The organism is Idiomarina fontislapidosi (genome assembly GCF_003226255.1).
Taxonomy (GTDB): domain Bacteria; phylum Pseudomonadota; class Gammaproteobacteria; order Enterobacterales; family Alteromonadaceae; genus Idiomarina; species Idiomarina fontislapidosi.
Map to the genome: position 1 here is coordinate 173015 of NZ_QJST01000004.1, position 46565 is coordinate 219579.

A 46565-nucleotide genomic window follows, 5' to 3' on the forward strand; every position below is an offset into this window, starting at 1 on the left:
TCAAGGCTTGCTCAAGACTATGTAAAACACGGCGTTTATGCTCTTCATCTTGCATGTCGATAAAATCAATAATGATGATACCGCCCAAGTTACGCAAGCGCAGCTGTCGGGCGATCGCTTGGGTTGCCTCAATATTAGTATTAAATATTGTCTCTTCGAGGTTACGGTGACCCACAAATGCACCCGTATTGATATCGATGGTGGTCATTGCTTCGGTTTGGTCAATAATCAACGAGCCACCCGACTTAAGATCGACACGTCGATCGAGCGCCCGCTGTATCTCGTTCTCGATATCAAATAAATCAAAAATCGGTCGGTCGCCGCGGTAGTACTCTAAAACTTGCGTAAGCTCTGGAATAAAGTCTTTGGTAAACAGCTTAAGCTGATCTAGGGTTGTGCGCGAGTCCACACGAATACGTTCGATCGCCTCGCCGACAAAGTCCCGCAATACGCGACAACAGAGGTTCAAATCTTCGTACAAAATACCGATTCGACGTTGCGACTTCTTGCGCTTTTTAATTTGTGACCACAGCCGTGTTAAGAACTCCGCGTCACTGGTCAATGCGCTTTCATCAACGCCTTCACCCGCAGTACGCACAATAAATTTGCCTTCATCATGGCTCAGCGACTCTGCGATGGCACGCAGGCGCTCTCGTTCATTCCCATCATCAATACGTTGCGACACGCCGACGTGATTACTTTGTGGCATAAACACAAGATAGCGCGAAGGTAAGGTGATATCGGTTGTTAACCGGGCGCCCTTGGTCCCGAGTGGATCTTTAACCACCTGCACCATGATAGGCTGCCCTTGATGAACCAACTGCGTGATATTGAGTTGCGATTTCTCCTCGCGCTCGATGGTTTCACCGCCATCGAGGGTCGTCACGATATCTGATGCATGCAGAAACGCCGCTTTATCCAAGCCGATATCGACAAAAGCGGCTTGCATACCAGGCAACACACGAGACACTTTACCCATGTAGATATTGCCGACGAGACCACGTTTGACCTGCCGTTCAATATGCACTTCTTGTAAAATACCGTTTTCAACCAACACCACACGACTCTCGGTGGGCGTCACGTTCATCAATACTTCTACGCTCATGGTGTTATCCTAGTTTGGCTTCGACGGCTTGTAAAAGCTGGTCAGTTTCGTATAGCGGCAACCCTACTACTGCCGTATAACTCCCGCTTATACGTTTCACCCAACGCGCTGCTCCACCTTGTATCGCATAACCTGCGGCTTTATCTTGAGGTTCGCCAGTTTGCCAATAAGCAGACGCTGCGGTTTCACTGATTTCACCCATTGTGACTTCGGTGACAACTTCCTCAACCGATACGATGTCAGTCGTTACTCCATCATAATACATCACGCAAACCGCCGTGCGTACCTTGTGTTTACGCTGCGCTAAGGAGCGCAACATGGCAATGCCGTGCGGCTGATTACGTGGCTTTTCCATGACTTCACCATCACGGTCGATTAACGTATCAGAGCCAATGACAATACACGGCTGATCATGCAACTTAGCCGATGCAAGGGCTTTATCATACGCCAAGCGCTTGACATAATCGGACGCAGTTTCATTAATCGCCTGTTGCTCGGGAATATCACTGGCGAGACAGATAAACTCTGCGCGAATCTGGCTAAGTAGTTCACGTCGACGTGGTGAGCCCGAGGCAAGTACTAACTGCATTAGACGACTCCAAAACGTCTTCGGATTTTACGAAGTAACGGAAACAACCAAAACCAAAACAGCGCGGATGTGAGTGCGGGCCAGAAGTAGGTCGAGGTAAACTGCGCATCGTGAATAAACACGTTCGCTTGAAACACAATTAACCGTTTAATCAACACTAAAAATGCAATCAAGATGACTTGCTGGGGTAAGGAAAAGTTACGAATCCGCTGAAAGTGGCGCGCTGCAAAGTAGCTGACCACCACCATACCAAGTGCATGTACACCCAGTACTGAACCCAGCAATATATCGGTCAAAACCCCAAGCACGAGCGCGGTACCAATACTGACTCGATGTGGTAATGCAATGATCCAGTACAGTAACACCAGCGTTACCCAGTCGGGTCGGTACACGTCAATACTGGCGGGCATCGGCATAACCATCAGTACCAAAGCCACCAAGTATGTGAGTATCAATGGGAGTAAGCCGTGCTTAAACATGGTTACTTCTCGTCCTCAAAAATAGGCGCTTGCTCAGCGCTTTGCGGCCATAACAGTAATACGGTTCGCACCCTATCAAGGGCACTGATCGAATCGGCCGACACTTCAGCAAACGGCAGCGATTCATCACGGTTAATGCGTGTGATGCGTGCAACGGGGTAGCCTTCTGGATACACTCCGCCTAATCCAGAAGTCATCAACAAATCACCCTCGGCAAGCTCGGAACTGTGAGGGACAAACATCAACTGGAGCTTGCCTATCTCACCCGTACCTTGCGCAAGCACACGGATGTCATTGCGCTCTGCACGAAGGGCTATGCCGTGGCTTTGATCAGAAATCAGCAACACGCGCGCCGTATTACTGCCCACATCTTGGATTTGGCCCACGACGCCTTTACTGTCTATCACCGGTTGACCCTCGTAGACCCCGCTGAGCGTGCCCTTATTAATAACCAGCTGTTGACTGAATGGCTCGGAGGCTACGGCAACGACCTCGGCGACCATGCGGCGACTCGGTTGTCGCTGCTCTGAGCCTAACAAGGCGCGTAGTCGCTTGTTCTCATTGCTAATAAATTGTAACTGCTGCAGTTGTCCACGCAATTCTAGCATCTGCTTTTTCAACGCCTTATTTTCATCAGCGAGTTGCTCTTGGCTTTTAACGCTTTCAGAAAAATTACTGAGAATTTGCTCTGGCAGAATAGCGAGGTATTGAACAGGGGTTACCAACGAGTTAAGAAACATGCGCACGGGCTGCATGGCTTGTAATCGATGATCAACAAATATCAACAAAAACGAACAGGCTAGTGCGAGCACTAGCCTGGAAAGTAATGAGGGTCCGCGAGTAAATAAGGTTTTCATCTGTGCGCTAACTACACCTCACTCAATTCGAGTTACTCGTAACTAAATAAATCACCGCCGTGCATGGCGATCATTTCAAGTGCTTTACCGCCACCGCGTGCCACGCATGTCAGAGGGTCATCGGCGATAACAACAGGAATACCTGTTTCTTCCATTAACAGACGGTCAAGATCCTTCAGTAACGCACCACCGCCCGTTAATACCATACCGCGTTCAGAGATATCTGACGCCAATTCCGGTGGTGATTGCTCAAGTGCCACCATAACTGCACTGACAATACCCATCAATGGCTCTTGCAATGCTTCGAGAATTTCATTGCTATTCAACGTGAATGAGCGAGGTACACCCTCAGCAAGGTTACGCCCGCGAACTTCAATCTCTTTTAGCTCTTCACCCGGGAAGGCTGAACCTATCTCGTGTTTGATACGTTCAGCCGTTGCGTCACCTATCAATGCACCAAAGTTACGACGGACATAATTAATGATTGCTTCATCAAACTTATCGCCACCGATACGAACCGATGATGAATACACGACGCCATTTAATGAAATGATAGCGACTTCGGTTGTACCACCACCAATATCAACCACCATCGAGCCAGTCGCCTCTGATACAGGTAATCCGGCACCGATTGCCGCAGCCATCGGTTCATCAATTAAGTGTACTTCACGTGCACCTGCACCCAATGCGGATTCACGGATTGCACGACGCTCAACTTGCGTTGAGCCGCAAGGAACACATACTAAAACGCGCGGGCTCGGCTTAAAGTAGTGGCTGTCATGTACCTGTTTGATGAAAAACTGGAGCATTTTTTCGCACACGTAGAAGTCAGCGATCACGCCGTCCTTCATTGGGCGAATGGCTTTGATATTACCTGGCGTACGCCCTAACATTTGCTTCGCTGCTGCACCCACGGCTGCAATTGCTTTAGGTCCACCTGAGCGTTCCTGTCGAATAGCCACGACAGATGGCTCGTTGAGCACAATGCCCTCGTCCTTTACATAAATCAATGTATTGGCGGTACCCAAGTCAATGGATAAGTCATTTGAAAACAAGCCGCGAATTTTCTTAAACATGAAGCGGTAAATCCCTAAAAAAAGTGCTAAAAACTGCAATCAAGCGCAAGTTACTGCGCTCGTACTACCCGAAACCCAATATAATTAGAGCTAAAATTAGCAGGAAGTTCCATGCGCGTTGAAACGCGCGCCAAACTGGGTGCAAAGTTCCATGCTCCACCACGCACCACTTGACCCTCCTCGGTACGTGCCCACTCCCAAACATTACCCACAGTATCAAACAAGCCCCATGGGTTCCGCTCGAACTGAGCTACGGGTGCTGAGCGATCGTTTGACCATTCAGAACCACAGTGGCGACAGTTGGCATTATTAACACCGACATCATTGCCCCACCAAAAATCCGTTTCTGTGCCAGCGCGCGACGCATATTCCCACTGCTGCTCAGAGGGGATATCGTAATCGAAACCGCTTTTGTCTGACAACCAATCAGTATACGCCTTTACATCTTCATAACTAATACAAACAACAGGTGAGTTTTCAGTCTGTTGGAAACCTGGATTACGCCAATTTAACGTGCCATCCATTTTTGGCATGCCATTTACCAAATTTGCGCAATTACCATTTTTCTCAGCTTGCGTGACATAGGCCGTGTCATTTACGAAGTCACGAAACTTTCCCACGGTCACCTCGGTATCACTGATACCAAACGGGGCTTCAATAGTCACTGTTTGCACAGGGCGTTCATTTGGCAGCCCGTTACCCGTTAAATCGCCCATTTTATAGTTGCCAGATGGGACAACGACCAACTCAGGGCCGCGCACATCACGGAATAAGATATCTTGTACCTTTTCGCCGCGCGTAAACGAATAGTCTGACTTTTCGAGCTCTGCACGAATCGATTGCGCATCATTAAGACGAATCACATCGCTGTAAGAACTGTAACCGTATTTACGCACTTCAACACGGTGGTCGCCACGGGGAAGCATTATCTCGATAGGTGTTGAGCCATAACTTACACCGTCAATTAATACTTCGTCGTCATATACGTTTGAACGTAATGTCAACGGGTGCATCACCGCATCGTTACTTGCGCCCACGTTAGCGCTTGTTTGCGTTGCACTGCGTTGGTCAGCATTTTCTACGACACAATAACGTGCATCGACTTCAAGGAGCTGACAGGCTTGGCGACGAGGTAACTGACCGCGTAACTCGACGGCAATTTTAACGCCATAGTTACCTTGGCCGCTGAATCCATTACTGACTGTCTTTGAGCCTAAAATTTGTACATTTGGACTCACTTGCTCTAGATTGCTTCGCGCCTGCTCAGCCTCGCTGAGGTTACTTACGATTTGGTCAAGGTATTGCTTTGATGCTTTTTGCTTTGCCAACAACTTGCCGCGCGTTTCACACTGGCTCAGCGTTTCTTCACGGTCACAGACGATAGACTGACTTACTTCTAGCTCGCCAGTCTGATTAAATTCACGTTCTAAGCGTTCGACTCGCGCTACTTTGCGCTGATCTTTGAGCGATTCAATCTCGTTTAACAGCGCATGGCGACTTACGCGTCCCTCTTCAACTTCTTGTTGTTTTTCTTCAACCAGTTGAATCTGTGTACCAATATCTTTTTTGTTTTGCTGATGCGCCATCACGGCTTCTTTATAAGCTTGCTGCGCCCCCGCGATATCAATCGTCGGATCGTCTACCAGTTGTTGATAGCGGTTGTTCATTTCTTGCAGCGCGGTCTGACGTTGTTTCTCTAACGTCTGGTTGCGATCTCGCAAAGAAGCTAGCTTTTGCTCCAGTTGTTCAGCTTCGTCTTTTAGACGTTGCACCGTTTGCGTGTAGTTATCGTACTCATTTTGCAAACTCGTGATCTTGTCGGAGATCTGCTCCACCGTCATTGATTGTTGCTGCTCTTGCAGAGCAGCAACAATCAATGACGGTGGAGCGATTGTCAAAGTCGAGGCCATCACTAGGGCCAATTGAGCCAGTCGCATCATGTTCCCATTCCAAGCTTGAAAATAATAAAGCGGTAGAGGCCTTGCAGCCTTACCAGCGCTCTTTATTTGAATATTTATTGGTAAACGTCGTTAACGTCGCGCATGTATAACAACTCTGCCTTATGCTATTTGCTTGTCAACAAAAGCGCAAGGAAGAATCGCGGTAAATTCCGTACAATTGAGTAAGTAGCCACTCACAGCCCCTGCTCTTGCCAATAGATTTGGCGGTCGCTGCCGCGGTAGATACCAAAAACGCCGAGCGCGGTTGGGTTTTCGTTATATGACCCATCGCCAGTCCAGTCGTACTGTAGGTAGGCGGGAACATCCAAATCAAATTCAAACTGTACGGGTTGATTCGATGGTTCCCAGCGCAAGCTTTCCTCATCGCTACGTTCCACCGACTGAATTCGGCCCTGATCCACTATCACTTGGTTGTTACTACTGCCTTCGATATCACCACGTTCAAGATCAATAGAGGGCGCCTCTTCGCCTTCCTCGACAACGTAACGTTCATCTGAAACCGCACTGTGAGCGACTGAATAGCATGTGTTATTTTCATCCAGTCGATATTCGGTTCCATCCCAAAACTCAACTTGCCCTTGAATGAGGAGTGGGTCACTGACTGCGGCGATGACATTTTCAAGCACCATCCGTCCGAAGACTAAACGTGCTGAATCAAACAACTTATAATCTACAGCGTAGTCATCACCGGCCGGCGCCGGCAGGGTGGTGTCCTTCAATTGACTGTAATATTGATTGTTCTCACCATCGTTGATGCGTATACCCAGTTTGTAATCGTTATACGGTCCTTCCTCAGCGTCGCTACGCAGGTATTTAACCTCGACATTACTGAGAAACCCATTCCCTGCGTTGGCTGTTGTAGCATCACTCCAGTCGATAGGACTAATAGGAGCGGAACCCCCGCCGTTTGGCGTCACTTGCAAATTAAACGACTGGCCATTGACGTTAAACGCTGCAAACTCCAGTTCCGCTTTTGCCAAATCACTTGCATAATTGCGAGTGATATCACCGCTCGCGTTTCGTGCCACGAGTTGGATAGGTAGCAAGTTTTGTGGCTCACCAATGTAATACGAGGGTTGCGCTCCACAGGTATTTGCAAAGCCAGTGCCCGCCTCAAGCGTAAAGTGGTGCGGAATGAATCGACCGACTTCAAATTGTGTTTCGAGTACGTCGCTAGTATCTTGCCACTGAGATAGATACCCGCCGCCATTCTGTTGGGCTACTTGTGCTGTAATATTAGCTTTACCGACTTCAGAGTAGGTTACTTGGTTATTGGTAAAGGTGCCGAAGTCCGAGCGAGAAAATTGCAGCGCATTAGCCAGCACCCCATCATTAACTGCCACAGGCGCAACCGCTTCGGCTGCGGTTTGAAGCACGAGTCGTTCACCTACCTGTTCCAAACCAAAGTTAGGCGTAATGTCACCTTGCGCATTACGTGCCGTTAGCTCGACCTCAAACGGGTCGCCTGCCTTAGCTAAAATCGCAGTCGAGCTTGATAAGTCGGTATCTAACCGCGTTGATTTCATCTCAATATGGTGCGGTTGCCAAACAAAGGTGTTTGAATCGCCCCGCAGCGTCACACCGTTACTCAACGTTGCTTTCGCCGAAAGCTTCACCGCGCCTACATCATCATAACGCATCGCTAGATTCGCTCTACTGTCATTAAATTCAACCGCTACATTTTGATAGTTTCCCGCAATTAAGTCGGTTGCATTTGCAGCCGTAAGCTCGGAGCCCACTTGGCCGCTTACCCAAAACTCGCTTTCTGAACGACATTGGTTTGGATCCACGCAGTCCAACTGCATTTCAATTTGCGTTAAGTTATTTGTCAGCGCTTGACACTGCAGTGTATTGGTGTTCGTTTCTACGGCACGAATTGAAACACCTTCAGATTGTATTCCCGCCGTTTGCCGTGGTATTTGCGTGCTCTGTAAACCCGCATCATAAAACACAAACCCAGCATTGCTTATTGCGATTTGGCAATCATCGACCACGCCATCCACTAAGCACACTGTTGGATTGGCAGGCTGTGGCGCACTTTGATTAGTTACCGATAGATTCGTAACGCCCGCTTGCGTTGGATTTAACTGACTGAGTAACTGGTTATTGGCAGCCGACCAATTAAGTGATGATGGTGCAAAACTGCCGTTATCCGAAGCCAGTTGAATAGAAGCTGTGTCACCATATGTTTCTGAGCAATCCGCATTAGCGCACGCTTTAACCGCTACTTCGGCTCCATTACAAAGCACCGCATTTTGATTAAACGCAAGCTGATAGTGATGCAGACGTTCTTCAGAAGGTTCACCAGGAACCGAACAAACCGAGAGATCTTTGATCCAATGGTAATTTGTTTCGCCGCCTGTACTGCCCGTGAAACTTAAATACACTTGTTCAGGCATCTGCGGCTGATTTTGCAGATTATCTAATTTTAGGATGCTCTCAAAATTATTATTCGCACCGTTTTCGTCCAACTTACGCAGTACCTCGATACTTGGGTTATCACCTGTTCCATCGATCAATACCTTGTATGTATGTCCCGGTTTAGGGTTAAAAACAGAGTTTGGATTTTGGTTTGCTGGCGAATCAATTGCCGGTTCAAGTTCATTTGAGGCGCCTAAGAACTGGTAATTCGTTGAGTCAGCCCCACGAACGCCAACCCGGTTAGGAACCAGTCGATCAAACCCGCCGGCTCGTCCCTCGCTGTTGCGCGAGAAGTTTCCGTACTCATCAAAACCGATACCAAGCCAGCCGGCTTCAAAACCACCTGAGTCACCAGTGCGTTGAGCATAGCCTAACGAGCCACCATAACTACCCGCTCGTGGATTACCGTCACTAATACGGTTGGCGTCAGAGAGTACAAGCGCTATTCCATCAGCACCGGTGTTGCCTCGTCCATTAGAGCCCCACGCGTATAATTTGAATTCAATTTCTATGCGGTGACCTTTACCTGGGAATGGCCGCTGCAATGTCACCGCTGTAGCACGGTTGTTGGCGTTATCGGTTAGTTCTAGATATTGCTCGTTACGAGCGGTCAGTAACTGAGGCTGGTAGTTGCTATCTTTTGAATAGGTTTTCCAGTCGTTGCCGAAAACTTGCCCTTCATCATTTATCGCGTAACACTGCTGGCCTTGACCTAAACACTCGTGTCGAAGCGTTTGTAATGACGATGCTTGGCTGTCAGAAAGATAATCGTGATATAGCCTGAATTCATCGACAGCCCCCTCGAGGTATCGATTTCCGTCATTGCCTTTGTCTGCACCTATTCTTAACGCGTCGTTATTGACCACCAAAGTATCGGTATAACTAAACGATAGCTTTTGTTCGCCATCGATCCATAACGACTGTCGTCCTAAACTATAACGCGCAACAAAGAAATGCCACTGGCCATCGGCAAAACTCTGCTGAGTAAAGTTAGAGCGAACCCCTTTATTACCCTGCCACCACCAATTTATTGTACCTTGAGGGGTAACATGAAGTTCAAAATTTTCATCTTTACCCACCAGTGTCGCAAGCCCACTTCGAGGCGCTCTATCAATACGCGCCCAAAATGCAATGGTATACTCGTTAGCACGGTCGAGCGACGTATCATCCATAATTTCGATATAGTGCTGGCTTGCTGCTGAGAAGGTAGCGTAGCCACAGGTCCCCATGAATTGTTGATTCGTTGCCAACGCCGGTGAACCATCGGCGGCACCAAACCCAACACCATTACGCGCGGTGATCGAGAGGCTTTCGGTACCTTTATTGCTGATAGCAAATCCATTGCTTGCATTCCATGGACCATCATCAAAAGGCAAATAGACTTGCGCAGGTGGCAAGTTGACAGCAGGTGCTGCGCAAAAATTACCGCCTTCTATCGGATTGCTGAACGCCGAGTAGTTAACACGATAGTTAGAGCCCTGGATATCGTCGCCGGCACTGATGGCGCCATTAATAACGATGAGTGGACCATTATTTGAAAAATTAATATCGTCTTCGGCATAAATGTAACCGTTAATTGTTACGCCTGCGCTAATCGACAAATCACCCGTTACTATCAATATAAAGTCTTCAGGGTTGCCATTGGGGTTTAATGTCACACCCGGTTGTATATTGAGATCACCATCAATGTACACACGCGAACTGGCACCACTCGTTTGATACTCTTCTCCTACAGCATCAAAATCCCCCACACGCAAATAGTCTTCGTTACTGAGTTCACGAGGTAAGCTTCTGTTGTAAGCTTGTCCTGGTAAATCATAACGCTCGGGGGTCGTGCTATTCTCATTAACGCCCGACGGCCATATGGCACTGCATTGTTCAAGATCGACCGGCGCCTCGGAACAGGGACCATAATTGTTATTAATGTCGCATAGTTCGCCCAATACTTTAGGCGGTGATTCATTGACGAAGTCATTAAAATTAGGCGTATTAAGGTAACCATTAATTTTACTTCGTTGCTCGAGTTTAACAGAGTCACGTGAATTGACGTTACCTTTGACAAGCGCTTGGTAAGCTAATGAAATTTCATCGTTCGCGTCTAAGCTACCACCGACTTCGGTTTCCTGACCTAGTTTAATCTTCTTTTCGGCATCAATATTTTTATCAACTTTGGTTCGAAACCCCGTTTTGACCTCACCATTTCGCGCGTTCACATCACCGAATATGTGTGATTCTTGTTCTAAGTCGATGTCGCGTCGAGCAAGCAAACTCCCTTTGACTTCTGTTCTGAAGTCAATTTTTATCTTTCCGTCATCGCTCGTAACGTCGCCCTGTACTTCAGAGTCTTGCCCAACCTCTATATCTTTTTGCGCCCGAATATCGCCACCCAGGGTTACGCGCTGACCTACCTTAATTTTGTCATCACTGTCTAAGAACTCCGACACCGTAGCTCGGCTACCAATCTCGATATCTTCTGACGATTGGATATAGCCATTAATAGTGCTCGAGTCGCCAATTTTTACCTTCTTTGCGCTATCAATGTAGCCAGCGATGGTGACATTATTTTCGGTTTCGACTTTCCCTTGCGACTCGATATAACCGCTAACTTGAGCATTTCCACCGATTTTTACCTCATCGCTCGCTTCGACGTAACCATCAATCATGGCCGCATAGCCCACCTGGACTTTTCCAGCGTTTACAACGTCACCAGCAATAACTGCTTCATTATTCATTTCGACTGAACCGGCTCCATAAACACTACCACTCAAAGCGGCTTTATAGTCGAGATTTAAATCACCACCGTTGGGAAATTCCACACGGAAATTAACGTTGTTATTGTTTAGTAGGCGGCTTTCATTAGCTAAACTTAGATCGCCATACATCACCAGTCTCACATTGACATCGGCGGTATAACTATCGCGGTAATTTAAATTGATATCATCGAAACAGGTAACTGTCAGTTCATCATAGCTACCATCGTACGTTTGAGAACACGCATCGAACACATTTTGTTGAGCAAAGACGGGTGGTGAGAATAAGCACTGAGTAACCACTAACAGGCCTAGTTTTATTAACCATCTCATTCTATTGTCCTCGCTTCCATGGCTAGCACGCGCGCAGTTGTTTGCGAGCCTACGGTGCATTGACCCGTGGCTACAAGTCGATAATGTTCATCAGACGCGTAAGTGTCGCTACTACACGCTATATCAACTTTGCAGTTCTGCAGACCTTCGGCATTCGTGAAATCCATACTACTTTGCACGGCAGAACAACTTTGCATCTCACTGTCTAACGGAAAAAGCTGATTCATCCCCTGCTGCAAACCACTTTGTGCGGCGTTAAATGCGCGCGTGCCATACACTTCCGTGACAACACTATCGCTACTGGTGCGCACAAGGGTTGCCAGGGTTGCCACTAATAAGCCGGTTACCACTATCACAAAAATAGCAACAACAAGCGCACTGCCGCGTTGTGCATGATAACTATGGCGCATTTGGAATATGGACCTCTTGGCTAAAAAACAACTGTTCATTATCTATACTATTAAATTGTAAGAACAGATGTACAATATTATTCTGCATTAACGTTGTTTCATCCACCTGAAACGCTGCCGCACCATTGGCAAGGTTCACTAATCCTGAGCCCATTAATGTGCCGCTTGCGCCCCCAAAACGTCCGTTACTGGGGGTGGGTTGCTGTTGAGACCATCCATAGTTAGCGTATCGATATATCGCCTCGCCCTCAACGCAATAGCTCACGGGTGTGCGTCCGATATAAAGACGTTGACGTGGTGATTGTTTCCCATATTTTGCATTATTATCGACAAGCGTGATGAGTGTCGCGTTACCTGCTCGACTGGTCGTTTGCTCAACTTGCTCAAAGCGATTCGAGTTATTGCCGTATATATGGTTACTGCGCGTGGCATAAATAAACAGTCGATCGTCCGTTTCAATCGTCGACCAATTGGCCAATGAAACAAAGGTTAACGTATTCGGTTGGTTATTACGAAACGGCGCATCGTAGTAGGTGCCAGCTACGCGCGTTGGTACAAACTCCACACACTGGGTCGTAGTGTTGTTATTGATATTGGTGGGCGTCACACGGGCGCTACTCGGTACCGCATTACGCAGTTCGCGACTCAGTCGTTCAATGACAAATCGACTTTGGTCAAGCACTCTGACGCGTTCGGCGCTACTGGCAAACATTTGTGAGCCAAAACCAACAAACTGAAATGAAAAAATAGCAATGATCGACAGTAGCACGATCACTATCACCAGTTCTATCAGCGTGAAGCCTCGATTACGCATCACCAATTGCCTCTAAACGCCGAGAAATCGATACGTTGCCCTTGGGGCGTATTGACTGTGACATCAATCCGTTTAAGCGTATTGCTTTGCACTTCAACGACTCGCACTCGCAAGCTGAACTGTCGATAATCATCAGTAAGGTTGTTGGCCAGCGTATCTGCTACTTCATCGCCCGCCAGCTCTAAGCAGTGATAGTCATCGACATCGTCAAAATCTGTGCGCGAAGGTTCCTCCCGATAACCTGTATTCGAGCAGTCGGCAGGTATAGCAGTACAGCTGGGGCCACCGGTCTCGCCACACCGCGCTTCGCCCACTGCGCTAGAGCCGTTTTCATCGAATCGGCGCGAGAGAATTTCGTTAATTAAGCTGTGTCCAAGCTCGGCGGCGCGCACTTGCTGCCACGGGTCAACACTTTGTTTAAACAGTGGACCCATGCCCCCGGTGACCACCAAGGTGATAATACCGACAACAATAATCCCGGCAATAATTTCAATCAGCGTGAAACCGCGTTGATACTTGCTAACAGCCATAAATATAACCTTCGCGGTTGATACAGACTGACTGACTTGCACCACGGGTTTCCGTAAACGTTAATCGGCATGGTTGCGCGCCGCTGCAAACGAGACCTGAAGCGTCTCGCGGACGTCCCAGTGAATCGAACTCAAGTTCATTTGGCGGACCCGCAGTAACACCAGCACTGTTTGTGATGGTTAATGTAATGCCTTGAAAGTCCGTGATTTGGTTAAATGAATCTGCATTCGTCACGAATGAAGAGGCTGAGCTGCCACAATGAGTGGTCGTCGCTCGACCCAACGCGTTGGTTTGCAATACCACCGCAGTACACGTCAACGGGGTGTTTTGCATGGCATTGAGTTGTGTATTGCGCAGAATAGAGAGCGTGCGCTCGCGTAATACTAAACTTTCGGTACCGCCAGAGCCAATAAATAAAGGCGCCGCGCCAACCGCGAGAATAGCCACCACTACTAAAACAATGATCAGTTCTACTAGGGTGAAGCCTTTCATAGGAGAGACCTTAGATATTCGGCCCGCCGAGACGGCGAGCCGAGATTCGACCATTAAGCAATGGTTGGATTAGTTGCCGCAGCCCGATGTTTCTGCTGTAACTACTGGGGCGGCATCGGCACTTGAGGTCTCAGAATAGACAGCATAGCAATTGCCGCTTGTATAGTCACTTTCTGCAAGCGGATCACCTGATGTTGCAGGCTGGGTATAACCTTCAGGAGAGACATAATATTTGTTTGCTGCACCTGAAGTACCCGAGACCGCTAAAATGTCCCAATCCTGTGAGTCAAGATTACTAGCTTTCCCGATACCGTCGTCTGTTGCTGCTGGATAACCATAAACCAACGCAATATCGTCATCTGTTGAAGTCGTGTCTTCGTTAAGCGTATCTGAGTCGCCCAACTTACCCTCAATCGCTGCTTTCGCGTAAACCGTTTGGTAAGCACCTTGGATATTACCCTTCAAGCCTTTAACCGCAGACTCACGAGCATCGCCCGAAAAGTTAAAGAACTGAGGGGCTGCTGTCACGGCAAGGATACCGAGTACAACAATAACAATAATAAGCTCGATGAGCGTAAAACCTTTTTGATTGCGCATGATTACATTCTCCGTTGAAATAAAATAGATGTTGGTGCCATGTTAGTTATTGTTGCTAAACACGTTTACACCGCCATTCCTTGGGTTGTAGACAAACGAGTTACCGACTGTCTGAAAGTCATTACCCGAAGGCAAAGGACTAATTCCTTTAATGGTGTTTACCAAATAATAAACACACACTTGATTTGTACCCTGACCTTGGGCAGGGGTCGTGCTTGGGTCATCAGTCGCATAAGTATAATAACGATACTCGTCTATCGCGCCGTTATCACCTTCTGCCATGACTGTCGGCGACCCTTGCAAAATTGCTGTCATCACCGTGCGACAATCTTGGTTACTGAGAGTCACATCCGTCGCAGTGTCATCATCGCCACTTACTGGGTAGCCGGTATCGCCATCGACGAACACTGGAACGCCATCCATTTGCAATTCTGCTCCAGCACCATCCGTGCCGCCTTTAGGTCGTCCGCGTAACTCCCACTCGCCACGCACGATACCCACTGCACTCGCAAAACCACCGGCAACACCTTCAATAGCTGAATCCTCTGCATCGGCAGTCACGTCAGTGAAGCGCGGTAAAGCAGAGGCTGCTAATAAACCCAGAATCACCACCACGATGATCAACTCAATGATTGTGAAGCCTTGTTGCCGTTTATTCATAGTCAGCGTCCTTTATTATTTCTTAATATATTGTATAACGACATTTTTACAATTCATAGGTTGAAACCAGCATTTTTTGAGCTAATTTGACCTGTTTCAGCGTTGTATTCTTGCCATAATTTTTGCTCAATTCTAAATAAACACCGTTGCCCGTCCACCTCGCCATTTAATTGACTGGGTACGTCCGCAAGCCGTTGCCAAAGTGTCACACATCCTTGCTCAACGGCGGGCCATCCACGGCGGTTCATTTGGATGCGTTCGGTGGTATCACTTATGTTAAGGGTTACTTGTTTAGGTTTACCCTGACGAATCCATTCAGCGCGAGCGAGCAATACAGCATCATTAAAACGTTTCAATTCAACGTCTCGCTGTGTGGTCTGCCAGCCCCCTGGTTGTGGTGTAAACCACAGCCACAAAGCGACGCCGGAAAGCACTAACACACTTAAAACCACTAACACATTTTGTAGCAGACTGCGAAAACTCTGTTCACTTTGCGCCTGGTTTTTCATTATCGCCCCTGATAGGCATTCATCATATCCCACATTGGGGTAAAGATACCCAGTGCTAAAATCAGCACTAATATCGCAACAAAACCAATCATGACAGGCTCAATACGTGCAGTCAGTGTTTTCAGATCGTAGTCGGTTTCTCGTTCATAATAATCAGCCACTTCTTTGAGCAATGTGTCGCTTCGCCCGGTTTCCTCACCGACCACAATCATTTGCAACACTAACGGCGTAAACAGCTTTGATTGGCGCGCCGCTCGCGAGAGGTTTTCACCGCGTTCAATGGTACGACGGATATCTAAAATTTTACTTTCCATGTACGCATTATCGACCGCTTCTGCAACCAGAGATAACGCCTGCGTCAAGGGTACACCCGCCGACAGCATCACCGAAAAGCTGCGGGCGAAACGAGACAAAATTGAGCGCTCTAAAATGGATCCAATAATCGGCATACGCAGTTTCCAGCGGTCCCAAAGAAGTCGTCCGCTCGCACTATTCACGTAAGCACGGATGGCAAAAAAGGCGCCCACCATCGCCAATAACATCAGAGGCCAATAGGCAACAAAGAATTCTGAGGTTCCGAGTAGCGCACGCGTTGCCCACGGCAGTTCGACATTAAAGCGGCTGAACATGTTAGCAAACGTCGGAATAACAAAAATATTCAATACAAATAATGCCACGACTAGCGCAATCATCACAAAGGTTGGGTAGCGCGTCGCCGCCTTAATACGCTTACGGGTATCCTGCTCTTTTTCTAAGTAAAGCGCGAGCTGTTCAAATGACTCTTCCAACTGACCGGTATTCTCGCCGACGTGCACAATGGATACAATTAAGCGGGAAAACACCTTGGGGTGCTGGGACATACCGGATGACAATGTACGTCCACGCTCAAGCTGACTATGAACATCGCGTAATGCACGTTCTAAGCGCTTATTCTGTGTGGTATCCGCAAGCCCCTCAATTGCCCGTAAAATGGGAATACCTGCATTCGTCAGCGAATACATCTGGCGGCAGAATATAATCAACTGGTCGAGTTCGACGTTTGGTTCAGCTATCGCTTTAAGTTGCTGCCAAACCGAAGCGTTCGCTTTACTGCCTTTAGACTCGCTCGCTTTACCCTTGCTCGGCGCTACATCAACAGGAATCAAGCCACGCTGCATTAAAGCTTGGGCAGCCGATTTAGCATCATTCGCCTCGACTTTGCCTCGCTGCATGCTGCCTGATTTATCACGTGCCTTGTAGCTAAACTGCATAGTTAATCAGTATCCTCGTCGCCCTGTGCAAGTTCACTGATATTCGTCGCCGCTACGTTTTCTTCGACGCTCTCAGCTAAGAACAACACTTCATTTATACTGGTAATACCTTGCTTGGCAAAATCCAACGCAACATTTGCCATCGAGCGATAGCCTTTAGCTTTCTTCGCTGCCTCTGCAAAGCGTTGTGTGTCCTGCTGTCGCAGAGCATCCATCATGGCACCGTTCATTTCTAACAGCTCAAACACACCGATACGACCCCGGTAGCCAGTATGATTACAGTTTTGGCAACCTGCGCCTTTCTTAAAGGTGCTATCGCAACTACCTTTTTCTAAATGCTCAAGTATCGCGCGTTGCGCTTCATCTGGCGCATCATCTTGCGCGCACCGCTCACATACTCGGCGTACAAGCCGTTGCGCGATCACGCCTCGTAATGCCGCAGCAACCAAGTACGAAGGTGCACCCATGTCAATTAAGCGCATAGCACTGGTAATTGCATCGTTGGTGTGCAAGGTTGATAGCACCATGTGACCCGTAATTGCACCACGCAATCCAATTTCAACAGTCTCATGATCACGCATCTCACCCACCATGATAATGTCAGGGTCCTGCCGTAGAGTTGTGCGCAGCACGCGAGCAAAATCGAGCCCTATTTTATTACTGACTTGAACTTGAGAAATACGAGGTAAGCGATACTCTACGGGATCTTCTACTGTGATGACCTTTTTCTCTTCGGTATTAAGTTCACTGAGCGCGCCATACAAGGTGGTGGTTTTACCCGAGCCGGTGGGGCCGGTGACTAACAACATACCATGCGGGCGATGGATCAAATGACGCACGCGCTTCAAGATATCGGGCGGCATACCCACTTGATCTAATGACAAAATGCCACTGGATTGGTCCAGTAAACGCATGACGCACGCTTCGCCATACTGGACGGGCATCGTTGAGACCCGTACGTCAATACTGTGTTTTTTAACCTTAATATTGAAGCGACCGTCCTGAGGTAGTCGGCGCTCAGAGATATCCAAGCCTGCCATGAGTTTCAAGCGCAACACGAGTGCGTTGGCAATGTTGGTCTCATCAAGAATATTTTCTTGTAGTACGCCATCGACCCGCTGACGAATCCGCAGCATATTTTGGTCTGGCTCAATATGAATATCCGAGGCACGAACCTGCACTGCATCTTCGAAAATCGACTTAAGCAGTTTAGCAACGGTCGCATCATCATCGTCATCATCTAGGCTGTCGGCACCTAAGGTGAAGTCCTCGGTTTCCTCATACTCAGTTTGTAACTGACTGGCAAAGGTCTCGATTTCTTTTGTGCGCCGATACAAACTATCAAACGCCGACAGCAGTTCGCCCTCAGACACCACAGCCAAATTAACCTCACGGGGTGCAAGGTGCTGCGTAACTGCATCAACTGCAGCTAAATCGGCTGGGTCACTCATTCCGACCAACGCAGTCTCATCGTCAGCTTCAATGACTAAAGCGCGATAACGACGTGCTTGCACCTCTGGCAATCGCTCGACATCTTTGGGGTTAATCTTACGATCCGCGACACTGACTCGTTCTAGCTTTAGTTGCTGGGCGAGAAAATCGAGCAGCTGTTCTTCGGTAATGTAGTCGAGATCAATCAGCGTAGCACCGAGCTTGCGGCCGCTGACTTGCTGCTCTTTTAGCGCACTTTCGAGTTGTTGTTCACTGATAACTTGCTCGTGTACGAGCAAATCACCCAGTCGCATTTTAAGACGAGGTCGCTTCATCCTGCTCTACCAATAAGTTGAGTTGTTGCTCGATAAAGTCGAGTGTGGGTGCATGTTGAATCAGTGTTTTGGCACGCTTGAATGCATTCACAGCAGTATCGATTTCACCGAGTTGTTGTGATGCAATACCGTGACCTAGCCACCAACGCCCCTGAGTGGGCTGTGCTTGTGCCAACGCCTGATAGCTCTGAGCCATTGCCTTCCATTGGCTCAGCTGCTGCGCCAGCTGCGCTTTAAGCTGATAATACTCTAAATAAGCTTCAACTTGTGGCTGTGCCTGTTGTAAAAGCGTCAGCGCCAATTGGGGTTGCTCACGCTTTTGCAGCATTTTGGCAGCCAACACACGCAACTCATGCGCTTTGGGGTTAAGCTCAAGGCCTTTGGTAAGTACTTGTAACGCATCCTGCCACTTATTTCGACCAAACTGCAGGGCTGCCAGCTGGCGACGTACTTCGATATGATTTGGATCGATCGTTAGCGCTTTTTGCCAGTGCACCGCAGATTCGCTCAGTAAGCCTTGCTCGGCGGCTTCCTGTGCGGCACTTATTTCGCGTGCAATTAATTCTTGTGGCGATAACTTGACTGCTTTTTTAACGAGCGTTGCTGCCTGTTTAGATGGCTCTTGCTGTTGAACTTGCTGTGCCTCTGTTGACTCTGGCGCTGCCGAGTGCTGCTGCGATGGCACAGGAACGGACACTAACGACAGCCTTTGCTGAGCTGGCTCTGTTTCATTAACATCATCTTGTCGACTACTCGACTGCTGGGTGTTCTCTGACAAGCGAGCCTCAGTATCGGGCTGAGTCTTGGTCGCAACTGGACGCGCAAAGTTGATATCTTGCGCAACTTGGCTCGGCGGTGTTGGCTCGGACGGCTTTACCGATTGCGGTTTAGCATCCATCGAGCGACTGTTGTCCGCCAAATACTCCCAACTGACATAGCTCGCAATCACCGCGATAACCGCCAAAACTATCGCGGCAAGTGCGATGATCCAAGGCGTTCGCGAAGGCGGCCCCGCAACTGCCGAGCCACCACTGCGCTCGGCCTCGCCGGGCTTCTGCCCGCGCTTATCGAGATCCTTTAATACTTTATTCAATATGCTCATGCAACAGGATTCCAAGGCCAAGCGGGATGTTCAAAGGTTAACCCTAGTAACGCTGAAGCGCCTACTAGCAATAATAACAAAGTCCAAATCATCAACCTCACCACAGGTGAACGATAGCGCGTATCTGCAGTATCTTTCGTTGCTAGCTTTAAATCCTTGTGTGACAAGCGCTTGCGCCCCTCACCGTAAGCGAGTAGCAGCATTTTATGAGCCAACACATTAACTAAGCGCGGAATACCTCGACTGCTTTCGTACAATGCTGAAACCAAACCCGCCGAAAAAATAGGCTCACCTTTATAACCTGCAATACGCATACGGTGGCCAATATACTGCGCGGTCTCTCGTGCATTCATTGCCGTCAGGCGATGTGAAAACGAGATGCGCTGCCGTAACTGTCTAAAGTTGTGTTGCCCTAATCGCTCATCCAACTCGGGTTGACCCACTAAAATGATATGCAGCAACTTGCGCGATTCAGTTTCTAAATTCGACAGTAATCGCAACGCCTCTAAACTTTCTTCAGGCAAAGCTTGCGCTTCATCAACAATCAGTACCACCGCGCGTCCAGCTTGGTTTATTTCTAACAAACGGCCTTGCAGTGCCCGAGCAAGTTGGTGTTCACTCTCGACTTCGGCGGTATCGACCCCTAATTCTTGTGCTACCGCACGCCGAAGTTGATCAGGGCTGAGGTATGAGTCGGGTACATAAGCCGTGTAAAAGTAATCTGGAATTTCTTCCAGCAAGCGCCGGCACAACAAGGTTTTTCCGGTGCCTACTTCACCGGTCACCTTGATAAAGCCTTCGCCCGTATTCAATGCCGTTAACACCACCTTCGCAGCTTGATCATGACTTTTTAGCTCACAATAAAACTGCGTGTTAGGTGTAATAGTAAACGGTAATTGATTCAACCCGTAGTGATACAAATACATAACGATTCAACGTTTACTGGTCTTGAGCGATATCTGGAAACCATGTTTCCAGTAACTCACGCGAACGCTCCAGCTCTTTTTGCCAAGTGTCTGCACCGATAACCGTTGGCTTAATCAAAATGACCAACTCTTTTTTGGATGAATCATTACTTTTATTCTTAAATAGATTGCCAACGAGCGGCAAGTCTCCGAGTAACGGCACTTTCTCAACATTTTCAGAAGTGGAGTTCTGCATCAATCCACCCAGTACCACAATTTCTCCACTTCGTGCTCGTACAATCGTATCCGACTCGCGAATATTGCTGCGCGCTAATGGCAAGCGAAGTGTCTCGTCGCCAATGGTAATGACTTTTTCTTGTTCGCTTGTCTCGACAACCGAGGGATGAACATGCAGGGTCACTTCACCGTCATCGCTTATTTGCGGGGTCACATCGAGTGAAATCCCCGAAAAGAACGGTGTTAAGTCGACATTCGAACTGGTTAGTGCATCCTGCGTAACGGTGGTATTGGTTTGCGACGTGACATCCGTTACGTAGTACTCATCTTCACCAATCTTTATAACGGCTTTTTGATTATTCGATGCGGTTACTCGTGGGTTCGAGAGGACTTGCACGCTACCTTGTGTTTGTAATAACTCCAAGAACCCAGTAAAGCGCTCAGAGTTAAAAGTAAGTCCAAAGACTCCATCCGCTGTTGCCGATGCAATATCACTTGGTACTGAGCCATTAAAGCCAAAATCAAAGCGACCGCTCATATTCAGCTCGTTCCAACGGATACCTTGTTGATACTGGTCGCCTAACGTCACTTCGACGATGCGCGCTTCGAGAATCACCTGACGCTGCAGGCGTGATTGAAGATTCTCTAAAAACTGACCAACTGCACGGAGCTTTGACGGTTGTGCTGTCACGCTTACCAAGCCGGCTTGAGGCGAGAGTACAACACTGCCATCACCACCGACGATGCCTGCGATCATCTCTTCTAAGCTCCCCCAAAGATCGGTCTCTGACTGGGTATTCACCGAAGCACCATTTGCACCACCTGCACTCATACCACCGAAGTTTTGGTTTTGACCGCCGCCATTGAGCCCACCTAAACCGCCACTGTTGGACAGACCACTATTATTGTTACCGTTGCTATTGCCGTAGCCACTGTTGTTATTGCGCTCTTGACTCACACCACCACTGGTAATCTGAGTTTGCGACAAACCAAAACGTTTTAGTGAAAGGTAATCAAGAGTGAAGGTTTGCGTACGCACACCCGCTGGATACACTTGGATCATGCGACCGTCACGACGAATTTCATAACCATAAATATCGCTGATTACGTCGAGCGTTTCCTCAATAGTCACATCTTTAAGGTCTAACGATATATCCCCATCGACATCGGGGTGAACGACAATGTTGTATGGCGTATCAACAGTCAAGCTGTAAAAAAATTGCTTAGCCGCAACACCGTCAGCTTGCAATACAAACCTAGGTTCGTCCCCAATCAGTTCGCTTACTCCCGACGAACTGCGTTCAGCAGACTGATTTAAAAATGCTGCGACATCGTTTGGCAGGTTCGTTGCACGCTTTCCATTTGTCGGCACAGGGGTCTCTTGTTGCAAAGCCTCATAAGCCTCTTTGGGCTTGTCATCAGGCTGGTAGGCGCAGCTCGTTAGCAACACCGTCACAGCTGCTATCCAAAGCACTCTCATTATTGATCTCCCTGAGATTCATTATTCTTTATATGCAACGGCTGAAAAAGCTTAAGCAAGCGCTGTTGTTGGTTGTTCTGCAAAACAACTTGATTGGAGCGAATCGCTCTAACCGTAAAGCCCGCAATGCTATCACCCTCTTTCAACCATTGATTGTTGATTAACGCACGCTGTGACTCGGATGATACAACCAGCTGCGTGAGTACTAAATTTAGCTCTTGATTGGTCTCAGAACGTGAGCCTGCTCGCCAACCATCAGGACGAGTAGGATCCTGCGCATGAACGTGTAAGGAGCACATCAGAGCCGCAAAAATGCACAAATGAGCCAACCGACCAAAACTAATTTGCACCGATAAACTCCTTATCCATACTGATAATACGCCAGGCTACGGTAAGCTGGGCCTGCGGGTAGCTATCGACCATATAGTTAAACTGCGACCACTCAACTTCTGGAAAAGAAGACTGCAACTGCGCTGCATACGCTTTGATCGTATCAAATTCACCGCGCAGTACCGCATCGACTCGGTGTTGGTAGAGAGCCCCGCTGTCTTCATCGGTGATTCGCTCAGGTTGAGGCGTATTCAACGAAATAAGCTGCATACTATCAGGGTAATTCAACGCTTCACGTAAAAACTGCTTTCGCTGTGCTGCACCCAGCACGCTATAGCCACTTGCCTGTTCCACTAACTGCTGTAAACGCTGTCGCTTTTGCTCGACTTCCTTCCGAAGTGGTTGATTGACATCCTGTTGCAGCTGAGCCTGTAATTGCACATTGAGTGTTTGAGTCTGCTGCACTTGCTGTTGCAGCTGTTCAATTCGTTGCTGAGCAGTACTTAATGCTTTAACTTCTGGTATCACTAACATACTGACCAAGTAAACACTGATAAGTACCCACAGCAAAATAGCGATTAAAATGCGGCGATCGCGCGGCTGCTGTTGAAACCATTCATTTATTTGTTGCCAGCGCTTATTCATCGGAGCCTCGCTCACTTGCTAGACTAAAGGTTTGGTTATTCTGTTCGTCCTGCGATAAATCGACGACCGAAAAACGACTTTCGCTCAATACGTTATGGTCATCAAAGCGTGCCATCCACAAGGGGATCAGGTTACCTTTAGTTGCTTTCCCATGGAGGTTAATACGGCCATCTGAAATACCAAATTCTGTAAGCCAAAGACCATCCATATCAATTCTCTGTAACTCATTCATCAGTTGTTGAGGCGCAATGAGTTGACGAGACTGAAGATTGGTCAAGCGCGCGTTAAGCTGGTTTTGCTGCTGAATGCGTCGATTCAAATCATCCACTTGTTGAACCAACTGCTGGTCAGGCTGCTTCTGTTGCACCTGTGCTTGCAGCTGGCTTTGCTGCTGTTGCAATTGCACTAGCTGTTGATTTGCATCCTCAGCCTGAGCCATTTTATCGCTCGCTAGGTTATTTAAAACCAACCAGCTCACAATTAAAACAATCACTAAACCGAGCGCAACAAACAGACTCCGAATCAATGAGAGGCGCAGAACAACCGGTCTGAGTTCATCAGTATATAAATTGATTGACTGCTTCATTGGGGTGCCGTCTCCTCACTTGGCTTTACACTGGCCGCAAGCGCTTCAAGATCAGAGAAATCGCCCTCGCATAGCTCACTCATCCACTCGGGATAGTCGTAAAGCTCTACCTCAATCGCTAATAACTCTTGCAGTGACTCGACCATCGCCTCTCGCTGAGGACCCGCCACTGCAAGTATGAGTTTACGTAGACCGGCTTGACGTAATTGCCCCTCGTAATAATCCATTGAGCGCTGAATTTCGGTTGCGAGCGGTTCCAGTGCACCGAGCTTAATCTCCTCGGCGCTGTAATTCGATAAATCACGAACACCGCGCAACTCGCGTGTAAAGACCAACTCACCAGCGCGATAAATTTGAGCCACATAACGAGTTGAACTCAACCCGAATAAGACAAAGCAAGCTTTATCTTGGCTCTGAAACAAGTTTTTTAGCACCACCTCACTGACCGTGATGTGGGTAAGTTCCCAAGACTGGGCAGCAAGAGCGTCGATGATGTTAGACAGAAGGCTTTTTGCAGCAACCACGGCAGTTATTTTGTCCTGACCACTGGCTTGCAACGGCAGCTCATAATAGTCAGTCACCATCTCATCTGGGCTCATGTCACTGAAGTCATCCAACTGAAAACGTAAACTGGCTGCAATATCCTCAGCCGGCAGATCGGGGCGGTCAACAGCGGTGGATTGATAATGCGAAGGCTGCAAAACGAAGATCACCGGCGCGTGTTCAAGTGACAATTTTTTATAACGTTCGTTAAAAGTACTGAGCGCTTGATGAATGTTGTTATTTTTCACCCGCTCGACATCGTTAACAATAAGTTCAGGTGCTTGGTTCGGCTTATTTTTAAGGACCAACAGGCGAAGCTCAGTGGCACTGAGACTAAACACTAACTGGTAGCTAGAAGCTGTTTTTTTTCCGAACAAAAAGCGCACTGAGCATTCCTTTGTTTAATTTTTGTATATGTTAGCAAACATAATAAGCATATTGGAACACAAATGAATGATATTTCCATTACTTTTGGTCGGCTCTTCATCAATCAAATGAAAACTGCTTTACCGTTTGATTGAGCTGGCTAGCGAGTGCCTGCAAACTGTGAGCAGTAGCGCTTGAGTCACTGGTTGCCTGTTGGTTCTGTTGCGCCATGCCGGCAAAGCGCTCTACCGTTTCTGCGACTTCATCACTCGCACGGTTTTGTTCCTTAAGCGCGTCGCTAATTTCTTGCACAACTTGCATCACCTCGTTAAAGCTTTCACGAATTCGAACCATTGCTTGTCCAGTCATATCAGCAAGCTCAACGCCCTCTTCAACTTCCGCGACACCGCGTTTCATTTGCTGCACGCTGGTTCGTGTACTACGTTGAATTTCGCCTACCATATGTTCTATTTCATCGGTCGACGATGCCGTTCGTTGTGCTAAACTTCTCACCTCATCGGCAACAACTGAAAACCCTCGCCCCTGTTCGCCGGCACGCGCCGCCTCGATCGCAGCATTCAAGGCAAGCAAATTGGTTTGGTCAGCGATGCCTTTAATGACCGACACAATGTCGTTGATTTTCTCTGATTGTGAATCCAGTTCCGTAAGACGATGTGACGCTTGTGTCACCGCTTGGTTAATCCGGTCCATCGCCTGTGTCATCTGCTCGATGACTTTTCCACTCGTACTCGCCTCATCACTTGAACGATGCGCAATCTTGCGGGCTTGCTCGGAATTTTTCGAAACCTGTTCAATACTTGCACTGAGCTCTTGGATCGCAGTCGCTACCGAGTCTGACGCCTGTGTTTGTTCTGCTGAGGACGCTGATAACTGTTCTGCGGTACTTGCGACCACACCACTTGACTCATTGAGTTCATTAACCGCATTACGAATATTACCTAACATCGCCCTCAACTTGTCCTGCATAGCCACTAATGTTGCTAGCACTTGCGCAATTTCATCCTTACCGTTGGCTTGAATACGGTAATTTAACTGGCCATCGGCAATCGCATCAATCGCGCGCTGAGCATCGGCAAGCCGGTTTTGCAGTTGCTTTTTAAACATCCATGCAGAGCCAATCGCGACGATGGCAACGATGAATCCGCCCAGTAATGTCGTCCATTCGGCGAGTACACTGGCTTGGTCTGCCTCAGCGTGGCGCTGCGTTAATTGGGTACGTTCGAATGAGATGAAATCGTCCATGAGCTGCCACATCGCTTGCATGTCTTCGCGACCGCGACCCTGCTTGACCAGATAGGCAGCCTGATCTAACCCCATGGCGCCAGGACCATATTGCATTCGAATCGATACAACCGGTTCCATCGCTTCTTCTAACCAGCGCTGGTAAAGCGTATTGAATTCCTCAAGTCGGTCGAGCTGTGTTGGTGAACCTTGGCTTAGCTGCTTGAGTTGCTCTAACGACTCAACTAACTCGGTTTTGCCTTGGTCGTAGGGTAGTTTGTCCTCATCATTACCGCTGATCACATAACCTCGCTGCCCGCTTTGTATCGTCAATAGTTGTTTGACGATATCTTCTGCGACGGTAATGACAGTAAAGGTCTGCTCCGCTTGTGAGGTGGTATTCACCAATGAACGAATGCTGAATAAAGTCGTTGCTATTAATACGACGAGTACCAAAAGAATAGCGGCAAATGCCGTGTAGAGCTTATGTGTTAGTTTCATGATGTGACCGATACCCAAATAAGAATGCTTATTCTAGTATCGGTCAATCAAAAGATTACTTCAGCCCTGAGCATTGTTATAGTCGTACTATAACAACATCGTAGTGTGTGGTTTTACGCACGTTTCCAGTGCAAGGTCTCGCCAGCATAGTAAGGTACGATAGGTCCCGTTGCCGTATCGACCTGCTCAGGCACCTGCCAGGTTTGCTGCGTTAATGTGAGGTACTCGTCATTCAGTGGCAAGTCGTAAAACTGTGCCCCAAACACCGAACTAAAGTTCTCGAGTTTATCCAGCGCATCGTGCTGACTGAAAAACTCAGCATATAACTCAATCGCCGCAGGCGCCGAGTAGCACCCTGCACAGCCACACGCCGTTTCTTTATTTGCCTTTACGTGGGGCGCAGAATCGGTGCCTAAGAAAAATTTAGGGTTGCCGGACAACGCCGCCTTTTGTAACCGCTCTTGATGCTCGCGACGCTTTAAAATGGGCAGACAATAGTTGTGTGGCCTGACACCGCCCACTAATAAATGATTACGGTTCATCAGTAGGTGTTGAGGCGTCATGGTCGCCGCGACGTTATCGTGCGCTGAGGTAACAAAGTCGACTGCGTCGCCCGTCGTGATGTGCTCCAAAATTAGCTTAAGTGCTGGGAACTGCTGGGTAATTGGAATAAGATGACGCTCAATAAATACTTTCTCGCGGTCAAAAATATCGATATCAGCATCGGTGACCTCGCCGTGCACCAACAAAGGAACACCGTGAGCTTGCATCACCTCAAGCACAGGCGCTAGCGCCTCAACCGATTTCACACCGGACGCCGAGTTGGTGGTGGCACCCGAAGGGTAGAGTTTAAAGCCAATGACTTTTTCTTCAGCGGCTGCCTTTTTAATCTCTTCTACGCTGGTTTCTCCGGTGAGATACAGTGCCATACGTGGATCAAATCGCTGTTCAGCACCGACCTGCGCCATAATCCGCTCTCGGTAGCTCAATGCTGCTGCTACAGTAGTCACCGGTGGCACCAAGTTAGGCATCACCACAGCCCGGTGAAATACCTCCGCAGTATGCGGAACAGTGGTCTCTAACAGAGTTTCATCACGTAAATGCAGATGCCAATCGTCGGGGCGGCGGATAGTAATCGAGTTCATCAAGTTACCTCATTGGAGCGGATACACACGCGTTAGTATACTGTGTTCGTCAAGTCAGCGACAGGACCGCGTTATCGAATACCCATCGCTTCTTTCCAGTGACTGCGACAGCAAGAAATATAGCGATCATTGCCACCGATCGCGATCTGTTGCCCCATCTTCACCGCGTTGCCCTGTTCATCCACCCTCAACGACATCGTTGCTTTACGTCCGCAATGGCAAATGGTCTTCATTTCCACCAACTTATCCGCCACAGCAAGCAGCACCGCGCTGCCAGGGAAAGCGTCGCCGAAGGCATCGGTGCGTATTCCGTAACACATGACGGGAATATTGTGCGCATCAACAACTTTGGTTAATTGCCACACTTGCTGCTCTGTTAAAAACTGAGCTTCGTCCAACAAAACGCAATCAATATTTCGATGCTCACGATGGGTGAGAATCATCTCGACCAAGTCACAGTCTTGTGAAAATTGCAGAGCATCACGCGCAATACCCAGACGTGAGGCGATCTTTCCCTGACCCGCTCGATTATCAATCGCTGGGGTCATCAATAACACCTGTTGCTCACGTTCTTCGTAGTTATGAGCGACCTGGAGTAATGAGGTGCTTTTACCAGCGTTCATCGCCGAGTATGTAAAATAAAGTGATGCCATAGTGGGATTCTTTTTATTATCCAGTTCAATTCTGTGCCAAAATAATGCCAAGCAAATGTTACCGAGGAGTTTTCGATATGCAATACCCTGCCGACTTTATCAAAGCCATTCCTAAAGCCGACCTACACCTCCACTTAGATGGTAGTTTACGTGCTTCAAGCCTGATTGATATGGCTAAGCGGGCAAGTATTGAACTCCCAAGTTACACCGAAGAAGGCCTATTTGATCAGGTATTTAAATCACACTATAACAACCTTGGTGAGTACCTGAATGGCTTCCAGTATACCTGTGCGGCGCTACGAAACTTAGAAAATTTAGAACAAGCGGCTTACGAGTTGGCAATTGATAACCAAGAAGAAGGTGTCAACTATATTGAGGTTCGCTTTGCGCCTCAATTGCTCATGAACCCCGCCGCAGGCGTTACCTTTGATACCATCATGCATGTCGTCAATGATGGCTTAAAGAAAGCTAAGCACGAATACAACCAGCAAGCGAGCGTACAACAAGGCGAAAAGCCACCGTTTGACTATGGCATCATCAACTGCGCCATGCGCATGTTCGGTAAGAAAGGTTTCTCACCCTACTATACTCAGCTCTTCCAACATCTACGCGACTTTGAACCGATGCAAGTGATTCGCACGGCGGCGATGGAATTGGTACGCGCCAGCGTCAGAATGCGCGACGAAGAAGGGTTACCGATCGTCGGTTTAGACATCGCTGGGCAGGAAATCGGTTACCCTGCGAGCCAGTTCAAAGATGTGTATGAGTACGCTCATGAAAACTTCTTATTGAAAACGGTTCACGCAGGCGAGGCCTATGGCGCAGAGAGTATTTTCGAGGCCCTTACGCAGTGTCATGCGGACCGTTTAGGTCATGGCTACTCGTTGTTCTCACCGGAGATGACCGAAGACCCAACCATTGAAGACCCGAAGGCATACGGTGAGAAATTGGCATCGTACATCGCCGATCGCCGCATTGCTGTTGAGGTCTGTTTAACCAGTAACTTACAAACCAACCCCAGCATTGATGGTATTAAGAACCACAACTTCAAGCATATGCTTGATAATCGCTTAGCGACGGTGATTTGTACGGACAACCGACTGGTATCACGCACCACGGTAAGCAATGAGTATCAGCTCGCCGTAGACAACTTTGATATCTCGTTGAAACGCCTCAAAGATATCGTCGCCTACGGTTTTAAAAAGAACTTCTTCCCTGGCGACTATGTCGCTAAACGAGAATATGCCAAGACTAACCTCGCCTACTTTGACAAAGTGGTCGAGCAGTTTGGCTTAAAAGACGACAGCCACTCCTGAGCAGGGGTGGGATAACCATATAAGTAACCTTGCATGACGATCGTGGGGCAGCGTTCAATTAAGAATTGCGCCTCACGTTCAGTCTCGACCCCTTCCGCGACTAATCGCAGACCCAAGTGTTCACCAATCGACAAAATAGTTTCTACGAGGGCATCGTGGGTGCTCTTCTCGCCGATTCCACGCACAAAGCTCTGATCGATTTTGAGCTCACTGACAGGCAACTTCTGAATATACGCGAGTGATGAATAACCGGTACCAAAATCGTCAATCGAAAAACGCACGCCCAGTCGACTCAACTGGTGCATCACCTCAATCACTTTTTCAGTATCCTCAATGAGGACACCTTCAGTCACTTCAATCATCAACTGACTAGGGTTAAATTGGTAGGTTTCTATTAACTCACTGACCGTTTGCGCCAAGTTACCACGGAGAAAGTGACGCGCCGAAATGTTCACCGATAGCGCATCAAAATGGTGCTCTGCAATCTCGTCCGACGTTAAAATCTGTGCCGCACGGTTTAACACCCAATGGTCAATCGCAAGAATTAAGTCTGACCGCTCGGCTATCGGAATAAATACGCCAGGACTGATCATCCCCTGCTGCGGATGATGCCACCTAATCAGTCCCTCTGCACTCACCACCGTACCCGCCGCGTTAACTTGAGACTGCAAATAAAGCTCGAGTTGATCGTGTTGGATGGCTTGGCGAAGCATTCGTTCGACCTCAAATTGGCGCTTAATTTCGTCACCATACTGCTGACGGTATACCGCAAAGTGGTTGCCTCCATAACGTTTTGCTTTATGCAACGCTGTTTCAGCACGACGCAACAACTGCTCGGCATTTCCCTCTTTCTGCGGATAAATGACAGCGCCTATGCTCGCTGACATGGTCAGAACGTCATCTTCTAGCTCAATGGGTTTTCGCGTGACGGCGAGAAGGGCATCACACGTTTGGTAAAGCTGTTCTTTTAAGCTGTCACGTTCAACATTTTGTGCAGGAAATAGAATCGCAAATAGATCGGCGCCCAAATGCGCCAGCTGCACACTGCGATTATCTGACCATTGTTTTAACCGCTTAGCAAAACATTGTACGAGTCGATTGCCAAATTCATGCCCACGCGCATCATTAATTTGCTGTAAGCGGTCGATATCAACCAGTAGCAAATAGCCCAATTCACTGGGTTCTAGAGAGGCAAGCCCCTGCTCGATGATTTGAGTCATATGTTGGCGGTTCGGTAACCCCGTCAGCGTTTCGTAATACGCCATAAAGTGGAGCCGCTGCTCATCTGCCTTGCGCTCTGTAATATCATCTTCAACCGCGATGTAGTGAGTGCACTCACCCTGATCGTTATAGACGGGAGTAATGATCGAGTACACCGTGTACACCTGACCATCTTTACGTCGATTCAATAACTCACCGCGCCAGGTTTTACCTTGATTGAGTACTTGCCAAAGATCACGGTAAACCGATTGTGCGGTTAAACCTGATTTGAGAATACGTGGATTATTCCCGATTAACTCCGAACGCTGATAGCCAGTAATCCACTCGAATGCCTTGTTCACATATTCGATTTCACCCTTGGCATTGGTGATGATAATACACTCGTTACTTTGATCGACGGCTGTCTCTAGGTTCTTTAACTTAGACCAGTGTGCATGCCTTTCAGCGGCAATCGCCTCCACTTGACGCGCCAGTACGGCGATATCGTCACGCCCTCTAACATCAATTGATATGTGCTGCTGCTCCTCGCCCATCGCCTGCACACCAGCCTGCATACGACCTAAACGCTTGGTAATACGGTAGTTTAAGTAGCGATGTAACAAGACAACCAAGACCATCACAATAAGAAATTGAATCGCCAGTGTGGTCACGCGGGATTGAGCCACTGTCCACCATGTATGCCCTTGCTGAAAAGCGAGCATCAATGAATAAGGTCTAAATTCTGGATAATCAGAGGACACACTCAGCGGAACATAAACGATGAGGCGTCCTTGATCTTTAACGTGATGTAAGGTGATCTGAGTATTATTATTCAGTGTCTGCCAAGTCTCGGGGGAAAGCCGCAGTGCCTGATATAACGGTGCATCGATCCAGGTGGGCTCGGGGGCGAAGACAATATCGCCATTGCGGTCGTAAATAAATGCCGCTAACACATTGGGTTGCTGTTTTAACTGGCGAAGAATTTCATCGAGCAAATCGGTTCGCTCATAACGCACCACTCGATCGAAGGTCGCCTGCATCATCTGTGCTGTCGTGCGCACCTCTTGTTCAACCACATGACGGTTTTCCTCAGCCTGCTCACTGATAGTAAATGCCGCCAAGCTTAAAAACATTGCGACACCGACGAACCCAACAAGCAACGAAATTTGTGTGCTGAGTCTCTGAAAAAACTTAATCGGTGTCGATGTCATTCGTTGCGCTCCGTCGCTACTGTTCTCGAAATATGTATTGAGTGCGAATTATGCGACTTAACGAAATTTAATCAACACACAATACGTGTTTTTCTTTGCTAGTGACCAAACCGGGTCGCCGCAAACTGATTCAGCAATTTATGCACAAGATAACACACCATCATTGCAGCAATAATAGCGACTAACGTACTACTTAGACGGTATAAACTTGAGTAAACCAGATCCTGAGTGGGCGATAAGTACTGGCCAAACAGAATGCCAACGGTAGTGAGCGCACCAAACCCAACACCCGCACCGGATGCTTCGAGTACGTGAATGCGCGCAAATAGCATCACGCCAATCCAAAACAGTGGCACTATCAGCCACAGCGCGTCGTACCAATCGTACAGAAGTAATTGCACGCTGAGACCAAACATTACACCAATCAGTGTCCCGATGGCACGTTTTCGTGCATACGTCAGTGCGCCGTTCCAATGCATCGGGAACAGCACTAATATAGTCGTTGCTTGCGCTGATATAGAGTCTTGTAGGTCAAACAGTTGAAACACCAAGAACGACAACGTTGTCACTGTCGCGCCCAACATAGCTTCGTGCCGCACGCGGTTCGATGCCTTATCTGGCAACGCAGGCGGGGCGCTAGCTGTTACCTTATTAGGGATGAGCGTATGCATGACAAAAGCAATCGCAACGGCTAACAACGAAGCCACCATGTTGCTCGCGATCAGATTGTTGACATCGGTTGATGGGTAACTTGCATAGTGCAACATGATGCTTAGCATCAACACACCATTAGCGCCAAATAAAAACGCGGTGCCGCGCGCCATAAATGCAAAGCGATACAAAAATAGCAAGAATGCGACCATCGTCATCAGCACAGGGTGACCACCTAACAGCTGCGCGACGATGCCCACCTCGATACCACACATCACTGAAGCCGCCAGAAGTTGCCGCGCGACATGTCCATTGATCACCGGCACCAAGCCCAATAGCAGCATGGGTAATACGGTAAAAAATACACCGTACGATAAGTCAAACAGCGCCGTTACCAAAAAGCCAATAGACGCACCAAAGGCAACACGCAGGCATTGTCTTAGACCATTTTCAGTTAATCCTTGCTGTGCCATGCCTGCCCCACGCTAGTAAATGTAGTGTAACCAACCCAGTAAACGCACCTGAGCTTGCGCAATAGCCGCCTTAACGATGTTTTCAGGCACAATTTGGACCGTTGCTTTGGCACCTGCGGGGCGGTTATTTTGTTCACTCTGCTCTAAACTCAGATGCACACGAAGACGCTGTGCATCGCGCACCCAGCGGTTTGAGTTAATCGGCTGTGCTAACGCCCCGTCGGCACTCAGCTGTCCTGCAGTGACGCCCGCATCAATGCTATTAATCGTTGCTTGGTAGACGGTTCCAGGCTCTGCATCAAACACCACGAGTGCACGCTGACCAGGCGCTACATGGCGTAGGTTTTTCTCACGAAAATCCGCTACGATGTCGGCGTGCGGAGAGACCAATGCAAGTAACGGCACCCCTTGTCGCGCATAAACACCTTCGCTCAGTTTCAAGTTGCTAATCCGCCCTGCATGCTGAGCGCGCACCGTGCTATAACTTAAATTCAACTTGGCATTATCCACCGCATTTTTAGCCTGTTGAATGAGGAGGTTCTTTGCATTATCCGGCTCACCACGCTGCACTCTAAGGCGTTCTAGCTCTGATAGCATCGCCTCGACATTTGCCTGTGCTTGCAGCGCTGCGCTGTGCGCTTGATCGAACGCTTGCTGCGACGTACTGCCCTCGTCAACCAGATCGTTAATGCGCTGTGCTTCACGACTTTGCTCGTCTGCTGTTGCGCGCGCTGACTTCAACTGTGCCTGTGCCACACGAATTTGTGCATCCAACTGGCGATTAGACTGTTGCGCCTGTTGCAGCGCCAGCTCTGCTTGCTGCAGTTGGAGGCGAAACGGCCGCGAGTCGATAGTAAATAGCGGATCGCCCTGCTCCACGTATTGGTTATTTTCTACCAGCACCTGCTCTACTGTGCCATTCACCTGCGGTGCCACCTGTGTGACTACACGAGTGACCATGGCTTGCGGTGTCAGCGGTAACGCCAGATCGGCCCAAAGGAAATAGGCGAACAATGCGATAAACGCCACCAAGGCACGTTTGACCCACTTTGCAAATTTTTCATCTGCCGTCATTGCGCGTCACCTCCGTGTTTGTCCTCGCGTTGTTTTTGCTCACTGCACATCTGGCTGGCGTTACGCGAGATCATCGCCAACACATGCTTAACCGTTTCAATATCCTCATCCGCGATATCAGCCATCAGCGTGCGACGCACTTTTAGGATCTTGGCTTCCATCTTTTTCACCAAGGCATGACCCGCGTCGGTAAGATAGACTCGTTTAGCGCGCCCGTCTTGCGGACAAACGCGACGTACAACCAGTGACTGCTGTTCAAGCTGTGCCAAGGTCCGCATCAACGACGCGAGCTCTATTTCAAGCGCCTCTGCCAATTGCTTTTGACTCGCACCATCGCCGATTCGCACCAGTTTCCACATTGCACTCCAACGCGGATAAGTCAGACCCAAGGGTGCCAGCTCGCGGTCGGCGACCGCTTGCCACTGTCGAGCAACGCGCCCAAGGCGCTCGGGCACAGAGAGTTGCTTTAGTTGATCTTGTGAAAGTGTCATAACCGATCTCATTTAGTTAGCTTGCTAAGTATATTAACAAGGTTAGCAGGCTAAGTAAATTTGCTGGCAATCGACTATTTAGATTGGGTAAATAGATAGTGTCGAAGTGCTGCGCTGTATGTGCGGCTCACTTTTAGGGTTTTTTCATTCGTCAGATCGATGCGGTATTCGGAATTTCTCAGGGCTTCAATATGTTTAATAAAACGCACATTAACCGCTGTCGACTTATGTATTCGAATAAACTCGGGTGGCAATATATTCTCGACTAAGTGTTTAAGTCGTGCTCTCATCACATAGGTCTCAGCGGCAGTATGAATACACATATAATCCCCTGCCGCATCGACCCACGCGATATCATTAAACGGCACCAACTGACCCGAGTTGCGACCATCCGTGATAATCAGCTTTTCTTGCTCGACACGATAACTCGACGATGCGGCTGTGGTTGGCTGAGACTGGGCTTCTAACGTCTCAACTGCGTTGAGCAACTGCGCTTTATATCGAGGTTCACTGCATCTCAACCGCGCTCGTTCGACGGCTTCGGCTAAGCGGGTCTGACGTACAGGTTTTAATAAATAATCGACCGCTTCAACGTCAAACGCTCGCACCGCGTACTGATGGAATGCCGTAACGAATATAACAGCGGGGTGTTGCTCAGGTTGGAATTGCTTAAGTAAGTCAAAACCGCTCTTACCGGGCATTTGGATATCCAGAAAAATTAAATCGGGGAGATCTTGAGCAATGCATTCAATCGCCTCATCGACACTCGTCACTGCAGCCGTAATATGTACACCGGGAATCCGCCCAAGGCGCAGGCTCAAGCCTTCAAGCGCACTCGCTTCGTCATCTACTAGAAGCGTATTCAATGTTTTCATGATATCGACTTCGGTCGTTCTTGCGGTATCTGAATTCGCACCCAAGCACCCCCTTCAGGTCGGTTTCCCGTAGTAAGTTGTGCCCTATCTTGGTAGGTCAACCGTAAACGTTGTTGGCAATTTTCAAGACCAATACCGCGCTGACATTTATGCTGTTCGTCGAAGCCTTTGCCATTGTCAGTTACATCAATTTGAATGTCTTTGTTTGTTAAACTAAAGCGAACAGCAATGATCATCTTTTGATTCGCCTGCATACCATGCTTTAGGACGTTTTCGACGAGCGGTTGAATAAGTAGGGGTGGGATTAAAGCAGAGTCACAGTCACTATCGGTATCAATGGACACATCTAAAGAGGTTTGAAAGCGACCTTTCTCAATTTCCAAGTAGGTCCTTAGCAGCGCAGCTTCCTCCGCTAAAGAAATCTTCTTTAATGCATCGGTGTATAAGCTATAACGCAAAAAGTCACAAAGCTGCTCAAGCATATCAACCGCTCGATCATTTTCGTGCTTTAGTATCAGCGTACAGACAGCATTAATACTATTGAACATGAAGTGGGGGTTGAGCTGATACCTCAACATTTTTAGTTGCGCTTCTTTTGCCAAGTGCGTTGCTCGCTCAGCTTTCTCGCGTTGTTCAACATTATCCAGGTAACTTTTGATGCCATAGTAACCCGCTGTCCACGTCGCTAGCATGGTGAATGAAGCGCTTGTCCAGGTACCAAAATCAAACCACGACATGGGCTCCCAAGCGCCACCATAAAGCGCTTGCAACGAGAACCACTTGAACTGAGTCCACAACAAAGAAGCCAGAATAACCAGTCCAGCATGCAATGCCGCGGTCAGTTTATCAAGCCGCTTTGCGCGCTTATATAAAGCGTGCAACGCGGTCGTAATCAAAAAGCCGGAGCTCACATCAAGGAGCAAGTGAGGAACGTGGACTTGCCAGGGTTCCTCACTTGGAAGCTTGATCATTAGCTCTGTCAGCAGCGCATAGATAGACCATCCGCAGAATTGACAGAACCAAAATAATCTTACTCGTTCGATGGCTTTTGACATCGTTAAATTACAAACCGTTATTCAACATTATTTTACTCACAGCGTTGGGTTACAGCTGTCTTGCTGGGTTGTTTTACCCAAGCAACATCGGCGATAGATAACCCTGCGTTATTTGAACTACTTAACCGTAACACAATCGGTCCGTTTGCTTGGACATTCGCATTCTCACATCCTGTTTCGATTGCTACGGTCTGCCACGTGCCAGGTTTAAGCGAGTTGTTCGAGCCATTAAGCGTTAACGTGTTATGGCAATCCTTTTGATTACACATGACGCCGACCTTTATGTGCTCTGACACTCCATCACTGAGGCGAATTTTAGCTTGTAAAAAGCGCATCTTTTGCTCCGTAGATACGCTATCAACGCCTTGTTGCCCGAGCACGGCGCTGACACCCGTCCCCTCTCCATGCCAAACAAAGCGTCGACCGTCTTCTTGATAGGCAAGGTTGACGGACTGCATGGTCAACGAACGACCATCGGCGCTTGTTCCTGAGGGGCCAGTGATCGGATTAACCGCGCCGTTTGCCTCTTCAGTGCCCCAAAAGTAGCCGTCTGCTAAGTTGCGCACAAAAAGCGGAACGCTGTCTTCATTGGTGCCATTTTTATTCGTTAACCGCTTATCTTCACTCAGATGACCCACTCGTTGAGTATCCTCGTAGTTGAGTCCGTAACCATATGGGAACAGCGGGTCATAATCTGCATCATATCGGTTTAATACAAATTGATTATCAAATTTAGGCCAAGAAAAACTCAGCTTGCCAGTAAAATCATACTGCACTCGGTCATTGGCATCGCGCAAAATCACATCGGCGAGCCCCTGCCCCTCGGAACCCGGCAGCCATGCTGCGACAAACGCGTCAGAAACGTTCAGTTCTTTATTGACCCAAAGCGGGCGTCCGCTAAGGAAAATAGAAACCGTTGGAATTCCTTGTGCTTGTAACTGTTTAAGCAGCGTATAGCTCTCACTATCAACCTCGCCAAAATCCAACGACTGAATATCGCCAAACCACTCTGCATAAGGCTGCTCACCAAACACGACAATCGCCACATCTGGCTTTTCTTCGAAGTCGCCAGTTTCGCTAAGCGTTATGTTACCGCCAGCGACATCGACTTGCTGCTTTATCCCTTCATAGATGGATGTCGCATTTGGAAAATCGGCATTGGTATTATCAGTTCCTTGCCAAGACACGCTCCAGCCACCTGCTTGCATCGCAATATTATGCGCACCTTTACCTGCGACTAGAATATCAGCGGTCGGTGAAATCGGCAGCACCTGACTATTATTTTTAAGCAGCACTAAAGACTCACGCACCGCCTGCCGGGCTAGGTCGCGGTGTTGTTTAGCATTAAACCATTCTGCGTGTTGTGTTTCTGGACGTAACGACGGCTTGGCACGGTCAAACAGTCCCCAACGCACTTTTGCTCTTAAAATGCGAGCGACTGCATCATCAATTCTAGATTCTGAGATGACACCGGATTTAACCTGAGCAACCGTGTTTTTATAGAGCGCCTCAAAGTGTTCAGGTGCCATCAACACATCGATACCAGCATTAATCGCCGCCGCACATTGCTCAAGGTCACAGCCGTCGACGAACTTGTGAGCATTCCAGTCGCTTATCACAAACCCGTCAAATCCCATCTGTTGTTTCAGGACATCGGTTAGTAGATACTGATGGCCATGCACTCGGGTGCCGTTCCAACTGTTGAATGATGCCATAACAGACTGCACACCGGCCTTGATTGAAGAGAAATAACCCGCGCCATGAATATCTCGCAACTCACGTTCACTGATACGTGTATCCCCCCTATCGATGCCTTTTGTGGTGCCCCCATCACCGATAAAGTGCTTAGCTGTGGCAATACGGTGGTAGCCTTCTAGAAAGTCTTTACCCAACGTTCCCTGAATGCCCTCAACGACAGCTTGCGCGTATTCTTTGACGATTTCCGGGTCCTCAGAATAACTCTCGTAAGCTCGTCCCCACCGATCATCGCGTGCTACCGCCACCGTCGGCGAGAAACTCCATTCGATTCCGGTTGCTGCCACTTCCTTTGCTGTCGCCTCGCCAATTTCTTTAACCAGTTCAGGATTGCGAGCCGCACCCAAGCCAATATTGTGCGGGAACAACGTGGCTCCAAATACATTACTGTGTCCGTGCATCGCGTCAGTGCCCCAAATCGTGGGGATTCTGCTTCCGTCCTTTGAGTCATCAATCGAGGCTTGATACATCTCGTCAGCGTACTTTAACCATGTGCTGCGATCGGCCTGTTTCTGTCCGTATGGCGCGGTGTTACCGCCGTTTAAGTAGGAACCAAAACCATACTGGCGCATTTGCTCTACACTCAGATAGCCGATTTCAGGCTGTATCATTTGCGCCACTTTTTGCTCGATGGTCATATCTTGCATGAGGCGTTGCACGCGCTGTTCGACCTGTTCATTATCTAACTTAGGTAATTTATCGAGCGACCAGTCGACCTGTTGTGCAGACAGGATGCTACTAAAGCTGATTGATAGTAGTGCGACAATGCGTGTCCTATGTATTTTGCGCATGAGCATTCAGGCTCTCCTCGTGAGCATTGGGGCTAATCGGATAATTGCTTGAGAATTCATCAGGTGGCCTGCAATCATATTGCTTATGACTGCAGGCGCTTCGAGTGACTTACTAGAATTTAATACCGGCGCGAATGCCGTAGTAACGTGGCATACCAAAACTGCCTTTAGCAAAACCTTTGGTGGTGTTGTTCCAATACTGAACCACTTCATCGGTCGCATTATTAATAAAGATTTCAGCAAACCAGTTCTGGTTCTGCGGTTCGTATTTCAGTGAAGCATTGAGAACAGCGAACGCATCACGACTATCGTCCATGTAGGCAACCGCTTCATCTGGAATCGCAAAATCCATATCATCTAAATGCTTATCGACGTTCCAAATAGTAGAGTAAGACTCATCTTTCCAGCTGACATTGAACCATCCATGAAGATAACCATAAGCGCCTAAATTAACGGTATGGGTGTAACTTAAGTTAGCCGTATACTCGGGCGTCATCGCAAGGTTATTGCCTTTGAGGTTGGTCGTTAACACGGTATTTGTTGGATCGACGGATTCCTCATACGATAAATTAAACAGGTACTCTGGATCGTAATCCCATTTAGTGATCCAATCCTCGGTGACCGTCGCATCGGTCCAAGTTACATAACCACTTAAGCGTCCGTTCTCGTATGGCTTCCAGTCAAACTCAAACTCGATACCCTTTATCGTTGAGCCAGGCACATTTTGCGTGTAGTAGGCAATAACCGGTTGGTTTTGATAATCCAGAATTGGGTCACCATTTTCATCTAAAATCGGCGAGCCGTCCTCACCCTCTACTGGCGACAAGCGTTCTACGTTACCAATTGAGCCCACCGACGCATATTGCATGTCAGTGTAATCGGTATAGAAGAACACCGCTTGCAGGTTCAAGGAGTTATCAAACAGACTGGATTTCGCCCCGACCTCCCACGTCAGCACTTCCTCTGGATCAAATTGCGTTTCAAACCGTGTGGTCTCGCCCGTTCTATCATTCACGACTTCGTAGACATCACCAATACCACCCGCCTTAAAACCCGAAGCGACATAACTGTAAACCATGGTCGCATCGGTCAAGTCATAATCGAGCCCAACTCGAAAGTCGTTGCGAGTCCAGCTGCCTTTATTATCGTTCGCAAAATAGGACGCATAGATTGATGGGTCTTCAAAATAATCGACGGGTAAATCATTCAGTGTTGAGCGATTTAACCACCCCGGCGCACACCCATCAGCGTTTGAGCAGCGATACGTACGTCCGCCTTTATCTTCTTTAGTCTCATCACTAAAACGATAGCCTAAGGTCAGGTGTAACTTAGGTGTGATGTTGTAAGTCGCTTGACCAAATAACGCATAGGCATCCGTCGACCGATCAGGCTGGTCCCAAAATGCTTTGTCATCCATTGGGTTATCATAGTAACCGTAGGTGGTGGTTTGTTCGTGAAAATAGTTGAGTCCGGCTATCCAGACTAAGTCGCCATAGTCATCTGACTGCAGTTGTATTTCTGTCGAGTACGACTCTGCTCCAGTACCATCAAGAAAGTAGGTGGCACCATCCCAAGGATCCAGCGAGACCTCGCTATCCTGAGCAGAAGAACGCTCCATGTCCTCATAACCGAGTAACCATACGAGACTCATATTGTTATCAAAGGTATAGTTGAGCGTGTTACGCAAATACATGATGTCGAGGTTAAGTTCGCCCGGAACGTTCACGACGGCTTGATAGGTATTGTCACTCGGTAAGAAAGTTGAACAGTCACCACCATATTCGGTCGAGCGTCCCGCCAATTTTTCACAATTTACGAGGTCAACATTGTTGCCACTATTATTGATGTAGTGCTGAAAAATCGTATGGTTTGAGAAGTTGCTATCGAGCGGCTCCCATAACGCACTGACACGGTATGAGTATTCATTTGCGTTATTATAAAAGTCATCGGCATCTGCGCGTGTGAGTGCTCGAATACGTTGTCTTTCAGGATCCGTGCCCGCGCCATCAATCCACCAGTTTTCACGCTGAGTTAAAGTGGAACCCACACCTGAGTAAGCGTCCTCGGCAATGACTTCAGCGTTAATCACTTCATCAGGTAAGCGACGCAGGTCGTATTGGTTAGGATCATAATATCCTTCAAGGTATGAGTCGCGCTTTAACCCCTTACCGGAGATGCGAATAGCGAACTCGCTATTCACTGGGATGTTAATAAACCCTTCAATATTACGAGCATTAAATCGACCGAGCTCTCCACTCACACTCCCAAATAGCTCACCAAATTCGGGTTTCGCTGAAATGACGTTAATACTACCTACCGTCGAATTTCGACCAAACAGCGTGCCTTGCGGTCCTCGCAGTGCTTCAATTCGGTCAACATCGTACATTAAGGCCAACGCACCTTGCATTCGTGGTGAATACACACCATCGAGATGGACACCTACTGCGGGGTCACCTAGCTCGGTAATGTTGGTCGAACGTACGCCACGCATAGAGATCACCGGAGCCGACTGATCGGTTGCCGTTGAAATATCAAGTCCGGGTACCAAGCCCGCGATATCTTTAATATTGTTCACACCATTTTGCTTTAACACTTCTTCGCTGAGTGCTGAAATAGCCACCGGTGTTTCCATCAATTTCGTTTTACGCTTTGTCGCTGTCACCGAGATGACTTCTAAACCTTTTTCTGATGCGGCTTCTTCGTTATTTTTAGTTTGTTGTTGCGCTTCAGGTTCTTGGTCTACTGTTTGCTGTGCCTGTGCATAAAGAGGCATTGAGCACGTGAGCAATATGCCGAGGGTAATGCGGTTAAATCGTTCCATTGTTCTTTCCCACTTTCCGTTGATGATCGGATTTTTGCTGTACTTATAAAGTGTTCGATACTGCGTACGGATACATCACGTATTGTTAACAAGTTACACAGATATTAACGGTGGGAATATTTGCTTTCGATAATGCGAGTGGTAAACACTATAACCCGTGCACTTTTGTCACACGATTTACACATTGTGTGTCAAACGTTAGTGTTAGACACAAAAAAGCCCTCGAGTGAGGGCTTTCGATAACCAGCGATTGAAGTCGTGAGTCAGAATGGTAGAGTACGACTTTTTCTGTAAATATTTTTTTTGTGTGTGATATACTAGCCTCCAACTGCCCATAAAATAGTACTTATTTAAGGTTTAAGAGGGTGACTCCACAGTCTAAATCACTGTTTTTACGCAACCTCTATCATCTCGTGTAAAGTCTTTTAATGAAAATCATTAAAAACTTTACACATTAAACTGACCAATTCATACCCCTGCCTGCGGATAATCATGCTGTAAAAGTGATTTGAAGAGCCGTTCCAGTTCATCCCGCACTTCTTGCTTGCTACTACCGACAATATCATATTCATCCAGCACCCGAGCGTTTCCAATATCTACATTGTTATCTCGGATATTTATTCGGAGCAATGGTCGTTTTTCGGAAAACATTCTAACCGCTTCCCAGTCCACATTGTTCTTAAAGGCGTCACTGTCATCCACAATTAAAATTCCGGCTTGATGCATTGTATGCCCGATAGTCGCATTGGCCTTAAGCAACGCTACTGGAAATGATTCGGTTGCCATGCGATCCAAAGCTTGCTGTATGGCTTCAGTAACATCCAGTGACCATTGATCATCCAAGCGGTAGCATAAGATTAGGACTTTTAATCCAGATGCTTGAACTGCACCGATGGACTCTGGTAGAAGCTCAGTTTCAGGAAAAACAAGTTCAATAAGCTCTTCCGCAAACTTCGTCAACTTACCGGTTCTTTCATCAGTTAAGCCATGGTAAGTGAATTTATTTACCGAACGACGGTCCGATGCTCTCCCTCCTGAATCAACGCTTTTGAAATCAGGTCCTGATTGGACCCCAAACATTCTGAACCGTGAATGGATATAACCTTGTCGTAAAAGGCGTATTTCATAGCTTGAAAGTTCCCTAACCATTTGAATAATATCTCGCCGCCTTTCAGGCATAATCCGACGATCAATTAACGATCGCATTAAATTGGCGTATACCTCAGCTTTCTCGTCCTCAATATCCCTTACACAACTCTCTAAAAGTAAATGATAATCATCGATATCAAACTGTTTATTAAGAAATTTGCTGTCTAAGGAGGGCTCGGATTCAACGTTATCGCTAAGCAGAGCTTCATGGAATAATTCCAATCTGGACTCAACTTGATCTTGGCGAAACTGCTTGGCGTGATTAAACATGAGCTTCCCTAGCTCGTATGAAATAGAGAGCCCAGGAACTATTGTCCTTATACCCTCAGCCGCTAAAATCTCTGCCAAGGAAGTTGTTGTTTTATTAGCCCTTCTTATACTTCTACTTTTGGTCATCTTTGCCACCTCTTTATGGCACTCTCGCAAGTAGAGGGCCCAAAAAGCTAAAGTAATATAATACAAAGTACTTCTTGCGTTTTAACACCATATCCTTGCTGACATCGCCTATGTGGGTCTATCAACCCAAATGTCTCGACTTTTCCTCTTCTTAGCCAAACTCGTAAACAGCTAACCCGTCTTTATCGTTATCGATAATTTGGGTATTAGCTTTAAAGGTCGCCTGAAGAAGTTAAGCGAGAGCCTCATCCAGAGCGGCTAACGTTGCCAAGATCTCCTCAACGGTTCCTTTATCAAACTCCTCTCGGTCAGCTTCCTCGTGCGTTCCCTTGTTTAGATACCGCCACTCTCGACTCCCCCCGTTAATTCCAAGCAAAGAGTTTATCGGCTCATATACCGCTTCCTTATTTGGATCAGAAAAGTCAACCCGTTGGATTCTACTGCGCAATTGTTCAGTTAAGTTTCTCAGCTCAATAGGTGCCGTTGGGGAGCGTAACTTAATACTCAGGTTACCATCTCCATTACTGTGCACATACCTCCAAACCTTTCCTTTGGCTAAAGATTCGAGCGCCTGTCGTGACTTAGATAGTGCTTCTCGAATCTCGTTGCGTTCGATATGACGTTGTGCCGCCAAGATATAGTTTCGGGGGGAACAATTAAAGTCGACACGTATATGTTGCTCCCCATGCATTGGCAAAAAAGTCACCTTTTTTGATGATCTCGCATCTTCGGCTGACAGCAGGTTTTGTATATCCTTGAAGAACTCTTCTCCATGGCAAGTGAGTATGATTTGCTTTGCCTCAAAGTATTGGTCCTCAAACAGGGTTCTTCTTATCGAATGACGATGCTCGTCGTCAATCGCATTGACTGGGTCGTCGAAAATAAGTATCGGTGCATTTTCCTTGAAGTTTTTTGCCAACAATATGGCTAAGCCTAGGCATCTGACGTGTCCCTCACTCAGAATATGCAATGCGTCGAAGAATTGCTCGGGTTGGTGTTTAAAGGCTATTTTTAATCGGTGGTTTGCTGCAAGTGGTAATTTTACGTTTTCCAATAGCTCAGATTGAGCATCATTTCGATTAAAAGCGTTATAAAACTGCACGACTAACTCACCAAGGTCAGATACCAAATGAGTTGGCAATGCGCGACTGTAATTCACCAATTTTCGAACAAATAGTGCGTAAGCTGAGGCAATTTCCTGATTTCTTGCGACAACACTCTTTTCAACCTCAACGCCCTCGATTAGTTTCGCATTTTCCTCTTGAAAGTTGTCAATCAAACTTTGGGCTCTAGCATAATTATCTAACGCTGTTTGCTTTTGGGTTATCAAGACAGTTACCTGACGTGAAATATCACGGAGGTGCTCCAATTGACATTGTTGAGTATTCCTAAACTCTATTGCTTCATCTATAGTTGCATCATTTTCTTCTAGGCGTTTAACTTGCTCGGATAGATGTTGCCAAGCGGTACGCTTATCATGCAGCTCTTCAAACAATGAGAGCCACCATTGCAAGTCAGGCTGATTATCGGTGAGCTCAAACGGCTTTAACGGATTGTTTGAGGCATTTAGGCTTACACAGCTATTTAGTAATTGACTTATTTTAAAAATCACTTGTAGCGCTCTTTTTTCGAGCTGTTCGCCGCTCTGCTGTAGTTCAGCTAAATGCTTCAAGTTTGTTAGCTCTTGCGCCGCAAGAGTGTATGGGTTTACAGCAGCCTCACTTAAAGGAGTTTGACACGCTGGGCAAAAGTCTTCACTGCCCTGACGCAGTTCCACCACCGCTTCATAGAGTTGTTTGAATGAGACCTGATGACTTGCGTCAGCCAGCTGCTGTTCATTTCCTCCTAACTGATCAATTAAAGAATTCACCTCATCCCCCATTTTTTCCAACTTGCTCGCACTGAGGTTGCTTTTTTGCGGGGGGGGTTGTCGTAAGTCCCACTCTAATTGCTGTATAAGTCCGGGAGAGCCATTATCGCCGTTTAACTCAGTTTTCAAATTCTCAAAACTGATGTCTTTTTGATAACTAGTAGCCAACTTCAGTTCTTCAGCCTCAATTCGCTGAAGCTCACGGGTGCTCGCTTCGATTTGTTCTTGAGCCCCTTGAAGTTTTAGCTTTTTATGAGCTAGAAGTGTTGACTGTTTTCCATGTAAATCAATGTATTGCTCACCTATTTCTGATGTGAAATTACGAACAAACTCTGTAAAAGCATCCAGACCAAACAAGGTTGCGATAAGTTCCGTTTGCTTTGCGGGCGCCTGTGCAGCAATTCTTGAAAAATTATCAATTCGGTTTTTTTCAACGAAGCAAAAACGAAAAGCTGATTCGTTCTGGTTTACAACAACATCGTTACCATCCCTATCACTCGCTAATACTGAAGGAAGTGTTAACTGATTTACAAACGCATTTCGAAGATAATCGTTTTGGTCGCGAAATCGTTTGTTTTCGGCCTCGGCAACATTGCCTAACAATGCATATTCTAGTGCCTCACAAAAGCTCGACTTCCCTGTTCCGTTTGGGCCGTAAATTAGAACCAGTCTATTATTGAGATCGAAAGTTTCTTGTCGTGCGAATCCTCTAAACGGTCCCACTTCCATGGATTTCAATCTTGATATTTGTATCGCTTCAGCAGCCTCTTGCTGGTTAACTGGAGGTATTTCAATTGGAATGTTTTCCCAGTTTTCTTGTGCTAGCTCAACTACCTTTTTAATACGTTTACCTTGATGGGTTGTTAAAGGAATCAAGTCATCTATGCGGGCTGCGACTAAGTTCGCTATTTTACGAACAGAAACTGTTGCATTCTCATCCCGCAGGGTTTGCATGAAGCGGGTATACTCGGCCCTAATCATAGTTAATTCCTGTACTTAAATAGTTGTTATCTAGCGTCAATTACCTTGGCCGGTCTAGCGGCAATTATCTTGGCCGGTTGATACCGATTTCTATGTACCGTTGCTGATTGCCATTTTGCGA

General features: G+C 47.7%; 37 protein-coding genes (1 of these 37 cut by a window edge). 1 reads left to right on the forward strand and 36 read right to left on the reverse strand.

Annotation, left to right across the window (positions count from 1 at the left end; translation table 11 throughout):
- From rng to DFP83_RS06660, 26 genes are all read right to left on the reverse strand, one after another.
- Positions 1–1105, reverse strand: the 5' portion of a protein-coding gene (gene rng, locus DFP83_RS06535) for a ribonuclease G (protein WP_110574206.1). It extends 365 nt beyond the left edge of the window; only the first 1105 of its 1470 coding nucleotides appear in the window; its start codon is at positions 1103–1105; the stop codon falls past the left edge of the window.
- A 4-nt stretch (positions 1106–1109) separates the two neighbouring features.
- Positions 1110–1694, reverse strand: a complete 585-nt coding sequence (locus DFP83_RS06540; RefSeq protein WP_110574207.1) for a nucleoside triphosphate pyrophosphatase — start codon at positions 1692–1694, stop codon at positions 1110–1112.
- Positions 1694–2173: a rod shape-determining protein MreD gene (mreD, locus tag DFP83_RS06545; protein ID WP_110574208.1), complete on the reverse strand. Its 480-nt coding sequence runs from the start codon at positions 2171–2173 to the stop codon at positions 1694–1696. Before mreD ends, DFP83_RS06540 begins: the two co-directional genes overlap by 1 nt.
- Positions 2174–2175: 2 nt before the next feature.
- Positions 2176–3030, reverse strand: a complete 855-nt coding sequence (gene mreC / locus DFP83_RS06550) for a rod shape-determining protein MreC (protein ID WP_110574209.1) — start codon at positions 3028–3030, stop codon at positions 2176–2178.
- Positions 3031–3062: 32 nt separating this feature from the next.
- Positions 3063–4106: a rod shape-determining protein gene (locus tag DFP83_RS06555; RefSeq protein WP_006956882.1), complete on the reverse strand. Its 1044-nt coding sequence runs from the start codon at positions 4104–4106 to the stop codon at positions 3063–3065.
- A gap of 50 nt (positions 4107–4156) precedes the next feature.
- Positions 4157–6046, reverse strand: coding sequence for a formylglycine-generating enzyme family protein (locus tag DFP83_RS06560; protein ID WP_110574210.1), 1890 nt, complete (start codon positions 6044–6046; stop codon positions 4157–4159).
- Positions 6047–6240: 194 nt separating this feature from the next.
- Positions 6241–11571 (reverse strand): DUF6701 domain-containing protein, encoded by a 5331-nt coding sequence (locus DFP83_RS06565; RefSeq protein WP_157981530.1) that lies wholly within the window; start codon positions 11569–11571, stop codon positions 6241–6243.
- Positions 11568–11981 (reverse strand): Type II secretory pathway component, encoded by a 414-nt coding sequence (locus DFP83_RS06570; RefSeq protein WP_110574212.1) that lies wholly within the window; start codon positions 11979–11981, stop codon positions 11568–11570. The genes DFP83_RS06565 and DFP83_RS06570 overlap by 4 nt, the downstream gene beginning before the upstream one ends.
- Positions 11971–12795, reverse strand: coding sequence for a prepilin-type N-terminal cleavage/methylation domain-containing protein (locus DFP83_RS06575; RefSeq protein WP_110574213.1), 825 nt, complete (start codon positions 12793–12795; stop codon positions 11971–11973). Before DFP83_RS06575 ends, DFP83_RS06570 begins: the two co-directional genes overlap by 11 nt.
- On the reverse strand, positions 12795–13325 hold the full coding sequence (locus DFP83_RS06580) for a type IV pilus modification PilV family protein (protein WP_110574214.1): 531 nt from the start codon (positions 13323–13325) through the stop codon (positions 12795–12797). Before DFP83_RS06580 ends, DFP83_RS06575 begins: the two co-directional genes overlap by 1 nt.
- A complete protein-coding gene (locus tag DFP83_RS06585; protein ID WP_157981531.1) occupies positions 13315–13818 on the reverse strand; it encodes a prepilin-type N-terminal cleavage/methylation domain-containing protein in 504 nt (167 codons plus the stop codon). The genes DFP83_RS06580 and DFP83_RS06585 overlap by 11 nt, the downstream gene beginning before the upstream one ends.
- Positions 13819–13887: 69 nt before the next feature.
- Positions 13888–14415: a type II secretion system protein gene (locus DFP83_RS13740; protein WP_110574216.1), complete on the reverse strand. Its 528-nt coding sequence runs from the start codon at positions 14413–14415 to the stop codon at positions 13888–13890.
- Between the two features lie 42 nt (positions 14416–14457).
- Positions 14458–15075, reverse strand: coding sequence for a prepilin-type N-terminal cleavage/methylation domain-containing protein (locus DFP83_RS06595; protein ID WP_110574217.1), 618 nt, complete (start codon positions 15073–15075; stop codon positions 14458–14460).
- A gap of 53 nt (positions 15076–15128) precedes the next feature.
- On the reverse strand, positions 15129–15584 hold the full coding sequence (locus tag DFP83_RS06600) for a Type II secretory pathway component (protein ID WP_110574218.1): 456 nt from the start codon (positions 15582–15584) through the stop codon (positions 15129–15131).
- A complete protein-coding gene (locus tag DFP83_RS06605; protein WP_110574219.1) occupies positions 15584–16834 on the reverse strand; it encodes a type II secretion system F family protein in 1251 nt (416 codons plus the stop codon). Before DFP83_RS06605 ends, DFP83_RS06600 begins: the two co-directional genes overlap by 1 nt.
- Before the next feature lie 2 nt (positions 16835–16836).
- Positions 16837–18600, reverse strand: a complete 1764-nt coding sequence (locus DFP83_RS06610; protein WP_110574220.1) for a GspE/PulE family protein — start codon at positions 18598–18600, stop codon at positions 16837–16839.
- Positions 18581–19702, reverse strand: coding sequence for a tetratricopeptide repeat protein (locus tag DFP83_RS06615; protein WP_110574221.1), 1122 nt, complete (start codon positions 19700–19702; stop codon positions 18581–18583). The genes DFP83_RS06610 and DFP83_RS06615 overlap by 20 nt, the downstream gene beginning before the upstream one ends.
- The gene (locus tag DFP83_RS06620; RefSeq protein WP_110574222.1) at positions 19699–20628 is read right to left on the reverse strand and encodes an ExeA family protein; all 930 of its coding nucleotides are present in this window, start codon (positions 20626–20628) and stop codon (positions 19699–19701) included. The genes DFP83_RS06615 and DFP83_RS06620 overlap by 4 nt, the downstream gene beginning before the upstream one ends.
- Positions 20629–20641: 13 nt before the next feature.
- On the reverse strand, positions 20642–22324 hold the full coding sequence (gene mshL / locus DFP83_RS06625) for a pilus (MSHA type) biogenesis protein MshL (RefSeq protein WP_110574223.1): 1683 nt from the start codon (positions 22322–22324) through the stop codon (positions 20642–20644).
- Positions 22324–22674, reverse strand: a complete 351-nt coding sequence (locus DFP83_RS06630) for a hypothetical protein (protein ID WP_110574224.1) — start codon at positions 22672–22674, stop codon at positions 22324–22326. Before DFP83_RS06630 ends, mshL begins: the two co-directional genes overlap by 1 nt.
- On the reverse strand, positions 22664–23299 hold the full coding sequence (locus DFP83_RS06635; RefSeq protein ID WP_110574225.1) for a hypothetical protein: 636 nt from the start codon (positions 23297–23299) through the stop codon (positions 22664–22666). The genes DFP83_RS06630 and DFP83_RS06635 overlap by 11 nt, the downstream gene beginning before the upstream one ends.
- Positions 23292–23885 (reverse strand): PilN domain-containing protein, encoded by a 594-nt coding sequence (locus DFP83_RS06640; protein ID WP_110574226.1) that lies wholly within the window; start codon positions 23883–23885, stop codon positions 23292–23294. Before DFP83_RS06640 ends, DFP83_RS06635 begins: the two co-directional genes overlap by 8 nt.
- A complete protein-coding gene (locus DFP83_RS06645) occupies positions 23882–24814 on the reverse strand; it encodes a Type II secretory pathway component (protein ID WP_110574227.1) in 933 nt (310 codons plus the stop codon). Before DFP83_RS06645 ends, DFP83_RS06640 begins: the two co-directional genes overlap by 4 nt.
- A 100-nt stretch (positions 24815–24914) precedes the next feature.
- Positions 24915–26537 carry a methyl-accepting chemotaxis protein gene (locus DFP83_RS06650; RefSeq protein WP_126753148.1) on the reverse strand — a complete coding sequence of 541 codons (1623 nt, stop codon included), beginning with the start codon at positions 26535–26537 and terminating at the stop codon, positions 24915–24917.
- 113 nt (positions 26538–26650) lie between these two features.
- On the reverse strand, positions 26651–27682 hold the full coding sequence (gene pyrC, locus DFP83_RS06655) for a dihydroorotase (protein ID WP_110574229.1): 1032 nt from the start codon (positions 27680–27682) through the stop codon (positions 26651–26653).
- A 71-nt stretch (positions 27683–27753) separates the two neighbouring features.
- A complete protein-coding gene (locus DFP83_RS06660) occupies positions 27754–28335 on the reverse strand; it encodes a thymidine kinase (RefSeq protein WP_110574230.1) in 582 nt (193 codons plus the stop codon).
- 77 nt (positions 28336–28412) lie between these two features.
- Here DFP83_RS06660 and DFP83_RS06665 point away from each other — a divergent pair, with 77 nt between their 5' ends.
- Entirely contained in the window at positions 28413–29651 is a 1239-nt protein-coding gene (locus DFP83_RS06665; RefSeq protein ID WP_110574231.1) for an adenosine deaminase family protein, read from the forward strand.
- Here the strand turns inward: DFP83_RS06665 and DFP83_RS06670 are convergent.
- The 10 genes from DFP83_RS06670 to DFP83_RS06715 form a co-directional block, all read right to left on the reverse strand.
- Complete coding sequence (locus DFP83_RS06670; protein WP_110574232.1) at positions 29597–32062, reverse strand: putative bifunctional diguanylate cyclase/phosphodiesterase; 2466 nt, start codon at positions 32060–32062, stop codon at positions 29597–29599. The two genes, DFP83_RS06665 and DFP83_RS06670, sit on opposite strands and share 55 nt — an antisense overlap.
- 98 nt (positions 32063–32160) lie before the next feature.
- A complete protein-coding gene (locus DFP83_RS06675) occupies positions 32161–33186 on the reverse strand; it encodes a DUF2955 domain-containing protein (RefSeq protein ID WP_110574233.1) in 1026 nt (341 codons plus the stop codon).
- Positions 33187–33198: 12 nt separating this feature from the next.
- The gene (locus DFP83_RS06680; RefSeq protein ID WP_110574234.1) at positions 33199–34260 is read right to left on the reverse strand and encodes an HlyD family secretion protein; all 1062 of its coding nucleotides are present in this window, start codon (positions 34258–34260) and stop codon (positions 33199–33201) included.
- Positions 34257–34751, reverse strand: a complete 495-nt coding sequence (locus DFP83_RS06685) for a MarR family transcriptional regulator (RefSeq protein WP_110574235.1) — start codon at positions 34749–34751, stop codon at positions 34257–34259. The genes DFP83_RS06680 and DFP83_RS06685 overlap by 4 nt, the downstream gene beginning before the upstream one ends.
- A gap of 74 nt (positions 34752–34825) precedes the next feature.
- Positions 34826–35671, reverse strand: coding sequence for a LytR/AlgR family response regulator transcription factor (locus DFP83_RS06690; RefSeq protein WP_241971602.1), 846 nt, complete (start codon positions 35669–35671; stop codon positions 34826–34828).
- Positions 35623–36597, reverse strand: coding sequence for a sensor histidine kinase (locus DFP83_RS06695; RefSeq protein ID WP_241971603.1), 975 nt, complete (start codon positions 36595–36597; stop codon positions 35623–35625). The genes DFP83_RS06690 and DFP83_RS06695 overlap by 49 nt, the downstream gene beginning before the upstream one ends.
- Positions 36598–36713: 116 nt before the next feature.
- Positions 36714–39227, reverse strand: a complete 2514-nt coding sequence (locus DFP83_RS06700; RefSeq protein ID WP_110574254.1) for a glycoside hydrolase family 3 protein — start codon at positions 39225–39227, stop codon at positions 36714–36716.
- A 112-nt stretch (positions 39228–39339) separates the two neighbouring features.
- The gene (locus DFP83_RS06705) at positions 39340–42048 is read right to left on the reverse strand and encodes a TonB-dependent receptor (protein WP_110574237.1); all 2709 of its coding nucleotides are present in this window, start codon (positions 42046–42048) and stop codon (positions 39340–39342) included.
- A 468-nt stretch (positions 42049–42516) separates the two neighbouring features.
- Positions 42517–43593 carry a hypothetical protein gene (locus tag DFP83_RS06710; protein WP_110574238.1) on the reverse strand — a complete coding sequence of 359 codons (1077 nt, stop codon included), beginning with the start codon at positions 43591–43593 and terminating at the stop codon, positions 42517–42519.
- Positions 43594–43825: 232 nt separating this feature from the next.
- Complete coding sequence (locus DFP83_RS06715; RefSeq protein ID WP_110574239.1) at positions 43826–46444, reverse strand: AAA family ATPase; 2619 nt, start codon at positions 46442–46444, stop codon at positions 43826–43828.
- Positions 46445–46565 lie beyond the last annotated feature (121 nt).

Coding starts and splice junctions, on each gene's coding strand:
- mreC (WP_110574209.1), bottom strand. CDS start 3,030: ATGAAAACCTTATTTACTCGCGGACCCTCATTACTTTCCAGGCTAGTG.
- DFP83_RS06695 (WP_241971603.1), bottom strand. CDS start 36,597: ATGATCAAGCTTCCAAGTGAGGAACCCTGGCAAGTCCACGTTCCTCAC.
- DFP83_RS06580 (WP_110574214.1), bottom strand. CDS start 13,325: ATGGCTGTTAGCAAGTATCAACGCGGTTTCACGCTGATTGAAATTATT.
- DFP83_RS06585 (WP_157981531.1), bottom strand. CDS start 13,818: ATGAAAGGCTTCACCCTAGTAGAACTGATCATTGTTTTAGTAGTGGTG.
- DFP83_RS06675 (WP_110574233.1), bottom strand. CDS start 33,186: ATGGCACAGCAAGGATTAACTGAAAATGGTCTAAGACAATGCCTGCGT.
- DFP83_RS06665 (WP_110574231.1), top strand. CDS start 28,413: ATGCAATACCCTGCCGACTTTATCAAAGCCATTCCTAAAGCCGACCTA.
- DFP83_RS06670 (WP_110574232.1), bottom strand. CDS start 32,062: ATGACATCGACACCGATTAAGTTTTTTCAGAGACTCAGCACACAAATT.
- DFP83_RS06640 (WP_110574226.1), bottom strand. CDS start 23,885: ATGAAGCAGTCAATCAATTTATATACTGATGAACTCAGACCGGTTGTT.
- DFP83_RS06650 (WP_126753148.1), bottom strand. CDS start 26,537: ATGAAACTAACACATAAGCTCTACACGGCATTTGCCGCTATTCTTTTG.
- mreD (WP_110574208.1), bottom strand. CDS start 2,173: ATGTTTAAGCACGGCTTACTCCCATTGATACTCACATACTTGGTGGCT.
- DFP83_RS13740 (WP_110574216.1), bottom strand. CDS start 14,415: ATGCGCAATCAAAAAGGTTTTACGCTCATCGAGCTTATTATTGTTATT.
- DFP83_RS06620 (WP_110574222.1), bottom strand. CDS start 20,628: ATGTATTTGTATCACTACGGGTTGAATCAATTACCGTTTACTATTACA.
- DFP83_RS06615 (WP_110574221.1), bottom strand. CDS start 19,702: ATGAGCATATTGAATAAAGTATTAAAGGATCTCGATAAGCGCGGGCAG.
- DFP83_RS06600 (WP_110574218.1), bottom strand. CDS start 15,584: ATGAAAAACCAGGCGCAAAGTGAACAGAGTTTTCGCAGTCTGCTACAA.
- DFP83_RS06710 (WP_110574238.1), bottom strand. CDS start 43,593: ATGACCAAAAGTAGAAGTATAAGAAGGGCTAATAAAACAACAACTTCC.
- DFP83_RS06560 (WP_110574210.1), bottom strand. CDS start 6,046: ATGATGCGACTGGCTCAATTGGCCCTAGTGATGGCCTCGACTTTGACA.
- DFP83_RS06700 (WP_110574254.1), bottom strand. CDS start 39,227: ATGCGCAAAATACATAGGACACGCATTGTCGCACTACTATCAATCAGC.
- DFP83_RS06635 (WP_110574225.1), bottom strand. CDS start 23,299: ATGAATAAGCGCTGGCAACAAATAAATGAATGGTTTCAACAGCAGCCG.
- DFP83_RS06705 (WP_110574237.1), bottom strand. CDS start 42,048: ATGGAACGATTTAACCGCATTACCCTCGGCATATTGCTCACGTGCTCA.
- DFP83_RS06570 (WP_110574212.1), bottom strand. CDS start 11,981: ATGCGCCATAGTTATCATGCACAACGCGGCAGTGCGCTTGTTGTTGCT.
- DFP83_RS06660 (WP_110574230.1), bottom strand. CDS start 28,335: ATGGCATCACTTTATTTTACATACTCGGCGATGAACGCTGGTAAAAGC.
- DFP83_RS06540 (WP_110574207.1), bottom strand. CDS start 1,694: ATGCAGTTAGTACTTGCCTCGGGCTCACCACGTCGACGTGAACTACTT.
- DFP83_RS06610 (WP_110574220.1), bottom strand. CDS start 18,600: ATGAAGCGACCTCGTCTTAAAATGCGACTGGGTGATTTGCTCGTACAC.
- DFP83_RS06685 (WP_110574235.1), bottom strand. CDS start 34,751: ATGACACTTTCACAAGATCAACTAAAGCAACTCTCTGTGCCCGAGCGC.
- DFP83_RS06595 (WP_110574217.1), bottom strand. CDS start 15,075: ATGAATAAACGGCAACAAGGCTTCACAATCATTGAGTTGATCATCGTG.
- DFP83_RS06715 (WP_110574239.1), bottom strand. CDS start 46,444: ATGATTAGGGCCGAGTATACCCGCTTCATGCAAACCCTGCGGGATGAG.
- DFP83_RS06680 (WP_110574234.1), bottom strand. CDS start 34,260: ATGACGGCAGATGAAAAATTTGCAAAGTGGGTCAAACGTGCCTTGGTG.
- mshL (WP_110574223.1), bottom strand. CDS start 22,324: ATGAGAGTGCTTTGGATAGCAGCTGTGACGGTGTTGCTAACGAGCTGC.
- DFP83_RS06575 (WP_110574213.1), bottom strand. CDS start 12,795: ATGCGTAATCGAGGCTTCACGCTGATAGAACTGGTGATAGTGATCGTG.
- DFP83_RS06555 (WP_006956882.1), bottom strand. CDS start 4,106: ATGTTTAAGAAAATTCGCGGCTTGTTTTCAAATGACTTATCCATTGAC.
- DFP83_RS06565 (WP_157981530.1), bottom strand. CDS start 11,571: ATGAGATGGTTAATAAAACTAGGCCTGTTAGTGGTTACTCAGTGCTTA.
- pyrC (WP_110574229.1), bottom strand. CDS start 27,682: ATGAACTCGATTACTATCCGCCGCCCCGACGATTGGCATCTGCATTTA.
- DFP83_RS06605 (WP_110574219.1), bottom strand. CDS start 16,834: ATGCAGTTTAGCTACAAGGCACGTGATAAATCAGGCAGCATGCAGCGA.